Origin of the sequence: Serratia sp. (in: enterobacteria) (assembly GCF_051654945.1) — a bacterium.
In the GTDB taxonomy this organism is placed as follows: domain Bacteria; phylum Pseudomonadota; class Gammaproteobacteria; order Enterobacterales; family Enterobacteriaceae; genus Chania.
The window spans coordinates 1-56839 of the sequence record NZ_JBOFZA010000093.1 but is presented as its reverse complement, the minus strand read 5'-3'; the positions used below and the strand labels follow the sequence as shown (position 1 = coordinate 56839).

Annotated in this window: 53 protein-coding genes (1 of these 53 cut by a window edge); 37 read left to right on the top strand and 16 right to left on the bottom strand. The window is 52.8% G+C overall.

The features are described from left to right. The 3 genes from ecpD to ACRDCA_RS23765 all read left to right on the top strand — a co-directional run. Positions 1-161 carry the end of a fimbrial adhesin EcpD gene (gene ecpD, locus ACRDCA_RS23775; protein ID WP_438691749.1) on the top strand. It extends 1483 nt beyond the left edge of the window, so only the last 161 of its 1644 coding nucleotides appear in the window; its start codon lies off the left edge, out of view; it ends in the stop codon at positions 159-161. Between the two features lie 75 nt (positions 162-236). Next, positions 237-830, top strand: coding sequence for a hypothetical protein (locus ACRDCA_RS23770; protein WP_438691837.1), 594 nt, complete (start codon positions 237-239; stop codon positions 828-830). A 150-nt stretch (positions 831-980) separates the two neighbouring features. After that, positions 981-1622: a LuxR C-terminal-related transcriptional regulator gene (locus tag ACRDCA_RS23765; protein WP_438691748.1), complete on the top strand. Its 642-nt coding sequence runs from the start codon at positions 981-983 to the stop codon at positions 1620-1622. A gap of 3 nt (positions 1623-1625) precedes the next feature. On the opposite strand, the gene ACRDCA_RS23760 is transcribed toward ACRDCA_RS23765, so the two are convergent. Then, positions 1626-3092 (bottom strand): ATP-binding protein, encoded by a 1467-nt coding sequence (locus ACRDCA_RS23760; RefSeq protein ID WP_438691747.1) that lies wholly within the window; start codon positions 3090-3092, stop codon positions 1626-1628. Between the two features lie 3 nt (positions 3093-3095). Beyond that, on the bottom strand, positions 3096-3809 hold the full coding sequence (locus tag ACRDCA_RS23755) for a response regulator transcription factor (protein WP_438691746.1): 714 nt from the start codon (positions 3807-3809) through the stop codon (positions 3096-3098). Between the two features lie 149 nt (positions 3810-3958). Here ACRDCA_RS23755 and ACRDCA_RS23750 point away from each other — a divergent pair, with 149 nt between their 5' ends. The 3 genes from ACRDCA_RS23750 to ACRDCA_RS23740 are packed head-to-tail and all read left to right on the top strand — an operon-like array spanning position 3959 to position 5705. Then, positions 3959-4570 carry a cytochrome b/b6 domain-containing protein gene (locus ACRDCA_RS23750; RefSeq protein ID WP_438691745.1) on the top strand — a complete coding sequence of 204 codons (612 nt, stop codon included), beginning with the start codon at positions 3959-3961 and terminating at the stop codon, positions 4568-4570. 10 nt (positions 4571-4580) lie between these two features. After that, a complete protein-coding gene (locus ACRDCA_RS23745; protein ID WP_438691744.1) occupies positions 4581-5369 on the top strand; it encodes a molybdopterin-dependent oxidoreductase in 789 nt (262 codons plus the stop codon). Positions 5370-5429: 60 nt separating this feature from the next. Then, positions 5430-5705: a pentapeptide MXKDX repeat protein gene (locus ACRDCA_RS23740; protein ID WP_438691743.1), complete on the top strand. Its 276-nt coding sequence runs from the start codon at positions 5430-5432 to the stop codon at positions 5703-5705. Between the two features lie 120 nt (positions 5706-5825). Here the strand turns inward: ACRDCA_RS23740 and ACRDCA_RS23735 are convergent, their stop codons facing one another. Further along, positions 5826-6416 (bottom strand): helix-turn-helix transcriptional regulator, encoded by a 591-nt coding sequence (locus ACRDCA_RS23735; RefSeq protein WP_438691742.1) that lies wholly within the window; start codon positions 6414-6416, stop codon positions 5826-5828. Between the two features lie 22 nt (positions 6417-6438). Next, entirely contained in the window at positions 6439-7155 is a 717-nt protein-coding gene (locus ACRDCA_RS23730; protein WP_438691741.1) for an EAL domain-containing protein, read from the bottom strand. 471 nt (positions 7156-7626) lie between these two features. Between ACRDCA_RS23730 and ACRDCA_RS23725 the strand changes: the two genes are divergently transcribed. From ACRDCA_RS23725 to ACRDCA_RS23710, 4 genes are all read left to right on the top strand, one after another. Next, positions 7627-8184, top strand: coding sequence for a fimbrial protein (locus tag ACRDCA_RS23725; RefSeq protein ID WP_438691740.1), 558 nt, complete (start codon positions 7627-7629; stop codon positions 8182-8184). 167 nt (positions 8185-8351) lie between these two features. Then, positions 8352-9083: a fimbrial biogenesis chaperone gene (locus ACRDCA_RS23720; protein ID WP_438691739.1), complete on the top strand. Its 732-nt coding sequence runs from the start codon at positions 8352-8354 to the stop codon at positions 9081-9083. A gap of 73 nt (positions 9084-9156) precedes the next feature. Further along, positions 9157-11712, top strand: a complete 2556-nt coding sequence (locus ACRDCA_RS23715; RefSeq protein ID WP_438691738.1) for a fimbria/pilus outer membrane usher protein — start codon at positions 9157-9159, stop codon at positions 11710-11712. After that, positions 11709-12740 (top strand): fimbrial protein, encoded by a 1032-nt coding sequence (locus tag ACRDCA_RS23710; RefSeq protein ID WP_438691737.1) that lies wholly within the window; start codon positions 11709-11711, stop codon positions 12738-12740. The genes ACRDCA_RS23715 and ACRDCA_RS23710 overlap by 4 nt, the downstream gene beginning before the upstream one ends. 55 nt (positions 12741-12795) lie before the next feature. Here ACRDCA_RS23710 and ACRDCA_RS23705 read toward each other — a convergent pair whose 3' ends face one another. The 4 genes from ACRDCA_RS23705 to ACRDCA_RS23690 form a co-directional block, all read right to left on the bottom strand. Next, positions 12796-13239, bottom strand: a complete 444-nt coding sequence (locus ACRDCA_RS23705) for a helix-turn-helix domain-containing protein (protein WP_438691736.1) — start codon at positions 13237-13239, stop codon at positions 12796-12798. A 351-nt stretch (positions 13240-13590) separates the two neighbouring features. Next, on the bottom strand, positions 13591-15003 hold the full coding sequence (gene phoA, locus ACRDCA_RS23700; RefSeq protein WP_438691735.1) for an alkaline phosphatase: 1413 nt from the start codon (positions 15001-15003) through the stop codon (positions 13591-13593). Between the two features lie 130 nt (positions 15004-15133). Beyond that, positions 15134-15841, bottom strand: coding sequence for a glutathione S-transferase N-terminal domain-containing protein (locus ACRDCA_RS23695; RefSeq protein WP_438691734.1), 708 nt, complete (start codon positions 15839-15841; stop codon positions 15134-15136). A 77-nt stretch (positions 15842-15918) separates the two neighbouring features. Next, positions 15919-16602 carry an ArsR/SmtB family transcription factor gene (locus ACRDCA_RS23690; RefSeq protein WP_438691733.1) on the bottom strand — a complete coding sequence of 228 codons (684 nt, stop codon included), beginning with the start codon at positions 16600-16602 and terminating at the stop codon, positions 15919-15921. Between the two features lie 80 nt (positions 16603-16682). Here ACRDCA_RS23690 and ACRDCA_RS23685 point away from each other — a divergent pair, with 80 nt between their 5' ends. From ACRDCA_RS23685 to ACRDCA_RS23635, 11 genes are all read left to right on the top strand, one after another. Next, positions 16683-17651, top strand: coding sequence for a cytochrome P450 (locus tag ACRDCA_RS23685; RefSeq protein WP_438691732.1), 969 nt, complete (start codon positions 16683-16685; stop codon positions 17649-17651). Further along, complete coding sequence (locus ACRDCA_RS23680) at positions 17632-17979, top strand: antibiotic biosynthesis monooxygenase family protein (RefSeq protein ID WP_438691731.1); 348 nt, start codon at positions 17632-17634, stop codon at positions 17977-17979. The genes ACRDCA_RS23685 and ACRDCA_RS23680 overlap by 20 nt, the downstream gene beginning before the upstream one ends. A 265-nt stretch (positions 17980-18244) precedes the next feature. After that, the gene (locus ACRDCA_RS23675) at positions 18245-19063 is read left to right on the top strand and encodes a winged helix-turn-helix domain-containing protein (RefSeq protein ID WP_438691730.1); all 819 of its coding nucleotides are present in this window, start codon (positions 18245-18247) and stop codon (positions 19061-19063) included. Positions 19064-19065: 2 nt separating this feature from the next. Beyond that, positions 19066-19554, top strand: coding sequence for a hypothetical protein (locus ACRDCA_RS23670; RefSeq protein WP_438691729.1), 489 nt, complete (start codon positions 19066-19068; stop codon positions 19552-19554). Between the two features lie 325 nt (positions 19555-19879). Further along, positions 19880-20428: a fimbrial protein gene (locus ACRDCA_RS23665; RefSeq protein WP_438691728.1), complete on the top strand. Its 549-nt coding sequence runs from the start codon at positions 19880-19882 to the stop codon at positions 20426-20428. A 125-nt stretch (positions 20429-20553) separates the two neighbouring features. Continuing rightward, on the top strand, positions 20554-23037 hold the full coding sequence (locus tag ACRDCA_RS23660) for a fimbria/pilus outer membrane usher protein (protein ID WP_438691727.1): 2484 nt from the start codon (positions 20554-20556) through the stop codon (positions 23035-23037). 15 nt (positions 23038-23052) lie between these two features. After that, positions 23053-23766 (top strand): fimbria/pilus periplasmic chaperone, encoded by a 714-nt coding sequence (locus tag ACRDCA_RS23655; RefSeq protein WP_438691726.1) that lies wholly within the window; start codon positions 23053-23055, stop codon positions 23764-23766. A 78-nt stretch (positions 23767-23844) separates the two neighbouring features. After that, complete coding sequence (locus tag ACRDCA_RS23650) at positions 23845-24333, top strand: fimbrial protein (protein ID WP_438691725.1); 489 nt, start codon at positions 23845-23847, stop codon at positions 24331-24333. A 15-nt stretch (positions 24334-24348) separates the two neighbouring features. Continuing rightward, complete coding sequence (locus ACRDCA_RS23645) at positions 24349-24870, top strand: fimbrial protein (protein WP_438691724.1); 522 nt, start codon at positions 24349-24351, stop codon at positions 24868-24870. 56 nt (positions 24871-24926) lie between these two features. After that, complete coding sequence (locus tag ACRDCA_RS23640; protein WP_438691723.1) at positions 24927-25547, top strand: hypothetical protein; 621 nt, start codon at positions 24927-24929, stop codon at positions 25545-25547. 29 nt (positions 25548-25576) lie between these two features. Beyond that, on the top strand, positions 25577-26599 hold the full coding sequence (locus tag ACRDCA_RS23635; RefSeq protein WP_438691722.1) for a fimbrial protein: 1023 nt from the start codon (positions 25577-25579) through the stop codon (positions 26597-26599). Positions 26600-26667: 68 nt separating this feature from the next. Here ACRDCA_RS23635 and cynS read toward each other — a convergent pair whose 3' ends face one another. Continuing rightward, the gene (gene cynS / locus ACRDCA_RS23630) at positions 26668-27138 is read right to left on the bottom strand and encodes a cyanase (RefSeq protein WP_438691721.1); all 471 of its coding nucleotides are present in this window, start codon (positions 27136-27138) and stop codon (positions 26668-26670) included. 17 nt (positions 27139-27155) lie between these two features. Beyond that, complete coding sequence (locus tag ACRDCA_RS23625; protein ID WP_438691720.1) at positions 27156-27809, bottom strand: carbonic anhydrase; 654 nt, start codon at positions 27807-27809, stop codon at positions 27156-27158. A 118-nt stretch (positions 27810-27927) separates the two neighbouring features. Here ACRDCA_RS23625 and cynR point away from each other — a divergent pair, with 118 nt between their 5' ends. Beyond that, positions 27928-28806, top strand: a complete 879-nt coding sequence (cynR, locus tag ACRDCA_RS23620) for a transcriptional regulator CynR (RefSeq protein ID WP_438691719.1) — start codon at positions 27928-27930, stop codon at positions 28804-28806. Positions 28807-29677: 871 nt separating this feature from the next. Next, a complete protein-coding gene (locus ACRDCA_RS23615) occupies positions 29678-31270 on the top strand; it encodes an ABC-F family ATPase (RefSeq protein WP_438691718.1) in 1593 nt (530 codons plus the stop codon). A gap of 155 nt (positions 31271-31425) precedes the next feature. On the opposite strand, the gene moeB is transcribed toward ACRDCA_RS23615, so the two are convergent. Together moeB and moeA are read right to left on the bottom strand one after the other, a co-directional pair. Continuing rightward, complete coding sequence (gene moeB, locus ACRDCA_RS23610; RefSeq protein WP_438691717.1) at positions 31426-32175, bottom strand: molybdopterin-synthase adenylyltransferase MoeB; 750 nt, start codon at positions 32173-32175, stop codon at positions 31426-31428. A gap of 2 nt (positions 32176-32177) precedes the next feature. After that, entirely contained in the window at positions 32178-33416 is a 1239-nt protein-coding gene (moeA, locus tag ACRDCA_RS23605; protein WP_438691716.1) for a molybdopterin molybdotransferase MoeA, read from the bottom strand. Between the two features lie 118 nt (positions 33417-33534). Between moeA and ACRDCA_RS23600 the strand changes: the two genes are divergently transcribed. The 6 genes from ACRDCA_RS23600 (at position 33535) to gsiD (ending at position 40861) form a co-directional block, all read left to right on the top strand. Then, positions 33535-34071 carry a DUF924 family protein gene (locus ACRDCA_RS23600; RefSeq protein ID WP_438691715.1) on the top strand — a complete coding sequence of 179 codons (537 nt, stop codon included), beginning with the start codon at positions 33535-33537 and terminating at the stop codon, positions 34069-34071. 329 nt (positions 34072-34400) lie between these two features. Further along, entirely contained in the window at positions 34401-35360 is a 960-nt protein-coding gene (locus tag ACRDCA_RS23595; RefSeq protein ID WP_438691714.1) for an isoaspartyl peptidase/L-asparaginase family protein, read from the top strand. Between the two features lie 19 nt (positions 35361-35379). After that, a complete protein-coding gene (locus ACRDCA_RS23590) occupies positions 35380-37257 on the top strand; it encodes a dipeptide ABC transporter ATP-binding protein (protein WP_438691713.1) in 1878 nt (625 codons plus the stop codon). 25 nt (positions 37258-37282) lie between these two features. Further along, a complete protein-coding gene (gene gsiB / locus ACRDCA_RS23585) occupies positions 37283-38818 on the top strand; it encodes a glutathione ABC transporter substrate-binding protein GsiB (protein WP_438691712.1) in 1536 nt (511 codons plus the stop codon). Between the two features lie 204 nt (positions 38819-39022). Beyond that, complete coding sequence (gsiC, locus tag ACRDCA_RS23580) at positions 39023-39943, top strand: glutathione ABC transporter permease GsiC (protein ID WP_438691711.1); 921 nt, start codon at positions 39023-39025, stop codon at positions 39941-39943. Positions 39944-39955: 12 nt separating this feature from the next. Next, positions 39956-40861: a glutathione ABC transporter permease GsiD gene (gene gsiD, locus ACRDCA_RS23575; RefSeq protein ID WP_438691836.1), complete on the top strand. Its 906-nt coding sequence runs from the start codon at positions 39956-39958 to the stop codon at positions 40859-40861. A 47-nt stretch (positions 40862-40908) separates the two neighbouring features. Here gsiD and ACRDCA_RS23570 read toward each other — a convergent pair whose 3' ends face one another. Next, positions 40909-41826: a LysR substrate-binding domain-containing protein gene (locus tag ACRDCA_RS23570; RefSeq protein WP_438691710.1), complete on the bottom strand. Its 918-nt coding sequence runs from the start codon at positions 41824-41826 to the stop codon at positions 40909-40911. Positions 41827-42335: 509 nt separating this feature from the next. Between ACRDCA_RS23570 and ACRDCA_RS23565 the strand changes: the two genes are divergently transcribed. Further along, entirely contained in the window at positions 42336-44768 is a 2433-nt protein-coding gene (locus ACRDCA_RS23565; protein ID WP_438691709.1) for an autotransporter outer membrane beta-barrel domain-containing protein, read from the top strand. 161 nt (positions 44769-44929) lie between these two features. Here ACRDCA_RS23565 and fghA read toward each other — a convergent pair whose 3' ends face one another. Genes fghA through ptrR form a run of 3 tightly spaced genes read right to left on the bottom strand, consistent with a single transcriptional unit; the run spans position 44930 to position 47865 of the window. Next, positions 44930-45772 (bottom strand): S-formylglutathione hydrolase, encoded by an 843-nt coding sequence (fghA, locus tag ACRDCA_RS23560; RefSeq protein WP_438691708.1) that lies wholly within the window; start codon positions 45770-45772, stop codon positions 44930-44932. 15 nt (positions 45773-45787) lie between these two features. Then, positions 45788-46912, bottom strand: a complete 1125-nt coding sequence (locus ACRDCA_RS23555; protein WP_248947478.1) for an S-(hydroxymethyl)glutathione dehydrogenase/class III alcohol dehydrogenase — start codon at positions 46910-46912, stop codon at positions 45788-45790. A gap of 50 nt (positions 46913-46962) precedes the next feature. Then, complete coding sequence (gene ptrR / locus ACRDCA_RS23550) at positions 46963-47865, bottom strand: putrescine utilization regulator PtrR (protein ID WP_438691707.1); 903 nt, start codon at positions 47863-47865, stop codon at positions 46963-46965. 105 nt (positions 47866-47970) lie between these two features. Between ptrR and ACRDCA_RS23545 the strand changes: the two genes are divergently transcribed. The 7 genes from ACRDCA_RS23545 to mglC all read left to right on the top strand — a co-directional run bounded on the left by ACRDCA_RS23545 (position 47971) and on the right by mglC (position 56538). Further along, positions 47971-49128, top strand: a complete 1158-nt coding sequence (locus tag ACRDCA_RS23545) for a YbfB/YjiJ family MFS transporter (RefSeq protein WP_438691706.1) — start codon at positions 47971-47973, stop codon at positions 49126-49128. A 289-nt stretch (positions 49129-49417) separates the two neighbouring features. Next, entirely contained in the window at positions 49418-50083 is a 666-nt protein-coding gene (folE, locus tag ACRDCA_RS23540) for a GTP cyclohydrolase I FolE (protein WP_438691705.1), read from the top strand. A 199-nt stretch (positions 50084-50282) separates the two neighbouring features. Beyond that, entirely contained in the window at positions 50283-51464 is a 1182-nt protein-coding gene (gene yeiB / locus ACRDCA_RS23535; RefSeq protein WP_438691704.1) for a DUF418 domain-containing protein YeiB, read from the top strand. A gap of 129 nt (positions 51465-51593) precedes the next feature. Beyond that, entirely contained in the window at positions 51594-52631 is a 1038-nt protein-coding gene (gene galS, locus ACRDCA_RS23530) for an HTH-type transcriptional regulator GalS (RefSeq protein ID WP_438691703.1), read from the top strand. 256 nt (positions 52632-52887) lie between these two features. Then, on the top strand, positions 52888-53880 hold the full coding sequence (mglB, locus tag ACRDCA_RS23525; protein WP_438691702.1) for a galactose/glucose ABC transporter substrate-binding protein MglB: 993 nt from the start codon (positions 52888-52890) through the stop codon (positions 53878-53880). A gap of 127 nt (positions 53881-54007) precedes the next feature. Beyond that, positions 54008-55516 carry a galactose/methyl galactoside ABC transporter ATP-binding protein MglA gene (mglA, locus tag ACRDCA_RS23520; protein WP_438691701.1) on the top strand — a complete coding sequence of 503 codons (1509 nt, stop codon included), beginning with the start codon at positions 54008-54010 and terminating at the stop codon, positions 55514-55516. Positions 55517-55527: 11 nt separating this feature from the next. Continuing rightward, positions 55528-56538, top strand: a complete 1011-nt coding sequence (mglC, locus tag ACRDCA_RS23515; RefSeq protein WP_438691700.1) for a galactose/methyl galactoside ABC transporter permease MglC — start codon at positions 55528-55530, stop codon at positions 56536-56538. The last annotated feature ends 301 nt before the right edge of the window (positions 56539-56839 follow it).

Below are 56839 nucleotides of genomic sequence, written 5' to 3'. Positions count from 1 at the left end.
TTTCTGGCGATGTTGGGGTGATGAACAAAACCAGGATCAAGTTCAGGATCCCGATGAACGATCCGGTCTCACGCAAAACCGTTGCGGGTAACGACTGGTATGGCGATGTGCATGCCGCGGGTGAAATTCACGTCGAGGCGACCTGGCGTGATATCAACTAGGGGGATGAGGTGAAAACTCTGCTGCTTTGGCTCTTGTGCCTGCCGGTGACTGCCGGAGCGATTAATGTGGGCACCATGACGTTCGCGATGGATCAGGATCAGTCTTTTGTCGCCAAGCGGGTGCTGAACAATAACGCCAGCGCCCGGTTTTATCAGGTGGCCATCCGCGCCATCGATCGGCCCGGACAGCAGGAGGTTCACAGCCGGCCGGCAGATGGGGAACTGCTGTTTGCCCCTAAGCAACTGACGCTACAGGCGCGGCAGGGGGAATATTACAAATTCTATTACCACGGCCCGAAGGATAATAAGGAACGCTATTATCGAGTTTCATTCCGTGAGGTCCCCACCAACTTATTGGCCACGGGGCAGAGCAAAAAATCGGCTGCCAATCTGGAGCCCATCGTGGTGATGGATACCATTCTGGTCGTCAGGCCGCGTGAAACCAAGTTTGCCTACCAGCTCGACAAACAGCGCGGCACGCTCAAAAACACGGGCAATACCTTTTTTAAATTCCTGTTGAAACCGGGCTGTAATAGCACCGATGAAGAAGGGATCACCGAGTATTTACGTCCGGGGGATACGCTGACTCATCCGGGTATCAAACTGCAAGGGCAAAAATTTATCATTTATAACGACAACTTTATCAACGTGGATAAAAGCTGTGTTTAGGCCGCCACTATCATCAGACCGGCAGCAGGATGGCCGATTGCGCTACAGCTGAGGTGATATTCAGCATCCAGTGATTTAGATGATCGAGCGGTTGAGGTGCCGGCTAGAGGTGTCTTTTTTAATTACACATGTTTTCAACGGGGGTAGCCAATGACCGCTTCATTTTATAACGATAACTATATTCTTTTTGATCCCCATCCTTTGGTGAACGTCGGTCTGGAGGCTTTAATCGAACCGGGCAACAAACGAGTCAGTCAGTTAACCAGCCTGAAAGAGATTTCCCTGCTGCTCAATGATAATGACCAGCAAACGGTGATTATGGAACTTTACCATCATAACGAAGATATCTATTCGGTCGTGCGGTTCCTGTTGACCGCCGGGAAGATTTGGCCAAGGGCGTGCCTGGTCGTTTTAACCGATATCAGCAACCCTGGTATCCTGACGCTGCTCGCCGCGCAAAAACATCTCTCATTAGTGGCCAAGCGCGATGATATCAATTACTTGCTGGCAGCGATTTCAGCGGCCCACCCTACAGCCAGTTATCGCAGCCCAGTGATACAGCAACTGTTGTTGCAGAAGCTACGGTCCTTATCGAGTTGCGAATGGCGTATCCTGGGGTTGATGGTTTCCGGGGCCAATGCTCAGCATACTGCTCAAGTCATTGGCCGTAACTATAAAACCGTTTGTACCCATAAACTCAATATTATGCGCAAGCTGGGGGTGAATCAGGTTGGCTTTATGCAGTTGCTGCTGGTTTTCAGAACCCGTTACTGCATCCAGCCCTTGCCATAAAAACTAATGAACAGGAACAGAAAAACGGAAGCAGGCTCCGCTATGCTGTTGTTCCACCAGAGTAATATCGCTGTCGTGCAACTGTAGAATGCGTTTGACAATCATCAGCCCCAAACCGCTCGCATGGCGGCGGGCGTGGTTAAGGATTGACGGACGGATAAACAGATCGGCACGCAGTTCCTGAGGAATACCCGGCCCGCTGTCATTGATCTGAACCATCACCTTGGTACCTTGTGGCCACAGACGGACTTCGATCTCGCCCCCTGCTGGCGTATGGCGAATGGCATTGTCCAACAGGTTGGTCAGCACCCGCTCTATCATACTGAGATCTGCGCTCACCAGCGGAATGCCCGGCTGAATGTCGGCACGCAATTGCTGCTGGCGAGCAACGGCGGCCAGTTCGAATTTTTGGAATACGTCCTGTACCAGTTCACTGAGAGAGAACGCTTCCTTTTGAGGTTTGACTACGCCATATTCCAACCGTGCCAGCTCGAACAGCTCTTGTGCCAGCCTGCCTACCTTGCGGCTCTGCGCCAGAGCGATGTCCAGATAACGTTGGCGATCGGCCTGCGTCAGACTGGCAGATTTCACCGAAAGTGTTTCTAAATAACCATGCAGTGAAGTGAGCGGCGTGCGCAAATCATGCGAGATATTGGCGATAAACTCGCGCCGCTGCTGGTCTTGTAGCGACAGCGCTTGCCACTGTTCGGTAATGCGTTGCGCCATACGGCGGAATGCCTGCTGCAACTGGCCAACTTCATCACGACGCTGGTTTTCGGCGGGGGCGTTGGCATAGGCTTGCAGAGCGGCGATGCCGTCGCCATCCAGCGCGCTTACCTGCTGAGTCAGGCGGCGGATCGGGCGTGTCACCCAGCGGAAGGCAACCCATCCGGCCAACAACCCGAACACCACCACCAGCCCCATTGACCATAGCGCGGTGTAAATCGCCGAGTTGAGCTGGGCACTATTGGCCAGTGCATCATAATCCTCACCCAACAGCACCACGTACAGATAACCTTCGACATTACCATTCACCTCCAGCGGCGCGGCGCTAAATACCTTGCCGGTATTCAGGTTGCGCGGATCGTCGCCATAGACCGGCATCTTGGCCCCCTCCAGTAGCGCCTGGATCGGTGACAAATCAACTTTCTGGCGTTTTATATGCCCCGCAGGGGCCGCGTTGCCGACGATGTTGCCCTGTTTATCCAGCAGATAGACCTCCACGCTCGGGTTAACCGCCATTAACTGGTCGAACAGCGTGCGCACCGATTGGTCGTTCCAGCCTTGCGAACTCAATAGTGGGTTACTGGTGGCAATATGCTGGGCCAGATTGGCGGAAAGCCGTTGGATCACCGCCTGGCTGTATTGCGTATTGCTGCGAACCTGCAACCAGCCGGAGATGGAACAGCAGATGAGCAGCAGCAGGGCGAAAACCAGGGTCAGGCGTTGTGTCAGCGATAGATTTTTCATAATTCACTCTTGCGGCGAAGCCGCGAATTTATAACCCATACCCCATACGGTGAGGATGTGCTCGGGTTCTGCCGGGTTGCTTTCTATCTTGATCCGTAGCCGGTTGATGTGGGTATTGACGGTATGTTCATACCCCTCATGCTGATATCCCCAAACCTGGTTAAGCAGGCTGAGGCGGGAAAACACCTTGCCGGGGTGACGGGCGAAAAAGTACAGCAGATCGAATTCGCGCGGCGTCAGCTCCACCGGCTGTTGCTGCATGCGTACCTCGCGGGCGATAGGATCGATCACCAGTCCGTCAAAACTTAGCGTTCCCGCATCCATCCGCAGATTGCGGGTCATTGCCTCCTGGCGGCGAAACAGCGCTTTGACCCGGGCCACCAGTTCCAGCATGGAAAATGGCTTGGCCAGATAGTCATCAGCGCCGAGTTCAAGCCCCAGCACCCGGTGGACTTCGCTGGAACGTGCGCTGGTGATGATGATTGGCGTATAGCGGGTCATAGTGCGGGCGCGACGGCAGATCTCCAGCCCGTCGATACCTGGCAGCATCAGATCGAGGATCAGCGCGTCCCATCCTCCTTGTTCGAGCATCTCCATGCCCAGATTGCCATCGGCGGCGTGGCTGATGTCATAGCCTTCATCGCGCAGATGCAACTGCAACAGCTCGGCAATATGGCCATCATCTTCGACAATCAAAATTCGTTTTGCCTTACCCATTTTCTCCACCGTAGTTGACTGGCCTTACTGAAGTCTACACAACCGCCACCCGGGGAGTTATCACATTTTATTTAACTTTGCGTGAGGTCTTGGGGAACAAATCCGTTGAATACTCCAACCATCGAATCGAGACGGGCAGGAGAGAAGGGATGAACATGACCGTAACGCCGGAGAAACCGCTGCTTATCCATCCGCTGTGGTTAAGGCTGACACACTGGCTGAATGCCGTTGCCATGCTGATTATGGTCACCAGCGGCTGGCGAATTTATAACGCCTCCCCATTGTTTAACTTCTCGTTTATCAATGAGCTGACCCTAGGGGGATGGTTAGGCGGCGCGCTGCAATGGCACTTTGCCGGCATGTGGCTGTTTGGTCTTAATGGCCTGTGCTACCTGTTGCTCAACCTGTTCAGTGGCCGCTTCAAACGGCAATTCTGGCCACTCAGCCCCAGGCTGTTTATCAGCGATTTGTGGGCCGCACTGCGAGGCAAGCTGCAACACGCCGACCTACGCCGCTACAACATGGTACAGCGGGTGCTCTATCTCCTGGCGATGGCGGGCTGCGTGCTGATGGGACTTTCGGGTCTGGTGTTATGGAAATCGGTGCAGTTTCCCCTGTTACGTACGTTGCTTGGTGGTTATGAGATGGCTCGCTATATCCACTTTTTTGCCATGACGGGGCTGGTTGGTTTTGTGGTGATCCACCTGGCAATGGTGGTTTTAGTACCACGCACGCTGTTGGCCATGTTACGCGGACGCTAAGGAGACGCCGATGAAAACGGAAAAAACCCCGGTTAGCCTGAGCGAGAGCCAGGATATCGTTAAGGAAGCACAACGGCTGTTAGCGCAACAGTTGGAGTCGTCGTCGCGTCGTCGCTTTCTGCGCAATGGCTTGACCCTGGGAGGCGTAGCGATGCTGACCGGCTGCGATCTCAGTGATAACAGTCAGGTAGATCAGGCCTTGAGCCGCATTTCACGCTTTAACGATCGGGTGCAGGGCTGGCTGTTCAATGCCAATCATCTGGCACCCGAATATGCCGAGTCGATGATCACTCGCCCATTCCCGTTCAACGCATTCTATGCCGAGGATCAGGCACCCGATATCAGCGGGGATGACTATCGTCTGGAAGTGGCCGGGATGGTGCTGCACAAGCAGCCCTGGACGCTGACACAGCTGCACCAGATGGCACAAATCAGCCAGGTGACACGCCATATCTGCGTAGAAGGTTGGAGCGCTATCGGTAAATGGGGCGGTGTGCCGTTTGCCGCTTTTCTACAAGCGATTGGTGCAGACCTGAATGCCCGTTATATCGGTTTTAAATGTGCCGATGACTATTACACCAGCATTGATATGGCCACGGCGCTGCACCCACAAACCATTATGGCGCTGACCTATGACGGGCAGATATTGCCGCGTAAATACGGTTACCCGATGAAACTGCGTATGCCGACCAAGCTGGGCTACAAGAATCCGAAACATATTCAGGTGATTGAGGTGACCAACCACTTTCCGGGGGGGTACTGGGAAGACCAAGGCTACAACTGGTTTGGCGGCAGCTGATCGCGGCCAGAGCAAATTCAAGGCACAACGGTGCCTGTTCACTGAGAAAAGGAAATACCAATGAAAAAATTATTCGCCATGATGATATGTAGCGCACTGATGTTCGGTATCGCCGGGGCTAATGCGGCCGATAGCATGAGCAAAGACGCGATGAAAAAAGACGGGATGAGCCAGATGTCCAACGACGGAATGGCCAAACAGGGAATGAAAAAAGAATGCATGGAAAAAGACTGCATGCAGAAACCGCAGATGGGTAAAGATGCCATGAAGCACGATGGCATGAAGAAAGACACAATGGCCAAAGACGGCATGAAGAAGGATGCCATGAGCCAGTAGGCGAGTCCGGAACCGCAGGTAGGCTCAGGAATCAATTTGTAGCACGTTCAGTCCCCTATCTCTCTGTGGGAGAGAGTTAGGATGAGGGGGCAAGCTCAATCGGTGAGTTAGCCCCTTTACTCAATTGCTGGCCACGAAAATGGTGCTCATATTACGCAAGCGTAACTTCTTTAACGCGCTGTATTTCTGAGAAAAAATGGTTTTCGGATGCGTGCCGCGCTTGGCCGCAATATGCAACAGGCTATCACCGCGCAGCAGGTTAAAAATCACATCGCTTTCTGCCGGGCTGAGTTCACGGGTTTTCTGCACTTTCAACTGCCCCGACTCTTCACTCGCCAGCAGGTTCTCAACTTTATCCTCGAGCAAATGCAGCGGCGTACGGGTCGATACCAGTTCAACCGAGATTCCGAGGATCCCCAACAGTTTGGCGACTCGCTCGTCATCATAAAACACCAGAATACGCGGCGTGCTCAGGTGCTGTTGATGCAAAGACACCAGGCTTTCGATTACGTTGACGCTTTGCTCCAGGTTTTGCGAGGTGAAAATCAGCGCGATATCATGCTTGATAATTTTCTCTGCCTTCGCGCCGCCGTGCATAAAGTCAGAAAACAGCTTGATGTCGTACTTGCCATAATGCTTTTTCAACAGTATTGAAAGCCCGACATAGCTGTACTTGCACTCACTGATCACCAAGACATTGTTTTTAGACATAATGGGAAATACCCGTAATGAGTTAAAAGTATTCAGCAGCAAGCAGCTGATTTAAATCTTTAATGTTGGATTCCTGCCACAATTTCCCCTGCAGTGCATAATAGGGCATTTCATCTAGCCATCTTTTTTGCTCATGCGTTTCGACTCCTTCGATAATCACCCGGTAATGATTCAGGTGAAAAAAGCGCAGCAGGGCGCGCATCAATCCTTCACCACCGGGCTTTTTCATAAAATCCCACAGTAGCTGTCGATCGAGTTTTACGAAGTGGAAACGGCTGTTATACAAAGCGGAAAACCCGGCATAGCCAGACCCAAAATCATCGAGCCAAAATGAATAGTTATTCAGGGAAGGGTCGTTATGAACGCGGTTTTTGACCAGCCTGCTGGCGTTTTCGTTGATTTCGAAATGCAGGCAACTTATCGCGCGAATTTTATCGGCCAACACGCCGCTTGCCAACGCCTGCAGTGAATGATCGTCGACATTGATGGTGGCAATAATCTGGTGTTGTTGGAACCAGTCGCGATATTTTGCGATCAGCTCAATTTGTTGAAACAAGATCTCGATGCGGGTTGCCCCGTCGGCCTGCTGGAAGAATTGTTCTGGGGAGAAATGTGCAAACTCACTATCGAAAGAGAAGCGTGATAAACATTCAACGGCCAGCAGTTGTCCCGATTTGGCGAACATTGGCTGAAAAACATAATTAATTCCGTGAGTTGTATCGTTAAAAGAGCTGCGCATTTCTCAATCCTTTGATTGAAATTTATCTATATGATTTTAAACAATATACAAAGAAATCAAGGGGTGTTTATTGGTAATAATCTTATTAAAGAAAGAATCATCCTATATGGCGGTAAATTCCTCTAAAAGCTTGAAATTTCAGAGGGAACACGCTTGAGCCAAACAGGGCTTCGGGCGCAATAACAGAGTTATATTCTGCTGTTTCGGCGGTTTTTCGAATTTTTTGACCGTTCATCTTGACGGATGAAGATTATTACGAACCACCTAAATCGTCAATATCGATCGATAGGTATTTGTTGATAGTTTTTTCCTATCATGAGGGGCGTTATGAATGTTTTAAACGATTTACCAATCAGAATACTCCTGGTCTATATTTCGCCGGGCAATGGATTCATCGGGCTTCATTCCTGACAGGGAGTAGCATCGTTGAATGTACTTAACGGCTGTATTAATTCACCGAGAGTCAAAAATATGAAAATCTCCAAGCTGTCTGCTGTATTAGCACTGACTGTATGCGCCACCGCCATTCCTTCTCTTTCAGCACAGGCTGCCGATGGTACTATTACTTTCAACGGTAAAGTGACTGACCAGACTTGTACAATCAGCACCCCGGGCGGTAAAGACTTTACCGTTACTCTGCCAACCGTATCTTCTTCTACCCTGAATGCGGTAAGTGCCACTGCGGGCCGTACCCCATTTGCGATTAACCTGACCAAATGCTCTCAAGGCCAGGTAGCGACCTATTTCGAACCAGGTTCAACCGTTGATTTCAAAACCGGTCGTTTGAATAACCAAACGCAAACCAATGCGGCAACCAACGTGCAAATTCAGCTGCTGGGTAGCAACAACCAATTCCTGCCAATTCTGGCTGCCACCAACAACGGTGCACAGACTAACTCCCAGTGGGTTACCGTTGCCAATGATGGTGACTCTGCCGACCTGAATTACTACGCAGAATATTTCGCTACCGCAGCAGCGGGCGCAGGTGATGTGACTTCTAACGTACAATACACCATCATCTACCAATAAGTTATTACTCAGCGCTTTTCAAGTTACAACATTGTTTGTTCCCTGTGATTTATTGGGGTGAATAATTTCGCCCCACCGTTTGAATTCAGGGAATGAAAAGTATCGGGTAACTATTTTGGCGGGTGGAAATCATTCCCCCGCTGTATTTCTATAGTAGTGATATTAAAATGAAAACATCGTTTAAGAAATACAGCGTATTGCTGATGGCCGTGCTTTTCAGCAGCAGCGCTTTTGCCAGCGTTATTGTTAACGGTACACGCGTTATTTATCCGGCCAAGCAGCGGGAAGTGACCGTCCAATTATCCAATAATGGGACTTCCCCGGCGCTGATCCAGGCCTGGATCGATGAGGGTAACGCGGAAACAACGCCAGAAAACAGCAAGGCTCCCTTTATTATTTCGCCTCCTATCAGCCGTATTGAACCCAACGGCGGCCAGGCGCTGCGCGTTTCGTTGACCACCACGGCGCTGACGCAAGACAAAGAATCGTTGTTCTGGTTGAACGTGCTGGAAATTCCCCCTGCACCGACCGGGGCGGCTGCCGACACCACGCCAGAAAACTTCCTGCAGGTGGCTTTCAGAACCCGTGTGAAATTGTTCTACCGCCCAGAGGGTTTGAGCGGCGTAGCCAATGACGCGCCTGAAAAACTGCAGTGGAGCTTCGTGGCGAACGGCGTAAAAGTGAAGAACCCAACACCGTTTTATGTCTCTTTTACCGAAATCAATGCCGTTGCCAACCGCAAGAAAGTCCCGCTGGCACCGCATGGTGACATGTTGGCTCCAGGCCAGGAAAAAACGTTGACCTTTTCCGGCGACAGTTCGCGAATTGCTGATATTGAGTACACCACCATCAATGACTTTGGTGGCCGGGTTAAACGCAGCAAAAATCAGCAAAAGTAACGCCTGGAAAGCCCCAATCGTGATGTGACGTCAGCCAACGGGGGCGCTTAATTTGGTAAAGGAATGCATGGATATGAACGAGTTACCTATCTCTGCCGCCGTCAAGTCGGCACTTTTCAATTACAGATCCATCCTGCTGCTGACCGGCAGCGCCCTTTGCCTGGCCACCCCGGTATATTCTCAGGCAGCGGCGCAAAGCGATCCCAAACCGGCGGCACCGGTCGAAGCCACTTTCAACAGTAATTTCCTGGTGGGCCAGGCGCAGGGCGTTGATCTTTCGCGTTTTCGTGATGGTAACCCGGTACTGGCAGGAAAATATTCTCTGGATGTTTACGTCAACGGGGAATGGAAAGGCAAAAAGAACATTGAATTCAAGAGTGTGCCGGGTAAAGACAGTGCCGATACCTGCTTTAGCCTGTTGTCTCTGGAGGAGTTTGGCGTCGATACTGCCGCGATGGGCAGCAATCCGGCGGTAACCACCAATAGTTGTAAGCCGCTGGGGGAATGGGTGCCTGAAGCGTCTTACCGCCTCAATACCAGCACCTTGCGGATGGATGTCAGCATTCCACAGGCTGCGCTGCGTCGTACCGCGCGCGGTTATGTCGATCCAAAATTCTGGGATCGTGGCATCACGGCCGGTTTTCTGTCCTATAACTTCAACGCCTTTAACTCGCACAGTTCCAATTCCGGCGGCAGTGCGGATTCGACCAACGCTTATCTGACGATGAACGCCGGGTTGAACATCGCTGGCTGGCAGTTGCACCATGACTCGAACGTAAACTGGCGCAGCCAGGAAAGCACCCATTGGCAGAACACGGCCACCTATGCACAGCGCGCCCTTCCGGGTGTGCGCGGCATGTTGACCTTGGGGGATGCGTTTACCAGCGGTGACTTCTTCGATTCGATCGGTTTTCGCGGTGCGCAACTGAGCACCGACGATCGCATGCTGCCAGACTCTCTCAACGGCTATGCGCCAGTGGTGCGTGGCGTGGCTCAAAGCAACGCCCTGGTGGAAATTCGCCAGAACAACCAACTGATCTATCAAACCACGGTAGCGCCGGGCGAATTCGTGATTAACGATCTGTTCCCTACCGGCTACGGCGGCGATCTGGACGTTACGGTCAATGAGGCCGATGGTTCCGTGCGCCAGTTCAGCGTTCCCTATGCTTCGGTAGCACAGATGTTACGCCCGGGGATCCAGCGCTATGCGTTAACCGCTGGCCAAGTTCGCGATGATAATTTACATAATAAGCCCGAGATGTTCCAGGCGACTTATCAGCGCGGGTTTACCAATATTTTGACCGGCTATACCGGGGCCACCGTCAGCGATGGCTATAGCGCGGTGCTGCTGGGGAGTGCGGTTGCAACGCCGCTGGGGGCTTTTGCCGTCGACGTGACTCAGGCCAATACCCGCCTGAAGCAGGGGGATATGTCCGGCCAGAGCTACAAGATCAGCTATAGCAAGCTGATGTCGGAAACCAACACCAACTTCACCATTGCGGCCTATCGCTACTCGACTTCCGGCTACCTGTCACTGCGTGATGCGGTGTATGCACGTGATAACGAGAGCCGGGGTTTGAGTGCCGATGCGATTAACCGCCAGCGCAGTGAATATCAGCTGACGCTGAACCAAGGGTTGGGCAGCAATCTGGGGTCGTTGTATATCACCGGTTCAGTGCGTGATTACTGGAACCGCAGTGGTAGCTCCAAGCAGTATCAGGTGGGTTACAACAACTTCTTTGGCCGCGTGACCTACGGTTTGTCCGCCATGCGTACCACCGATACCTATAACCACGATGAAACCCGTTACTTCCTGAATTTCTCGATCCCGTTCAATGTCGGGTCGCAAAATATCAGCCTCAACAGCGCCTTGGCCTATAACGATCGGGGCTACGACAGCAGCCGCATCGGTATTAACGGCTCAACCGGCATGGATAACAACATCAGCTACAGCGCCACCTTGGCGAATGACCAGAATGGCGGCACCAATACCAGCGTGAGCGGGGAATACCGTAGCCGCTTCGCCACCATGAATGGTTCCTACAGCTATGGCCGCGATTTCCGCCAGTCGTCCATCGGGGCTTCAGGCAGCGTGGTGGCACATGGCGGCGGCGTAACCATGACGCCTCAGCGTGGCCAAACCATGGTGCTGATCGAAGCGCCGGATGCCGCAGGGGCGATCGTTACCAACTCCCCTGGGGTGCGCATCGATGATAACGGCTATGCGGTGGTGCCTTATGTTGCCCCATACCGCATGACCAACGTCACGCTGGATCCCAACGGCATGTCACGTGATGTCGAGTTGGAAAGCAGCAGCCAGCAGGTTGCGCCTTATGCCGGTGCGATTGCCAAGCTGGAATTCAAGACCGTCAAAGGGCAGGCGCTGATTATCCACGCCCTCGGCCCGAATGACACGGCGTTACCTTTCGGGGCAGAAGTATTGGATACCCGTAACCAGGTGATCGGCATTGTCGGCCAGGGCAGCCGTATCTATCTGCGTACCGAAGCGTTACAGGGGCTGCTGTTGGTGAAATGGGGGACACAGCCGACACAGCAATGTGCCGTGAACTACCGTGCCCAAGCCCACAACAGCACTGATTACGAAATTATCGAGGCGAGCTGCAAATGATTAACGTTATCCAGAAATTTACCGCCCTGCGCCAGCGCCCTAAACAAGCCATGCTGTTTACCTTGCTGATGTCGGCAACGCAGCTGGCTTATGCCCAGTGCCAGGTAAACACCAATCGTCCGCAGGACATCATTATGAACGTCGGCCGGGTATTGATCACGCCGACGACCAAAGTGGGCGATATTCTGGCTACCGGCAAGTTCGATATTCGCCGGGATAACAATATCTCCTGCCGGGGTAACAGCACGCTGTATGGCCGTATTTTGCAAGGTGGCCCGAGTTCCATCAGCGACAAAATCTGGACCACCAACGTCCCAGGAGTGGGATTGCGGCTGTATCGCCAGATCGGCACGCAGGAAGGCGCTTATTATCCGCATGAGATCTACCGTAACGGCGCGGTGTATCTGGCTGATGGGTATTTTGTGGTTGAAGTGATCAAGATTGCCCAAAATACCGGCACTGGTTCGCTGGCTCCCGGACAATACTCTTCTTATTATGCAGACGGCACCGGCCCATCAAAACCGATCCTGATCTCCCACGTATTGGCGAACAGTATCACCATTGTTACCTCGTCCTGTTCGGTGGATGCGGGTTCGAAAAACAAGGTGATCAACCTGAGCACGGTAGCCACCGCGGCGTTTAAAGGCGTGGGGAGTACCACCGCCGAGCAGGACTTTTCGATCAACATCAACTGCGTTGGCGGTACGGGGACGGAGCTGTTGCCGGGCGGCACGGGGGAAGGCCTGGTGAACGTGCGTTTTGACTACACTCGCGATGCTTCGAATGCGCCGGGCGTGCTCAAGCCGGTGCAGGATAGCAATACGGCCAGCGGCGTTGCCGTGCAACTGTTGACCGGCAATAACTCAACGCCAATCAACAGTGGCACCGCGGTATATGCCGGGCACACCATTGCCAACCAGACCAATACCATCACCTTGCCGCTGAAGGCGCGTTACTATCAAACCGCCGCGAAAATGAAGGGTGGCACCATCAAGTCGATTGCCACCTTTACCCTCGAATATAACTGAGGATCGCGCGGTATCAACCAAAGGCCAATGGGATCGCCCGTTGGCCTTTTTGCTATTAGCGCTGGCCGACCCAGTTGGTGCAACCTTCGTCCACGCATTGGCGTTTATACAATGAATGCAGACTTGGTGAGCTATGCCGATAGCTGTGCTCTGAGGGGAGGGCAACTTCATCTTGCTGCGGCGTGCGGCGATAGACGGCTGGCGTTTCGCCAAACTGTTTTTTGAATGCCCGGGAAAATGAAGGCTGGGAATCAAAATGGAACTGCAGGGCGATATCCAGAATAGGACGAGGTGTGGCACGTAGTGCCTGTGCGGCTTTCGACAAACGGCGCTCGCGGATATAGCTGCCTAGCGCATGGCCGGTGGTACTGCGGAACATCCGTTGCAGATGCCATTTGGAGTAGCCAGATTTTGCCGCCACGTTATCCAGCAGCAGCGGTTGATCCAGGTGGGTTTCGATCCAGTTCAGCAAATCGTGAATGATATTGGCGCGATCCATGGGTTTTAATTCTCCTGCAGCGACGACATTCGGGTCACAGTCAAATGGGACTTAATAATCCAAGTTTATTCTTTGATAATAGGCGTGCATTGGCGGTTACGCAAGCCCAAACTTGGATAATTGACGTGGCGAAAAATGCTCCATCCGGGGTAGGGGTTTAGGTAATTTGGCGGGAATAGATGCTTCCCCTCACCCCAGCCCTCTCCCACTGTACGGACTGGGGCAAGCTGAATACTTGTTCGAGGGAGAGGGGGCTGATCCGGAGCTACGGTCAGATGCAGGAGTTAACAGGTAGCACATTCGGTTCCCTCTCCCTGTGGGAGAGGGTGAGGGGGGATGCACCCATCTTGATTATTTGATATTCATGGCATCGCGCATGGTGAAGAACAGATCGGTCTGATCGGTCAGCCCCACCACGTTGGCGGCATGCGGACCATAAGCGGCCACGCGCAACTGAGTACCGGTATGGCCTTGCGAGCCTTCTTCCGAGTTGCCGTAGCTGATGGTCATCACCGCACCGTCTTTGGTGGTTAACGCCTGAGTCAGCCCCGGCGCTTTGGCTTTGGCAGCAATAATCTGGCTGGAGTGAGCGTGGTCGGCGGTGACAATCACCAGGGTGTTGCCGTCGGCGCGGGCAAACTCCAGCGCTTTTTGTACCGCCTCATCCAGATCGACCGTTTCGCCAAACTGGCCGCACGGATTGGCATCATGATCCTGTTTGTCGATCGATGCACCTTCCACCTGTAAGAAGAAGCCGTTCGGGTTAGTCTTCAGCAGATCGATGGCCTTCTCGGTCATCGCCGCCAGCGTCGGTACACTGGCACCGCGCTCTGGGTTATTTTCGCAGGTTACGGCAGGCTGATCGATATTACCGTGGAAGGAGGCTTTCGGCCCTTTCCAACGTACCGGCATATTGCCTGGCGCAAACAGGCCCAGCAGCGGTTTTTGCTGATTGGCTAGGTTAATCGCGTTCAGGCTTTCGGCATCGTTTACCAACTGGTAGCCCAATGCCGCGGCCTGTGCTTGCAGCGTTTTTCCCTGCCATTCCCCGCTTTTCGCCAACTGGGTGAAAGATTTTGCCCCACCGCCCAGCGTGACGTCGGCGCGGGTTTTAATCAATTGTTCAGTGATGGAGCCGTGCCCGCCGTTTTCCAGCGCGTTGCCAACGCATTGCTCAGTGGTTTCCTCTGGGCCGTAACATTTGCGAGAGGTCACGTGCGAAACCAAAGCGGCCGGTGTGGCATCTTGCAGTTCTGCCGTTGAGACGTTGCCGGTGGCCTTCCCTGCGGCCTTGGCCAGTTCCAAAATTGTTGGTTGATCTTTACCGTTGACATCCACGCCCAACGCGCCGTTGTAGGTCTTGACGCCGGTAGCCCAGGCGGTGGCCGAGGCAGCAGAATCGGTGACATAGTCTGGCTTATGGCTTTTCTTATCCAGCGAGTAGTGAGTGTACTGGCCGGTCAGCGGCAGGGCATCGATCCCTTTGAAGTAACCGCCTGCGCCTTCGGCATAGTTGCGTGCGCCGGTGATTTCCGAATCGCCCATGCCATCGCCGATCAGCAGGATCACGTTTTTGGCGGTTTTATTCGACAGTGACGCTTGCAGCGCGGCGGTTTGATCGCCTGCCAAACGGCGTGCTCCACCGGGTTCGGTAATATCGCCACGTGCGGCACGGCTGTCGAGCGGATTGCTGTCAGCCAGAGCGGTGGAACATAACAGAGCGGATAATACGGCACCGGCGATCAGGGAAACGGACTGCTGCATGAGTAGGGCTCCTTGTCATAAAACAAAAATACGGTTGGCATTATTTTGGTACACGGGAGAGTAGAGCAGGAAGGTGACAGTTTTATGACGAAAAAAAGGGATAGCCTGGTTTGGCTATCCCATAGTGTCATCAGGCTTGGCGAGCAGGAATATTGACGCCGCGCTGTACGGCAGGCCGTGCCAACCCACGCTCCAGCCATTGGCCAACGAGCGGGAAACTGTCGAACTCCACCAGATCGCGGGCTTCATAAAAGCCGATCAGGTTGCGCACCCAACCGAGCAGTGAAATATCGGCGATGGTGTATTCCGTACCCATGATCCAATCGCGCCCTCGCAGCCGCTCTTCCAGCACGCCAAGCAACCGTTTGGACTCTTTCTGATAGCGCTCCAGCGGCCGTTTGTCCTCATATTCGCGTCCGGCAAATTTATGGAAGAAGCCTAGTTGGCCGAACATCGGCCCGACGGAAGCCATCTGGAAAAACACCCATTGGATGGTTTCATAACGCAGGGCGGCATCCTTAGGTAAAAATTGCCCGCATTTCTCTGCCAGATACAGCAAGATGGCGCCGGATTCGAACAGCGCCAGCGGTTTACCGTCTGGGCCAGCAGGATCGAGAATGGCCGGAATTTTGCCGTTAGGGTTGAGTGACAGGAACTCTGGCGTCCAGGTTTCATTTTTGCCGATGTCGATCAGGTGTGCCTCGTAAGGCAGGCCGATCTCTTCAAGCATGATGGAGACTTTCACCCCGTTGGGCGTTGGCAGTGAGTAGAGCTGTAATCGTTCAGGGTGTTTGGCGGGCCAACGTTGGGCGATCGGGAATTGGTTAATATCGGACATGATCGTTCCTCAGACTTTACGGGTTCATCAACAGGAAAGCCCATTGAGTATGGCAGCTAAGCTAGCGTGCAATGGAACTAAAGTGATAGACCAAAATGTGCGTTTAACGCTTTTTTACCCGTGGCGGTCAGCTGCAGTTCGCGGCTGTCCAACTGACGCTGAACCCATCCACGCTTTTCGAATGCGGCCAACATGGCGGCACCCAATGCGCCACCGAGGTGAGCCTTGCGTTCGCTCCAGTCCAGGCAATCGCAGGCAAAGCGTCGTCGAGTCGGGGCTGGGGAGCAGTCGATGCCTAACCTTGTCAAAGCCGACTGCCCAGTTGCACTGAGCTGATAGTCGTTATCACCAATAAGCCAGGCTCGCGTCAGCAGTTGGTGATGTAGTTGAACCGCGATCTCGCCCGCCATATGGTCATAGCAGGTACGGGCATAACGCAATGAGGCTGGAGTACGGCTTTTGACCTGCGGGCGTTCTACTCCGGCCAGCGCCATCAGCGTTTCCAGCATATCAGCCACCGGTTTGCCCGCCAGACGGTAAAAGCGGTTACGGCCCTGTTTGACACAACCGATCAGGTTCTGTTCCTGCAAGCGTGCCAGATGGCTGCTGGCGGTAGAGGCTGCGACGTCTACCGCCGCGCTAAGCTCGGTGGCAGTGTAGGCGCGCCCATCCATCAGCAGGCACAGCATACGCGCTCGGGTGCGATCGGCAATGGCGGCCGTCAAAGCGGCCAGGCGGTCTTCAAGCGTATTGTCATTCATACTTCGAGCATAACCGAAGTATTACCGCGGGTCTAACCCGACAATGGCGTTTCCCCTGTGCGATATGAAGGAAACGACTAATGACGGCCTGCCCTTTTTCTGCTGCATCGCGGCAAGCGGTGCGTGAAGCCTTAAGCCATCCTCACCTCGGCGTTCGCCCTACGGATGAGCCGGTTCCCATGGCATTGATCGGGACGCCGGCTCAATCGATCTTCGCCTCGCTGGTACGCATGAATGATGGTGTACGGCAGAGTGAATTAAAGCTTGCGATCGAGGCGGCCCTGGATTGGCACGGCGATGACGAGATCCGCCAAACGACGGTCGATGTGGCCCAGCGGTTGGCGGGCAGTTTGACAACGGCAGAGCAACTCACGTGGTTCAACTATGCTTTGCCGGTCTGCGTACTGGCGGAATTGCTGGGCATAGCCCATCGGGATCGAGCGACCTTGGTGGATGAGGTTTTAGACTTTGTGCGTTGTATTGCTCCCGGCGGCAGCGCAGAGCAAATGGCCGCGGGGGCCGTTGCCGCCGGAAAATTGCAGCTCCGTATGCAGCAGGCAGATGGCCGATTGTTTGAACAGCTGTGCCAACAATGTGGCGATCGTTCGCTGGCGATAGCCAATGCCATCGGGCTGTTGTTTCAGGCCTGTGAGGGCACCGCCGGATTAATCGGCAAAACGTTATTGCTGGCAAATCAACGCCATCAGTCAGCAGAAGAGTTGATCCTGGCGGTGTTGCAACAATCTCCGCCGATCCATACTACTCGCAGGTTTGCAGTAGAAGATACCTGGCTAGACGGGAAGCCGTTAGCCAAGGGCCAAAGCGTGTTGGTGCACTTGAAAACGCCAGAGGAAAGCTTTGCCTTTGGTTATGGTGCTCATCGATGCCCGGGAGAACGTTGGGCAAGGATCATTGCCTTGGCGGCAATATCTGTACTTAACATCAAACCCGAATGGTTGAGCCATTTTCGCTGGCGCGTTTCACAGAATGCGCGGGTACCTGAATTTTATTCTGCTAAGGAGCATGCTGATGATCGCGGTGATTTTTGAACTACGGGCTGCCACAGGGCAGAGGGAAACCTATCTTGAACTGGCGGCGGAGCTGAAGCCGTTGTTAGCGGAAATTGACGGTTTTATCTCCATTGAGCGTTTCCAGAGCCTGAGTGAACCGGACAAATTACTATCGCTGTCTTTCTGGCGTGACGAAGCGGCAGTACAGCAGTGGCGCAACCTGGAGCAACACCGTCAGGCCCAGGCGCGTGGCAGGCATGAGGTGCTGGAATATTACCGGCTGCGAGTGGCCGAGGTGGTGCGGGATTATGGGCTGGAGCCGCGTGAGCAGGCTCCGGCGGATAGTAAGCATTTTCATACTGACTGACGTCGCGTTTCCCTGGGATATGGTGATCTGATTCAACGCCATACTGGCCATGTCTGACAGGCATGGCCTTGTTTTTATTTTGCTTTCTAATCGTAACGCTGGTGGTTGGGGGGAGAAATTGGTGGGAAAGGTAAGTGTCAATATTTTACATTGCCCGTTAATTTCTAGGATTTTTCTTGTAAAATTATTGATTGATATCTAATCATGCCTTATTCTGTGCGGCCTTAAATGGAATATTTAATATACTAATTTAAAAAGAGCCGTTATGAGCAGTAAAATCATCTTAAATCATCACGTGATCTACGATAAGAGTTCAGGAACTCTGAGTGATATCGAGGGGAAAAAAGATGAAATCGTTCTGACAACACCAGCTAATAATTGTTTGATGATTTTATTAAAAAACAGACCCGATATTACCACGCAAAAAGAACTCTTTGAGGAAGTGTGGGAAAAATATGGCATTCCTATTAACTCCAATACACTATATCAAAATGTCGCAATGATTAGGCGAGCATTCAGGCAGTTGGGTATTCAGGATGATGTGATTGTCACCATCCCCAGACGTGGCATGCTGATAGCAGAAACCGTGAATATTGAGCATTATGTTGAGGATGCCTTGATTGCTATGGATAACCAGCCTCTGCTGAAAAATAGCCATCCTGATGAGCCCACCACTGAAAACGTCTCTTTTAAATTGAGTGTTTCAGGAGGTAAGCGTATAAATAATCTTAAAAAAATAGGCATGCTGTTTTTAGGTTTTTCTCTAATTTTATTTGTTATTGTTGTTTCCTCAAATTTCATTTACGGTAAATATCTAGATACACAAAGCAGATTTTATAATTACTCTTATTGGGGGACATATAATCAATGTCGCATTTACGCTAGTGATTATTTGATTAATAAAATAAAAAGCAATAGTAATAAACCTGAATTTAATGCCAAGCTTTTTTGTAATAATAAAGAGCGGGTGTACGTTTCACTCTATACTGGGTTGCCACGAGAGTCTTTTATTATCTGTGATGGTGATATTTTGCATAAAATGACAAACTGCTTTTCCAGATATCGATATTTCATTGAGAGCTGATAATGAAAATAAAAATGGCTTTTCTTTTATCACTGGTCTTGGTGACCTTAGGTGTTTTTACCTATATCGACTATATGAATGATAAACAGCTAAAGGATGGTATCAACTGTTACTCTCAGGTTCAATATGAGTATGTATCGGATAAAAAGATCGTTGTTATACAAGCCGGTATACTATTCTTGTTTTCAAATGGGCATGGTGTGATTTCATATAGTGGAACGCTGATCGATCAGGGGGAGGCTTTTACCATTAAACGGGATGCTGAGGTGAGTTACACGGTTCGCAATGATAATTCATTTTTGGTTAGAACTGAAAAGCTCAATATTGCTCCGTTCGACACGCTTCCTGATCTATTAGCTAAAAAATATCTCTATAGCTATATCAGAGAGCAGGATGGCTGGACTAACCTGGGCATACAGCGTAATGGTCGAAACGGATATCTGATTTCCACCAATCCAATCCCACAACTCCTATGTCGTTTCGTTAAGTGATTTATACTCGGCATAGCGTATCGATTAGCTAAACAACGCTAAAAAAAGGTCATATTCGCTGTGCGAGCTTGACCTTTTTTATTTACGCTATCTTAAATGGCCTTAAATAACCATTTAAAAGACTGATGGTTTACCATATTGCATTGATTTATATCTGATTTTATTCCGGTTGTCTTACTTTATTCTGTTTAAGAAGAGTTAATTGCTGTTTTTGTTAACTCACAGGCTAATATATTCCCCATCGCAACTTGGTAGGCATTTCTGTTGTGATGCCTTGGCATCTAATGCGAGGGCTTATATTAAAATTAACTGAATGGAAATAGTTATGAAAACGAATAAAATTGTATTGGCAATGGTGATGGCTGCTGGTTTTGCCGCATTGGGCGTGAGCGCAGCAGAAGAACCGGTTAAAGCTACCGATCAGGGCAGCGGCAATATTACCTTTACCGGTTCAATTATCGATGCTCCGTGCTCCATTACGCCAGAGAGCTCTAATCAAACCGTCGATCTTGGCCAGGTATCTAATACGCTATTGGCAAAGGCGGGTACGTCTACACCACGCAATTTCACCATTGATTTGGAGAAGTGTGATACTACCACCAAGAAAAGCGTCATTATCACCTTCGGTGGCTCTAAAGATGGTGAGAATGACAAGCTGCTGGGCATTACCGGAACTGCAAAGGGGGCGGGTGTTGCTTTAACCGATGGCAGCGGTACTCAAATTACGTTAGGCCAGGCTTCTGTCGCACGTGGTCTGTTGGCGGGTAATAACAAGCTAAACTTCTCTGCTTATCTGCAGGGCAATAAAGTGGACGGCATCGTAACCCCTGGTGAATTTAGCAGCGTTGCTAACTTCACACTGACTTACCCTTAATCGTTTCGCAGCATAGGGTAGTTATACCCTATGCTCGTTTTTGGTTAGCGATAGGCATTATTTTTTGTTGGAAAGTAATCTTATATATCTTTTTTGAAAATGGATTGTTATTTCTGGATTGAATCATGAACGGAATCAATAAGATTACGACGGCGATCTTGATGTCACTATTGGGGTTCAGTAAGTTATCGCAAGCAATAGAATTCAACTTCGATGTATTAGACGCTGCAGATAGAGATAACGTCGATATTTCGCGATTTTCACAGTCCGGCTATGTGATGCCGGGCAATTATCTGCTGGCCGTTTATCTCAATGAGCAGAACATTGCCGATGGTGAACAGACAATCCCCTTTTATTCCGACGCGGAAACAAGCAACGCCAGCAAAATTTGCTTCCCAGCGCCGTTGGTCGACAGACTTGGCCTGACGGAGGAGGCGGTGAGCAAGATCATCTTTTGGCATCAGGCCCAGTGTGCGGATTTTTCTGCATTGAAAGGTTTGACGCTCAAGGGCGACATTGCCAGCGGTACGCTATACATCAATGCGCCTCAGGCATTTTTGGAATATAGCGATCCCAACTGGTTGCCCTCGTCCCGCTGGGATAACGGCCTGCCGGGTCTGCTGCTGGACTATAGCCTTAACGCATCAACCAGCAAAGTGCATCAGGGGGGAACCTCAAGAAATACCAGCCTAAGTGGTACCGCTGGGGTAAATATCGGGGCTTGGCGACTGCGGGGAGATTATCAGGGCAGCTATGAGTTCTCTTCTTCGACGGGCCAGGCTCAGCGTAACTTTGATTGGAGCCGCTGGTATGCTTACCGAGCGATACCTCGGCTAAATGCAACGCTGATGCTGGGTGAAAACTATTTTTATTCAGACATTTTTGATTCGTTCCGTTTCACCGGGGTGAGTCTGGCAAGTGATGAACGCATGATGCCGCCAAACCTGCGTGGCTACGCTCCGGAAGTGCGCGGTATTGCAAAAACCAACGCCACGGTGGTCGTTTCACAGCAAGGGCGAGTGATTTATGAAACTACGGTTGCATCCGGGCCATTCAGCATTCGGGATTTGAACCGTGCTGTCAGCGGCAGGCTGGATGTTCATGTGAATGAACAAGATGGTACCCAGCAAACTTTTACGGTTGATAGCGCCAGCGTGCCGTATCTGACGCGCCCGGGTACGGTGCGTTATAAAACCGCCGTCGGCCGCCCCACGACCTATGGACACCATAGAGAAGGGCCATTGTTTGCCAGTGGCGAATTTTCATGGGGCGTTGCCAATGACTGGTCGCTTTATGGTGGCGGTATAGGTGCCAACAACTACCAGGCATTTTCCATTGGGCTGGGGCGTAATCTGTTTATGCTGGGCGCACTGTCGGCGGATGTGACGCAGTCTCTCGCCACGCTACCGCATAGCGAAAACAGGAAACAAGGCAAGTCTTATCGCCTCAGTTATTCCAAGCGTTTTGATGAGTTTGATAGTGAGGTCACGTTCGCGGGCTATCGTTTTTCTGAGCGTGATTTTATGTCGATGGGGCAATATCTGGATAACCGCTTCGGGGGCAACACGGTGGCACACAGCAAAGAAATGTACACCGTTACGGCCAATAAGAGCTTTACGCAAGCGCAGCTCAGCCTGTATGCCACCTATACCCATCAAAGCTATTGGGATCGTCAACCGGAGGACAGCTACAGCCTGTCGGTAAACCGTTATTTCGATATTATGGGCCACAACAATATTTCGCTAAACTTGTCCGCTAGCCGTAGTCAATATCAACAAGGTTATAACGATGCAATTTTTTTTAGCCTGTCTATTCCGTTGGACAATGGCAAAAGCCTGGGTTATAGCGGGCAGAGTTCGAATAACCGTTTTAATCAGGCGGTGAGTTATACCAATAATATTGACATGAATAACAATTACCGTGTCTCTGCCGGGGTTAATAATCTGGGTAGCGAGCAGGTGGCAACTCAAGTCAATGGTTTTTACACCCATAGGGGGGATACCGCAGAAATCAGTCTGAATGGTGCTTATTTGCAAAATAGCAACACTTCGGCCGGGGTGTCTATTCAAGGTGGTTTAACCGCTACGGCAAAAGGTGCGGCACTGCATCCTGTTGGCATGAATGGGGGGACGCGTTTGATGCTAAGCACCGAGGGGATTGCCGGCGTGCCGATAGCGGGAGGGGTAGTTCACAGCAACCGTTTCGGCATTGCCGTGTTGGCGAATGTAAATAGTTACTACCGTACGGACACCAGTGTGGATATAAACCAACTTGCTGATGATGTTGAAGTTAGCAAGGGGGTTGTTGAGGCGACGTTAACTGAAGGCGCAATTGGCTATCGGCGCTTTGCCTTGCTGAAAGGTGAAAAAGCCATGTCGGTTATTGTGCTGCCAGAGGGTAAATATCCTCCGTTTGGCGCGAGCGTGATGAATGCCAAAGGGCGTGAGTTAGCCATCGTGAGTGAGGGGGGGCTGACTTATCTTTCTGGTATCACTGCGGGTGAATCACTCAGCGTGAACTGGAATGGGGCCAAACAGTGCCAGGTGACGTTGCCTGCAAAAATGTTGGCTCAGGGGAATTTATTGTTGCCATGCCACTATATTAAGTAATCAAGAGATAACGCGATGAGTAAATTAACTTTCATGATGTTGATTGTGCTGAATATCACGTCGATTAACACGGCTTTTTCCGCCATTGCCCTGGACCGTACCCGGGTGGTTTATGAAGGGAACAGCAAAGCCATCAGCCTGAACATCAGTAATGAGAATAAACAGTTACCTTATTTGGCCCAGGCGTGGATTGAGGATCACCAACAGCAGAAAATCGCGGGGCCATTCATTGTCACGCCTCCGCTCCAGCGTGTTGAACCTGGAGCCAAAAGTATGGTGAGAATTTCAGCCCTGCCAGAAGTTAAAGCCTTGCCTCAGGATCGTGAGAGCTTGTTTTATTTTAATCTGCGTGAAATTCCGCCACGCAGTGACAAGCCCAATGTGATGCAAATAGCCTTACAGACCAAAGTGAAGATGTTCTATCGCCCGGCCTCTATTGTGGCAAAGCCCGGGACGGTTTGGCAAAACCAGTTGGTGCTACACAAAACAGCTAAAGGTTACCAGATTGAAAATCCGACGCCGTACTACATCACCGTGGTTGGGATTGCTGCGCGGGCAGAGCGTGAAGACAACGATTTTGTGCCGGTAACCCTGGCGCCGAAAAGCCGCACCGTGGTGAAGTCTACGGTCTATGACTCACCTGTTGTCACTTATATCAATGATTATGGTGGCCGGCCTGAACTGGTTTTGACCTGCGTACAGCAGCGCTGTAGTGCAAAAGGTCTGTGAGGATAAACTTCCTGATCCTTATTAAGGCTGGAAGTATTAGCCTTAAACGGTCGGCATTGCTCGGTGGGTGGAGGCTTAATGTTAGGCAACTCTTTTATTGCGGTATTCGTGCTGCTGGCGATTGGTGTGTCGCAGGTACAGGCCGAATGTGGTACGGCCATGAACTTCAAAGGGCGTATCTTCGAGCCAGCCTGTGAATTTAACGGCGGTAAAACCATTGACGTCAATTTTGACAAAGTTGGCATTAACAAAGTAGACGGTGTGAGATATGCAAAAATCACGGCGGTTGCCCTAAATTGTAAGCAAGGTGTGGGCAAAAAATTACGTTTAGAACTACAAGGAGAAACATTAGGTGGTAAGGGGAATGTATTAACCACCAACGTAAACAACTTGGGGATTGCCATTCAGAATATTAATGGCGAGCCCATTGTGCTAAATAAATTTTTTGATGCGCTAGACCAAAAAACATTCAGCTTTATTGCGGTGCCGGTAAAAAAGGATACAGCAATTCCTTTGGTGGCAGGGCCATTCAATGCGGTTGCGACCTTGGTATCTAGTTACTTTTAAGTGGAAGGGCGCACGATGCTTTATCGGATGATATTTTGTGTCTGGGTGCTGGTTGGCATCAATAGAGTTAGTTGGTCGCAAGATCATAATATGTATATTCACGGCGAGTTGGTTGAGGAACCCTGCACGCTTAGCATGGTTTCGGCTAAACAAACCGTTAAATTAGGTAATGTCATTAAAAATACACTTTATTTGCATCCACGCACCCACGGTTATAGCTTTTCTATTGTCCTTGAGGAGTGTGATATCAGCTTGGGCAGCAGCGTTGAGATCGGTTTCAATGGCGTTGAGGACTTACAGCAACCTGGTTTGCTGGCCGTAAACGGCTTGGCGGAAGGTATTGCGATAGGCTTGGAGACTGCCGAAGGAAAACCGCTGGAAATTAACAGGACGGTTAAAACTTATTTACTCACTGACGGTAACCGTACTTTGAGGTTTGCCGCTTACGTCAGTGCATCAAAATGGGCGATTGAACAACAGAGGATTACTGAGGGGGATTTTACCGCTAATGTGGCATTTACCCTGAGTTATCCTTAATGACATGGACAATCTGTAGCGGACTTAGTTAAGGTTATCTTATTATAGAGGGAATTATGCTGAGGGTGGTTATCAATGACAGCAATGCAGCCTTTGCATTGGGGCTAAGACTGTGCCTGGAACATGAACTTTTAGCGCACAGGAAACTATTTCAGCTTTTTGATTGGCCCAGTGAAGCTCCGCATGCCGATATCCTGTTTCACCAAATCGAACCAGGAACCGACTGCTTACTGGCCATGCCATATATGGTACATAGCTTCAAAGGGATCTTTTTTCCCATCGTGGAGCGGGGATGGGATGATAAAGAAAGAAACCTGATTTGCGAATGCTTGAGGCATCTCCCGGTTATCTATAGAGATGAGCCTCTAGCCCTGGTAATGGAACGGATTTTTCGTCAGTTGGAACATCGTGAGCGAATGAAATCCATAGCGAGTGACGGTGTTTTTTCTAAATTATGTCACTTCTGCGGCAGATCTCGACTCTCCATTAATGAAATAAAAGTCATTAAACTGCTGTCTAAGGAGCGGTCTTTGACCAGCATATCCTGGATACTGAAGAAAGATGTCAAAACCATTTTTTCCCAAAAAAAAACGGCAATGAAAAAACTGAATTTACAAAACAATTACGAGCTTTACTCTTTTATTCTTAATAATCGTAATGCGATAGAGTTGCTTTAATCATAAAGCCAGCATTATTAGGGGTTGCTATGATAGTGAGATTGATCCTTACCTTATTATGTTTTATTCCTATAGTGGCGAAGGCTAAAGAGGTGGAACAGACCTGTTGGCCATATTATGGGGATAATAATTTTCGTGTCACGCTGATCAAAGGGCGCTTTTCCAGTAGCAAGGAGGGGGCAACGGCCGCGTTCGAATACAGTGGCGTACCTAGTTATTATGTGAGTTGCTGGTCTAACTACGCTCTGGGGACCACTCCAAACGTATACAGTTATTACCTGACTCGGATAGATTTACCCCCCTCGGAATTTGGTAATAGCTTTTATAAGGTAAACGAAGATTTTGACGTTAAAATAAACCTCTTGGGGGAGGCATTTCATGTTGTTCCTTCGGCAGGAATTCTCTTTGGAGAGAATGGTGGGGATGGTATGCCGAGCCGCCGCTATAACAGACTGATTACATTCGCTAATGACGGAGGATCCACCATTACGCTGCGTTTACGCCGCGATCAACTGGGGGGAGTGGTGAGAGTTCCTCCAATGGTCAAGTTATTCCGTGGCTACCGTTTAGTCAGTAAAGGTAATTATCAACAACCGACTGTGGTTAATGACACCCCAATTATGAGTATGTCGACTGCGGGGCAACTTATTCCGGTACCCGTCGTATGTACCATTAACCAGGGGGCTGCCATTGAGGTGGACTTTGGTGATATCGATAATACCAAGCTCAGCAGCGATGGAAGTCGTTATGCCAAAACCATACCGCTGCAATACCGTTGTAACACTGCGGTGACGCAAGATATCGATATTAATCTTATTGCGGCTCCAGCGGCTTTCTCGTCAGAGCTGATCGCCACCACGCTGCCCGATGACGTTGGGATTATGGTCAGCCGTAACGGCCAAGTGGTCAAACCGAACCAAAAATTCAGTACCGCGCTGCTTGATGGCTTTGGGCAAGATGAGTTACAGGTAGCTCCGGTGGCCCGGGATTTGACCAAGTCTATTACCGGCAGTTTCACGGCATCTGCCACCTTGATCATGTCGGTACAATAAGTGTGATCCCTGGGAAATTCAGCGCCGTAACCGGACGCTGAATTTAGCTTACTTGGTGGCGTAAATGCTTAGAAAGGCTTGGTTGGCAAGTATTTACCATCCAGCGTGATCACCGCGCGCTCACCCCCATCAGGGTCCTGAACCTTTTTGATATCCAGCTTGAAGTTGATCGCGCTGATCACCCCATCGCCGAATTGTTCATGCACCAGCGCGCGCAGGGTTGAGCCGTAGATCTGCACCATCTCATAGAAACGATAAATGGTCGGGTCGGTCGGCACGCCGCCGGGGATGCTGCCACGCACCGGGATGGTTTGCAGCAGGCGCACGGCGTCTTCATCCAGTTCCAGTTTAGCGGCTACCACGCGGGCGGCTTGCTCCGGTAACGGGTGCTGACCGAGCAGCGCGGCGGTAACAAACGCCAGGCTTAGGCCAGTGCCTTGATTGATCGCCTCAAAGGTCAGGCCCTTACGGACTTTGGCATCCATGATGATGTCGGTCAGGCTCTGGCGTGCTGAAGTACTATGCAGTGATTGTGTCATGTGAAACCCTTTTTAGTTTAGAAACGTTGAGTATCCGTGCTGGCGGTGACGCGCGGATTGCTGGCCAGCGGGACGAAACGGCGAGTGTTGCCATCTAATGCTTCAATACAGCCGGTGGCGATATCGTAGATCCACCCATGTAGCCGCAGATTGCCTCGATCGAGCGCTAGCGCAACCGAAGGGTGAGTTTTCAGGTTAGTCAACTGTGCGATGACATTTTCACGCACCATTGAGTTAATCCGCTCATGCTCTGTGGCATGTTCATTGGCCTGATTGACCGCCTTGGCGGCATCGGCATAGCGCAACCAGTGGGCCACGGTTGGCATATGATCGAGGCATTGGCAGGTGGCGATGGCGGTCATCGCACCGCAATCGGAATGGCCGCAAATTACGATGTCCTCTACGCCCAGCGCGGCAACGGCATATTCCACCGAGGCCGAAACGCCGCCGGGCTCCGGCCCGAACGAAGGTACGATATTGCCGGCGTTACGAATAACGAACAGGTCGCCCGGTTCGCGTTGGGTGATCAGTTCCGGCACCAATCGGCTGTCGGAACATGAGATAAACAGGGTGCGTGGCTTCTGGCTGGTTGCCAGACGTTTGAACAGCTCTGTGCGCTCGACAAAGGCCTCGCGCTGGAACTTCAGAAAACCGTCAATAACCTCTTGCATGGTGACTCCATCAATGTGTTGCTTGCTGTCAATGGCGGCAAGAATGGACTTTTCTAGCTATAGGTTCCAAGACTCATTTATAATTACCTCAATAGGTATAACTAATAGTTGAGGCGTTATGTTGCTGCGGCACATTCGTTACTTTTTGGCGGTGGCAGAGCAGGGGAACTTCACCCGGGCGGCGGAGGTGCTGCACGTTTCTCAGCCAACCTTGTCGCAACAGATCAAACAGTTGGAAGAGTCATTGCAGGTGGAATTGTTCGACCGCTCCGGGCGCAGGGTACAGCTCACCGATGCGGGGCAGGCCTGGATGCGCTATGCCCGGCTGGCGTTACAGGATCTGGATGCTGGCAAACGGGCGATCCAGGATGTGGCGACGTTGGCACGCGGTAACCTGCGCCTGGCGATGACGCCGACATTTACTTCCTACCTGATCGGCCCGTTGGTGGACGGTTTCTTCCGGCGCTATCCCGGCATTACGCTAAATATCCAAGAGATGACGCAGGATAAGATGGAGGCATTATTATGCGACGATCGGTTGGATCTCGGCATTGCCTTTGAGCCGGTGCACTCCGCGGATATAGCCGCTACCAGGCTGTTCCCGGAGCGGTTGCAACTGATGGTCGGTAAGGATCATTGCCTTGCCAACCGCCACGCCGCTTTGAGCCTGGCGGAGTTGCAACTGATGCCGTTGGTGTTACTCAATGGCGACTTTGCCACGCGACATTACGTGGATCAATATTGCCAGCAGCATGCCATTCGGCCCCAGGTGGCGATGGAAGCCAACGCGATTAATGCCATCGTCGAGATTGTGCGCCATGGTCAGTTGGCCACCATCCTGCCACAGGCTATCGCCCGGAATAACCCGTTGCTGCTCCCCGTTGAGCTTGCAGTGCCGATGCCCGAACGCCATGCCGTGGTGTTGCAACGTAAAGAGGGCTATCGCAGCGCCGCGTCGCAAGCGTTTATTGCCATGTTGTATGAGTTGAGGTTGTAAATAGGCTGAGTGGTGCAGCGGTGTTATTCGCTAATTAAACCGCTAGTAAGATAAATTTAATTGTTGGTTTATCCTGAAAAAATAAAGCGAATATATGTGCATAAAATCTTATTTATGTGGAAACACTACATGAATTGATAACACATTAGTCATATTGTATAATGGCTGCTTCAAATGGAGGTGATATGGAATATCAAGCAATAGCTAAGCGAATAGTGCAGGTGATACTAACGCCAGAGATGCTCGTAGGACTAGCACACGGAGTAGCAAGCGACAAGAAGCATTTACAAGTCAGAAGAGTTGAAAGATAAAAATCTCTCAGTGTACTATGCTCTCAGGCACAAAGGCGATTTAGACTTTCTTTATTTCTTGATTCAACCCTTTGTTGATCCGTTTATTGATGCTCTCTCTGTTAGACAGAAACAGGGTCAGGAACCGTTTAATAAAATAGTATCACTTGTGGAGAAAGAGCTAAATGGGAAAAAAATTTAAAGACAAAGTGTGTTTCACTATAGCAAACACTTTGATTCACTTGCTAGGCTCCATCTGCTTTCTTCTATGCGTGTATTTCTTTTTTCATTTTGATACAGTAATGGAGAGAGTGCTTTACATCAGTGGTACAATAATTGTTTCAATCGCATTAACTTATATTATACCCATTGATAAGAATTATTAGTCTGCATTACTCTTGGCAGATTAATAATCAAAGATAAGCGCCGTTATGACACTTCGGTTTGTGTGGATATTGCGCTCATCCCGGTTAATGTTGAACTGTGCTCAAATTTCAACCAAAAATCCCCGCGATCTCTGACCGCCGTTATGGCATAATGCGCGCCAAATCACATTCCCAATCAAATTAAGAGCGAGCGCTGTGTTAAGCACTAACAACATCACTATGCAGTTCGGCAGTAAGCCGTTGTTTGAAAACATCTCTGTCAAATTTGGCGGCGGTAACCGCTATGGTCTGATCGGGGCCAACGGCTGCGGCAAATCGACGTTCATGAAAATCCTCGGCGGCGATCTGGTGCCGAGCGGCGGTAACGTGTTCCTGGATCCGAACGAGCGTCTGGGTAAACTGCGCCAGGACCAGTTCGCTTTTGAAGAGTTCAGCGTGCTGGACACCGTGATCATGGGCCACACCGAACTGTGGGCGGTGAAGGAAGAGCGTGACCGCATTTACGCCATGGCGGAGATGAGCGAAGAAGACGGCTACAAAGTGGCCGATCTGGAAGTGGCCTATGGCGAGATGGACGGCTACACCGCAGAAGCACGTGCCGGTGAGTTGCTGCTCGGCGTGGGTATTCCGGTAGAACAGCATTATGGCCCGATGAGCGAGATCGCTCCCGGCTTTAAACTGCGTGTTCTATTGGCTCAGGCGCTGTTCTCCGACCCAGAAATCCTGCTGCTCGACGAACCCACCAACAACCTGGACATCGATACCATTCGCTGGCTGGAGCAGGTGCTGAACGAACGTAACAGCACCATGATCATCATTTCGCACGACCGTCACTTCCTGAACATGGTATGTACCCACATGGCGGATCTGGACTACGGCGAACTGCGTGTCTATCCAGGCAACTACGATGAATACATGACGGCGGCCACCCAGGCCCGTGAGCGTCTGATGTCTGACAACGCCAAGAAGAAGGCGCAGATTAACGAATTGCAGTCTTTCGTTAGCCGCTTCAGCGCCAACGCCTCCAAATCCAAGCAGGCGACTTCCCGTGCCCGCCAGATCGACAAGATCCAGCTGGAAGAGGTGAAAGCCTCCAGCCGTCAGAACCCGTTCATCCGTTTTGAGCAGGACAAGAAGCTGTTCCGTAACGCGCTGGAAGTCGAAGCGCTGGCCAAAGGCTTCGACAACGGTCCGCTGTTCAGCAAACTCAACCTGATGGTTGAAGTGGGCGAGAAGGTAGCGATCCTGGGTGCTAACGGTATCGGTAAATCTACCTTGCTGAAAACGCTGGTGGGTGAGTTGCAGCCGGATAACGGCAGCGTGAAATGGTCGGAAAACGCCAAAATCGGTTACTACGCACAGGATCACGAATACGAGTTCGATGAAACCCTGAGCGTATTCGACTGGATGAGCCAGTGGAAGCAGGAAAAGGACGATGAGCAGGCGGTACGTGGCATTCTCGGCCGCTTGCTGTTCAGCCAGGACGATATCAAGAAGCGCGTAAAAGTGCTGTCCGGTGGTGAGAAGGGTCGCATGCTGTTCGGTAAGTTGATGATGCAGCGCCCGAATATCCTGATTATGGATGAACCGACCAACCACATGGATATGGAATCCATCGAGTCACTGAACATGGCGCTGGAAATGTATGAAGGTACCTTGATCTTCGTTTCCCACGACCGTGAGTTCGTCAGCTCGCTGGCTACCCGCATTCTGGAAATGACGCCGAACAAAGTGGTCGACTTTACCGGCAACTACGAAGACTATCTGCGTAGCCAGGGTATTTCCTGATCCCTTAGCGTCTTACTGTACGCCCCTCTCCCCAAGGAGAGGGAACCGATCGAGTTTGATGTTGCCGGTTGTGGCTCCCGAAGCCGCAGTGGCTAATCAAAAGCGCTAATCAGCCCCCTCGCCCTTTGGGAGAGGGCTGGGGTGAGGGGCGGCCCTCAACCACAGACTTCACACTGTGGATCCTTCGGCAGCTTCATCTCACGAAACTGCATGCTCATCGCATCAAACATCAACAATTTACCCACCAAAGGTTGGCCGTAGTCTGCCAACAGCTTGATAGCCTCCATCGCCTGTAACGTACCGATCGTGCCCACCAACGGAGCCATCACGCCAGCCTCAACGCAGGTAAGCGCGTTTTCACCAAACAGCCTGCTCAGGCAACGATAACAGGGTTGTTCCGGCTGATAGGTAAACACGCTGAGCTGACCTTCCATGCGGATGGCGGCCCCTGATACCAGCGGTTTGCGCTGCGCATGGCACAGGCGGTTGAGCAGGTCGCGGGTAGCCACGTTATCGGTACAATCCAGCACCACGTCGCTGGCGGCAATCTGCGCCGCCATTTGCTCGTCATCCAGCTGTGCGTCCAATGTATCAATATGGCTATGCGGATTGATGGCGCTAAGTTCGAGCCGTGCGGATTCGACCTTTGCCATGCCAATACCCGCATCCCGGTGCAGGATTTGGCGCTGGAGGTTGGAGAGGGAAACGGTGTCGAAATCAACCAGCGTCAGATGGCCGACGCCAGCGGCCGCCAAATAGGGTGCCGCCGCACAGCCAAGCCCGCCAAGCCCTACAATCAGCACGTGCGCGGCCTTCAGCTTTTCCTGACCGTCGAAGTCGAACCCCCGCAGCACGATCTGGCGGTTGTAGCGCAGCGTTTCCGCATCGGTTAATTCCGGCAGCATGTTCAGCTCCTCAGTAACGCATTGAAAGGTTCGATCTCTACCGTTTCTCCGGCCGCTACCGAACCACGGTCGCGTTCCAGCACGATAAAGCAGTTACCCTGGCTGAACGAACTGAATACGTGGGAGCCCTGATGGCCGGTGCTGCTCACCTCCAGCTCGCCTTGGGCATTGCTGCTGAAAATACCGCGCTGGAAATCGAGGCGGCCCGGCGATTTTTTCAGTGGCGTCAGGGCGCGCGCTTTCAGGCGCGGTGGCAACTGCCATTCGGTGTGACCGGCCAGCTTGGCCAGCAGCGGTTGCACCAGTTGGTAAAAGGTCAATGCTGCGGATACCGGGTTGCCGGGCAGGCCACAGAACCAGGCGTGCTGAAGCTTGCCAAAAGCAAAAGGCTTGCCCGGTTTAATCGCCAGCTTCCAGAAGCTGACTTTACCCAGTTCATCCAGCATCTGCTTGGTGTAATCGGCTTCGCCAACGGAAACCCCGCCGCTGCTGATCACCACGTCCGCTTCGCTATCCGCCTGGATAAACGCCGCACGCAAGGCCTCCTGATTATCGCGAATAATGCCCAAATCGATCACGCTGCAGCCGAGCTGTTCCAGCATCAGGCGTACGGCAAAGCGGTTGGTGTCGTAGATCTGCCCGGCTTGCAGCGGCTGGCCGACCGGTTGCAACTCGTCACCGGTAGAGAACACTGCCACTTTCAATTTACGCATCACCTGGACATCGGCCACGCCCAATGAGGCGAGCAGAGGGAGCTGTGCGGCCCCAAGCGTAACCCCGGCAGGTAGCACGCTCGCGCCACGCAGGATATCTTCACCAGCCAAACGAATATTCTGCCCTGCGGTTACCGGTGCGTTGAAGCGTACTCCAGCCTCCGTAACCTCAGCTTGTTCTTGCATGATCACCGCATCCGCACCGGCCGGAATTGGCGCGCCGGTCATGATACGTACGCAGGTGTTGGCGGGCCAGGCATCGCTAAAAGGAGCACCGGCAAAGGCTTTACCCGCTACTGGCAATGGCGTGTTGCCGTTCAGGTCATTCAGGCGTACCGCGTAGCCGTCCATCGCCGAGTTGGCGAAGGGCGGGACATCAATGGGGGAAACAACCGGGATGGCAGTAATGCGCCCGGCGGCGCTGGTCAAGGCGATGGATTCGCTCTGTTGCAGTGGCGCGATCTGGGAGAGCATCTTCTCCAGTGCCTGCTCAAGAGAAATAAGGTCAGAAGTATGACAATGATCCATAAACAAAACTCCGTAATCAGCGTGCGCGAATTTTTCAGCAAAGTGGCGCTATTATGGCAGATAACACCTAAGGGGAGAAATGCCAGAGGCCTCAGGTAATCGCTAACAGGAGACAACCATGCACAAGCAGGTACTGGATTTTTGGTTCGCAGAGATTGACCCGGTCATGTGGTTTAAAAAGGACGACGAGTTCGATCGTTTGCTGCATACCCGCTTCGGCCAGCTGTGGCAGGCGGCGGCACATGGGGAACTGGCGCATTGGCGTGCAACCATCACTGGCAGACTGGCGGAGATCATCGTGCTCGATCAGTTCAGCCGTAACCTGTTCCGCAACACGCCAGGCTCCTTTTCCTGTGACGGGATGGCGTTGGTGCTGGCTCAGGAAGCGATCGCCACTGGATTATGCGCAACCTTGCCGGTTGAGCAGCGCGGCTTCCTCTATCTGCCCTTTATGCATTCTGAATCCGCCTTGATCCACCAGCAGGCGGTGGTGCTGTTTAGCCAACTGAATAACGGTAATCAGCTGGAGTTTGAATTACGTCATAAAGCGATAATCGATCGTTTTGGCCGTTATCCCCATCGCAACGAGATATTAGGCCGGGAATCTACCTTTGAGGAGCAGGAATTTCTACAACAACCGGGATCGGGTTTCTGAATATATTTCATTGAGCTGCAGATTGTGAATTATGCTGCGGCTCCTGGGGGCAAGATTATAAAGCACGAGGTTAGCCGGGCTATTTTCTCGCGGGGTAAAAATGTGTCCATTGTCAAATAAAAGCCAGTTAACACCCTGTTTTTATACCGTTTAGCTCTTTCAATGCACAAAAGAGTCTAAGCAGACTACGCTTAATGCTTGGCAGTCAGTTTGTGCTTTACATCGATTGCCGGGCTAAATATAGTCGAAAAAGACCAAATAATAACTCTCCCTCCCTTTTCATGCTGTAGCAGCTTGAAATGTCGCGGGTATACCAAGGTGTCAGGTCAATGAGCAAACCAGTGATTGCCATTCATGGCGGTGCGGGCGCAATTAGCCGTGCGGCATTGAGTGCTGAGAAGGAACAACGCTATATTCAGGCGCTTTCCGATATTGTGGCTGCCGGGCAGGCTATTTTAGCCGAGGGCGGCAGCGCGCTGGACGCGGTAACGCAAGCGGTAAGACTGCTGGAAGAGTGCCCACTGTTCAACGCGGGCAAGGGGGCAGTATTTACCCATCAAGGTACCCATGAGTTGGATGCCTGCGTGATGGATGGCCGTACCTGCGACGCAGGAGCGGTCGCTGGAGTCAGCCGGATACGTAACCCGGTGTTGGCCGCGCGCGCGGTGTTGGAAAACAGCACCCATGTACTGTTTGGCGGCGAAGGGGCAGAAAGGTTTGCCGCCAATCACGGCCTGGAAATGGTCGAACCCGATTTCTTCTTTACCCAGGAACGCTTTGATCAATTGCACCGTGCCCAGGCGGAGCAGGGCCGAGTATTGCTCGATCATGATGGTGCGGCGGCGCTGAGCGATGATCCCCTGGACCCCGATCGTAAATTTGGCACCGTGGGGGCGGTAGCGCTGGATGCCTTGGGTAATCTGGCAGCGGCCACCTCCACCGGCGGCATGACCAATAAGGCGGCAGGGCGCATTGGCGATACGCCGATTATTGGCGCGGGTTGCTACGCCAACAACGCCACGGTGGCGGTTTCCAGCACCGGTACCGGCGAAATCTTTATGCGCACCGTTGCGGCGTACGACGTATCGGCACTGATTGAATATGCCGGGCTCACCCTGCAACAGGCCAGCGATAAGGTGGTGATGGAAAAACTGTTGGCGCTGGGCGGCAGCGGCGGGCTGATAGCTATCGATCGCTTTGGCAACGTTGCTCTGCCGTTCAACAGTGAAGGGATGTATCGCGGTTTCGGCTATGTCGGCGATGCCCCTTCAGTGGGTATCTACCGCTGAACGCTTGCCGGGAGGGGGCATGATCGAGACTGTCATCCAGCCACAGGCAGAGCGTGGGCTGATTTTACCGCCGGAGCGCGTGCTGGCGGTGAGCGATCTGAGCGTGCAATTTCGCCAGGAGGGCGATGTCGTTGAGGCGGTACGCCATCTGGCTTTTGACGTGGATCGTGGCGAAACGCTGGCCATCGTCGGCGAATCCGGCTCGGGTAAATCGGTCACCTCACTGGCGTTGATGCGCCTGGTCGAGCAGGGCGGCGGTGAGCTGACCAGTGGTGCGATGCATTTTCGTCGGCGTAATGGCCAGGTGCTCGATCTGGCCAGGGCGAAACAAAGCACCTTGCGTACCCTGCGCGGTGCCGATATGGCGATGATTTTTCAAGAGCCGATGACCTCGCTCAACCCGGTATTTCCGGTGGGGGAGCAGATCGCCGAATCTCTACGTCTGCATCAGGGGATGGATCACCGCAGCGCCAAACGTGAAGCGCTGCGGATGCTCGATCTGGTGCGCATCCCCGAGGCCAAAAACGTACTTGGTCGTTATCCGCATCAACTTTCTGGCGGGATGCGCCAGCGGGTGATGATCGCCATGGCTTTGTCGTGCAAACCGGCACTGCTGATCGCCGATGAACCCACCACCGCGCTGGACGTGACCATTCAGGCGCAAATTCTGCAACTGATCCGCGTATTGCAGCAGGAAATGCAGATGGGGGTGATCTTCATTACCCACGATATGGGCGTGGTGGCGGAGATTGCCGATCGGGTGCTGGTGATGCATCAAGGCGAAAAGGTGGAACAGGGAGAAGTGCGCTCGCTGTTCGCCGCTCCTCAGCAAGCTTACACTCAGGCCTTGTTGGCCGCCGTGCCACGGTTGGGGGCGATGGCAGAGAAAGATCTGCCGGCAAAATTTCCGTTGGCTGGCGTAGAGGATAATGACCAGCCACAAGACACCATACCCGCAGGGGCCACGCCGATCTTGCAGGTAGCAAATCTGGTCACGCGCTTCGATCTGCGTAGCGGCATTTTTAACCGCGTTACGCGTCGCGTTCATGCGGTAGAGAACATCAGTTTCGATCTCTATCCTGGCGAAACGCTGGGGTTGGTGGGGGAGTCCGGCTGTGGCAAATCCACCACCGGCCGTTCACTGTTAAAACTGGTGGATAGCCAACGTGGCACCATTACCTTCAACGGCAAACAGATCAACCGGTTGAAAGGCTCCGCGCTGCAACACTTACGCCGTGATATACAGTTTATCTTTCAGGATCCTTACGCATCCCTCGACCCGCGCCTCACCGTGGGCTTCTCCATCATGGAGCCGCTGCTGGTGCACAATGTCGCCCGTGGGGCGGAAGCTGAAAAGCGGGTGGCCTGGTTATTGGAGCGGGTAGGGCTGAGGCCGGAGCATGCGCGGCGTTATCCGCATGAGTTCTCTGGTGGCCAACGCCAACGTATCTGCATTGCCCGCGCGCTGGCACTCAATCCGAAAGTGGTGATTGCCGATGAGGCGGTGTCCGCGCTGGACGTTTCCATCCAGGCGCAAATCGTCAATCTGCTGCTCGATTTACAGCGTGAATTGGGCATCGCGTTTCTGTTTATTTCCCACGATATGGCGGTGGTGGAACGCATCAGCCACCGTGTGGCGGTGATGTACCTTGGTCAGATTGTCGAGATCGGCCCACGTCGTGCGGTGTTTGAAAACCCGCAGCACGCCTATACCCGTAAGCTGATGGCTGCCGTGCCGGTGGCCGATCCCAACCATGCGCACAAACGTCAGCCATTGCTGGTGGATGAAATACCCAGCCCGATCCGTGGGCTGGATGATGAACCCGTTACCGCACCTTTAGTGCAGGTAGGGCCAGGGCACTTTGTGGCCCGCCACCCTATTGCCGGTGCCTTTTAGCCTTGCCTCAGGAGAGTTAAGCACTATGACTAAGCACACATTCAAGCGTAATGTTTTGGCCGCCGTACTGCTGGCTGCCGCTGCAGGCCCGGCCTGGGCCGCCAAGGATGCGGTGATTGCCGTAGCGTCCAACTTCACCACGCTCGATCCGTATGACGCCAACGACACCTTGTCGCAGGCGGTCGCCAAATCCTTCTATCAGGGGCTGTTTGGCTTTGATAAGGATATGAAGCTGGTGAACGTTTTGGCAGATAGCTACGAGGTCAGCGCAGACGGCCTGACCTATACCATCAAACTTCAGCCGGGCGTGAAATTCCACGATGGCAACGCATTCGATGCCGAAGCGGTGAAAGTTAACCTGGATCGCGCCAGTAATCCGAATAATCGCCTGAAGCGCTACAACCTGTTCAAGATGATCGATAAGACCGAAGTGGTCGATCCCACCACGGTAAAAATCGTGCTGAAAGCGCCATTCTCGGCGTTTATCAACAATCTGGCACACCCGGCGGCGGCGATGATTTCCCCGGCGGCGCTCAAGCAGTATGGCAAGGAGATCGGTTTCCATCCGGTGGGCACCGGGCCTTACCAGTTCGAAACCTGGAACCAGACCGACTATGTGAAAGTGAAGAAATTCGACGGTTACTGGAAAGCGGGCCTGCCGAAGCTGGACAGCATCACCTGGCGGCCGGTAGTGGATAACAACACCCGTGCGGCGATGCTGCAAACCGGTGAAGCAACCTTTGCTTTCCCAATCCCTTATGAGCAAGCCAAGGTGTTGGAGAACAACAGCAAGCTGGATCTGGTGGCTGCACCGTCGATCCTGCAACGTTACATCAGCATGAACGTGACGCAGAAGCCATTTGATAACCCGAAAGTCCGTCAGGCACTGAACTATGCGATCAACAAGGATGCGCTGATCAAGGTCGCGTTCTCCGGTTTTGCCGTACCGGCGGAAGGCCCGGTGCCTCCGGCGATTGATTTTGCCACCCGCTATAACCCGTGGCCATACGATCCGGCCAAGGCGCGCGAGTTGCTGAAAGAGGCTGGCTATCCGAATGGCTTTACCACTACGCTGTGGTCTTCCCATAACCACAGCACCGCACAGAAAGTGCTGCAGTTTGCTCAGCAGCAACTGGCGCAGGTTGGGGTGAAAGTGACCGTGACGGCGATGGATGCAGGCCAACGGGCGGCACAGGTGGAAAGCGTGGGCGTGAAGGACACTGGCGTACGGATGTTCTACACCGGCTGGTCGGCCTCGACTGGGGAAGCCGACTGGGCGCTGACGCCGCTGTTCGCCACCCAATCCGCGCCGCCTAAGCAGTTCAATACCGCGTTTTACAGCAATCCGCAGGTCGATAAGGATCTGGCCGACGCTTTGGCCACGACCGATCGCGCCCAGAAGCAGGCGCTGTACAAAGATGCACAAGATCGCATCTGGGCGGATGCGCCATGGATTTTCCTGGTCACCGAACGCCTGCTCTCAGCCAACAACAAACAGCTGAGCGGTTTCTACGTGATGCCGGATACCTCGTTTAACTTTGATAACGCGGATTTGAAATAAGCCCTCACCCCATCTGCTCCCACAGGGAGAGGGAGCAGATGGGGGTTGTGAGCAGATACAGGCGTTAATTTATGGCACTGTTCCGGTGTTGAGGTTAGCAACGGAACTTAATCAGTAGCACATTCTGTCCCCTATCCCTGTGGGAGAGGGTTAGGGTGAGGGGCGTTACTTTGCTTATGAGCGGCATGAGGGGATTTATGCGCAATGCTTAATTATTTTCTAAAACGCCTGCTGGGTCTGATCCCTACGCTGCTGATCGTGGCCGTGCTGGTGTTTTTGTTCGTCCATATGCTGCCGGGCGATCCGGCGCGGTTGGTCGCGGGGCCGGAGGCAGACGAAGCCGTTGTACAACTGGTGCGTCAAGACCTGGGGCTGGACAAGCCATTGCCACAGCAGTTTGTGCATTTCTTTGTCAATATTTTGCAGGGCGATTTTGGCACTTCGATGGTCTCCAAACGGCCGGTCAGTGAAGAGATCGCTACGCGCTTTATGCCGACCTTCTGGCTGACGATCGCCAGTATGGTGTGGGCGGTGATTTTTGGTATGGCGATCGGCATGGTTTCCGCCGTGTGGCGCAACCGCTGGCCGGATCGGCTGGGAATGACGCTAGCCGTGTCGGGCATCTCTTTCCCGGCCTTTGCGTTGGGGATGCTGCTGATGCAGGTATTCTCGGTCAATCTGGGCTGGTTGCCGACGGTCGGGGCGGATACCTGGCTGCATTACATCTTGCCCTCGATCACGCTGGGCGCAGCGGTTGCAGCGGTAATGGCCCGTTTTACCCGCGCCTCGTTCGTAGAGGTGATGCAGGAAGATTACATGCGTACCGCCCGTGCCAAGGGCGTGCCGGAATCGCTGGTGGTGGTTAAACACGGGCTGCGCAATGCCATGATCCCGGTGATCACCATGATGGGGTTACAGTTTGGTTTCCTGCTTGGCGGCTCAATTGTGGTCGAGAAGGTATTCAACTGGCCGGGGTTGGGGCGCTTGCTGGTGGACTCGGTAGAAATGCGCGATTACCCGGTGATCCAGGCCGAGGTGTTGCTGTTCTCGCTGGAATTTATTCTGATTAATCTGTTGGTGGATATGCTGTATGCGGCCATCAACCCTTCGATTCGTTACCAATAGGCAGGCCGTATGATGAAGTATTGGCGGCGTAATGCCGCGCTCAAGGCAATGCCGGTGATTAATCCCAACGCGGTACGGACGCCTTGGCATGAGTTCTGGCGGCGCTTTCGTCGCCAGCAGGTCGCCATGGTGGCGGGCGTGTTTGTGTTGTTGCTGGTGGCCGCTGCGTTGCTGGCCCCGCATCTGGTGCCCTATGATGCAGAGAGCTTCTTTGATTATGATCGGCTCAATGAGGGGCCTTCGCTGGCGCACTGGTTGGGCGTGGATTCGTTGGGCCGGGATATTTTCAGCCGTATTCTGATGGGGGCACGGATTTCGTTGGCCGCCGGGGTGTTCTCGGTGCTGGTTGGCAGCGCGATCGGCACGGTGCTTGGACTATTAGCGGGCTATTATGAAGGCTGGTGGGATCGCATCGTGATGCGCATCAGCGACGTGCTGTTTGCCTTCCCCGGCATCCTGCTGGCGATTGGCGTGGTGGCGATCATGGGCAGCGGCATGGCCAACGTGATTGTGGCCGTCGCCATTTTCAGCATTCCGGCGTTTGCCCGTTTGGTACGTGGTAACACCCTGGTGCTGAAACACCTGACCTATATTGAATCGGCGCGTAGCATTGGGGCTTCGGATTGGACCATCATCCTGCGGCATATCTTGCCGGGCACCATTTCGTCAATCGTGGTCTATTTCACCATGCGTATTGGTACTTCGATTATCACCGCCGCCAGCCTGTCGTTTTTGGGGCTGGGTGCACAACCGCCAACGCCGGAATGGGGCGCAATGCTCAATGAAGCGCGGGCAGATATGGTGATAGCCCCCCATGTGGCGATCTTCCCCAGCCTGGCAATCTTCTTTACCGTGCTGGCGTTTAACCTGTTGGGCGATGGGCTGCGTGATGCGTTGGATCCGAAGTTGAAGGGGTAAATGACTCACCATGCTGCTTACAAGCGTTCCCTGGGACCCGTGATTTGCTACTCACTTTCCATGAGTTCCAGATAGCAGGCGCAAATATCTTTTACCAGTTGCTGCGCTAAAGGAGATAATGTCTGGTGTTGGCGATAAATCAGGCTATAGCTACCACTCGGCATTTTTTCTTTGACGGGGATGATTTGGATCCGGTCCTTTAGGTAAGGGAGCATCGTCATGGTTTTTGGCCCAATGGACAGATAGTCCTCATTTAAAATCAACTGTTCCGCAATGGTGGTTGAATCGCCCAAAATGACTGAACAACCTGCCTCTTTTCCATAAGGGAAGATCAGTGTTTCCATTTCGCTAAAGTAACCTGCCGTGGCTATGGGGATGTGCCAACTGGCTCCCCGTAGCTCTTTTAGCGAAGTGCTGTTACCCAAGGGATGTCCCTGACGGGCAAAAACGCAAAATTGGGCTGTGGCCAAGTGTTGTTCTACAAATTCGTGCAGCAAGATATCCTGTGTGATGACACCAATAAAAAAATCCAAACGTCCCAGGCGTAAAGACGCCAATAGTTCGGAAAGTTGGCCTTCAAACACGGTGATGCGGGCAGTGTTGTTGCGCTGCTGGAATTTTTTAATCACCTTGGGGACGACACCAAACGCCAGTAGATGAGAACAGCCAAAAGCTACCGACCCTTGAGATGCCATTTTAATTTGCTGTAACTCGTCAAGCGCCCGTTCGAGTTCGTTGAGTACCAGATTCATTCGGGGCTCAAACGTTCTACCCATCTCCGTCAACACGGCACCACGTACTCCTCTTACCAACAATGAAACGCCTAATATTTTTTCTAATTCCTGGATACTTCGTGTCATTGCGGGTTGTGTTTGATGCATGGCCGACGAGGCTGCCCGGATACCGCCGTATTGGATTATTGCCCGCAGGTTTTTAAGCTGATGAATTTTCGGCAACTCACGCATGATAGATCTTCTCTTATTAATAAATACAATCACTTGAAAATTATTATGATTAGACGGAATGCAATGAAAACTATCAATCAAGTCTTGTCTTAATTGTAGCAGTGTTTTTTTAATAAATGCCAAATGATTTTAAAAAAACAATGTTCATCATTCTGTATGTGTGAGGTTTTCATTTGTTAACAAAAAGTGGAGGTAATGTTTAGATGAGTTTCCGACTATATGAAATGCATTGTCCTCAACCTGTGTAGTGATTTTTTTCCTTACAATTCATAAAGAAGTCTAGCTATATCTATTTAATTTTAAAACGATTTATAAAAGGTGATGAATTTTAGGTATCACAAGGGATAAAAAAGTAGCACGTGGAAATTCTCTTCGTCATTATAATCCCCGCATCAAACGATGATGCCTTGCTAGCCTTATACAGTCTCATCATCAAATATCCTGTTTTTGCGATTACTTTTTGCAGTGCAGTGCACTGGAGTAAAAAATATTTATTTCGAGAGAGTGTTATGTCTAGTAAGAAAACGATCCTGCCATTTATTATTCTTCCGCTATCGCTTAATACGCTTGCCATTGACAATATCAATGAAGGCGAGACTGTGACTGTGGCGGGTAATCAAGGTTCACCCGAGGAGGCGTTGAATTTTCTCATTAACGGCACATTAAATATTGGTGTCAGTGGTGGGGCCGGCGGTGAGGTAGAAAGTTACACTGGTGTCATTGGGTCGACCGCAGGCTCACACGGCCGTGTGGTGGTCACCGGTAATGACTCACTTTGGAATAACCAAGGTTTTCTTTACGTCGGGCATACCAGCAACGGTAGTTTGCTTATCCGTGAAGGAGGCACAGTCACTAACTACTCAACCGGTTATATCGGCTTTAATGCCCCCAGTCAGGGCACGGCTGAAGTCACCGGCGTTGGCTCCACCTGGAACACCATGAACAACCTGATTGTGGGCCGAGACGGTGCAGGTACCCTGATCGTTGCTGATGGTGGCACGGTCAATACGAATAATATGATCCTCGGACAAAATGCAGGATCCAGCGGTGTTTTTATGGTGGGTGGGGATGCTTCGACTGCTCCTGGTATGCTGGTAGGGCGGAGTATTTCAGTAGGTCAGGGAACTGGCAGCATTATTCTCAACCATAAAGCTTCAGATTTTGTGTTCGACAGCACGCTTAACGGGGGAGTTGATAACGCTACGGGCTCCGGCACCGGTTTGGTCGGTCATTTCCTTATCGACGCTTTAGACGGCAGAACGATTTTCAACAACGACCACGGCGATTTTACCGGCACGCTGCAGGCGAGGAACCACGGCATTCTGAGTGTTAACGGCAATATGTCTGGTGCTGACGTCATGCTGCTTGAAGGCGGCAAGCTTGAGGGAACAGGACGTGTGGGTAATACCACCAACGGTGGCACGATTGCACCGGGTAACTCCATCGGCACGCTGACGGTTGATGGTAATTACCATGGCAATGGCGGCACGCTGCTGATGGAAAGCGTGCTGGATGGTGATAATTCCCCCACCGACCGCTTAATGATCTCCGGTAGCGCGACAGGCGATACCCAAGTCAAAGTGGTTAACCTTAACGGGGAAGGGGCGTTGACTCAGAACGGTATCCCATTGATTTACGCCGCGCAATTTTCCGATGGCAACGCGTTTACGCTTAACGGTGATTACGTGACACAGGAAGGCGAGCAGGCGGTGATCGGCGGCGCTTACGCCTATGCATTGCGCACCATGACGTATGGCGAAGGGCGCTGGTGGTATCTGACTTCTGATCTGACCGATCCGCAAACGCCGCAAGCGCGACCACCGATCGTACCGACGCCGGAAATGCCTGAACCGGGTACGGTGACACCGGGTGTTCCGGTCATTCCGCAAACGCCGGAAGTGACGCCACCGATCGTACCAACGCCGGAAGTACCTGAGCCGGGTACGGTGACACCGGGCGTCCCGGTCATTCCGCAGAAGCCAGATATCAACGCACCGCAGCGTTATCATCCCGGAGCAGCGCTTTACGAGCAATATCCGCAGATCCTTGCTGAACTTAACCGCATGCCTACGTTACAGGAGCGAGTCGGCGATATGGATAGCAGAACAGGTGCCTGGGGGCGGATGGAAGGAAATTACAGCAAAAATCAGTCCGTGGTTTCGACAACCGGTGCACAACGCAAAATGAATCTCTGGACATTACAGACTGGCGTTGACGGCGCATTACTGGAAAACGATTACGGTCTGCTGACTGGCGGTATTAATTTCCGTTACGGTAAAGCGAATGCCAGCATCAATGCGTATTCTGGCAGCGGTGACATTGATACCACGGGTTACGGCCCGGGGCTGACGTTAACCTGGCTGGGTGACAACGGTTTGTATCTTGATAGTCAGGCACACGTCATGTTCTTCGACAGTAGTCTGCATTCCGCTACGCTCAGTGAGTCGCTGGCTTCTGGTAATAAAGGGAAGGGTTATGCAGGCTCGCTGGAAACCGGCTGGCGTCTGGATGTGGGTAACGGATATTCACTGACGCCGCAAGCACAGATCGTCTGGTCACGGGTTGACTTTGATGGTTTTGAAGATAAGTTCGGGACCGAAGTATCGCTCCGCGATGGTGACAGTTTGCTGGCACGCGCCGGTATCCGCGGTGATAAACGCAGCGAATGGCAGGCGCAGGAAGGCACGACAACACGCTCGAATCTGCATGTGAACGTGGATGTTTATCAGGAAATGGCGAAAGGTACGTCGGTAAACGTGGCCGATGTCCGGTTCAGTTCAAGGGACGCTCGTACGCAAATTGCTCTAAGCGCCGGCGGAACGTTGGATTGGGCGGATGGGCGTTATGCGGTTTACGGCAACGTCGGTATCCAGGCTAGTCCACATAATCCACAAGAGAATTACGGGGCTGGCGGCAATATTGGGCTACGTATCAGTTGGTAATCTTTGACCTTCACTGTGCTTGATAACCGCACCACCGAAGCCAGAGGCTGGTGGGAAACCTGACAGGTTCTCCCACCTTGTTGCACGATTCGGTTACTGGTTAATTTTCCATGGCGAGGAGCCAGGTTCTCTTGCTATCGGAGGCGGTGAAATGGAACCGGTCAGCGGAACAGATGCTCGGCGTGAAAACGCAGATGATCGTCGATAAAGGTGGCGATGGTGAAGTAGCTGTGGTCGTAACCCGGCTGAACGCGCAGGGTTAGCGGCCAGTCGCGTTGGCGTGCCAGTTCCGCCAGCTTGGCCGGTTGCAGCTGATCGGCCAGAAACTGGTCGCCATCTCCCTGGTCGATCAGCATCGGCAGTTTTTCTGCTCCGCTGGCCAGCAAATGGCAACTGTCGTATTGCAGCCACTGCGCTTCATCATCCCCAAGATAGGCCGCAAAGGCTTTACGCCCCCAAGGCACCTGGCACGGGTTGACGATTGGCGCAAAAGCCGAGGCCGAACGAAAGCGCTGCGGGTTACGCATTGCCATCATCAATGCACCATGCCCACCCATCGAATGGCCTGCAATGGATTGTCGATCGCTGACGCTGAAATGCTGCTTAATCAGCGCAGGCAACTCATCGCTGATGTAGTCATACATGCGAAAATGGCGATCCCAAGGTGCCTGAGTGGCATTGAGATAGAACCCCGCCCCCTGACCCAGATCGTAACCTTCGTCGTTCGGTACCTCATCGCCGCGCGGGCTGGTATCCGCCATCACCAGCACCAGCCCCAGTTCGGCAGCAACGCGCTGAGCACCGGCCTTCAACGTGAAGTTCTCATCATTGCAGGTCAGCCCCGACAGCCAGTACAGCACCGGTGGCGGGTTATCATCGCGCGGTGGCGGCAGATAGATACTGAACGTCATGTTGCAATTCAGGCTCTGCGCCGCGTGGCGGTAACGTTGTTGCCAACCACCGAACATGCGGTGCTCTTCGAGAAGTTCTAATGACATCGTCATCCTCTGCCTCCTGGCTTATTTATCGAAATGGATCACGGAACGGATCGATTTGCCTTCATGCATCAGGTCGAACGCTTCGTTGATCTGCTCCAGCCCCATGGTATGGGTGATAAAGTCGTTCAGCGCGAATTCACCGTCCAGATAACGCTGGACGATCCCCGGCAGTTGGCTGCGGCCTTTCACGCCACCAAAGGCGGAACCGCGCCAGACTCGGCCAGTGACCAGTTGGAACGGACGGGTTGCGATCTCTTCCCCGGCCCCGGCAACGCCGATAATGACCGACTCACCCCAACCCTTGTGGCAGCATTCCAGCGCCGAACGCATCACGTTGACGTTGCCGATACATTCAAAGGAGAAATCCACGCCGCCGTCGGTCAGCTCGACGATCACGTCCTGGATCGGTTTATCGTAATCTTTCGGGTTGATCAGATCGGTCGCGCCCAGCTTGCGAGCCAGCTCAAACTTGCTGGTATTGAGATCGATGCCGATGATGCGGCTGGCTCCGGCCATCTGTGCGCCGATAATTGCCGACAGCCCGATGCCACCCAGGCCGAAAATTGCCACGGTATCGCCAGCCTTGACCTTGGCAGTGTTGATCACCGCACCCATGCCGGTGGTGACGCCGCAACCCAGCAAGCAAACTTCTTCCAACGGCGCTTCTTTGCTGATTTTTGCCAGGGAGATCTCGGGTACCACGGTGCGTTCAGCGAAGGTGGAGGTGCCCATATAGTGGAAAATCGGCTTGCCGTCTTTAAAGAAGCGGGTGGTGCCGTCTGGCATCAGCCCTTTGCCCTGGGTGGAGCGAATGGCCTGACACAGGTTGGTTTTACCGGATTTACAGAATTTGCACTCGCCACATTCTGGCGTGTATAGCGGGATCACGTGGTCGCCGACGGCAACGCTGGTCACGCCTTCGCCAATCGCTTCGACGATACCGCCGCCTTCGTGGCCGAGGATCGCCGGGAAGACGCCTTCCGGATCTTTACCTGACAGGGTATAGGCATCGGTATGGCAAACGCCGGTGGCGACGATCCGCACCAGCACTTCGCCTTTCTGCGGTGGCATCAGATCGACTTCTTCAATCTTCAGCGGTTGGTTAGGGCCCCAGGCCACGGCAGCACGTGTCTTGATAAATTCCATCGTTATTTCCTCAGTCATATAGGCGTTAATTCTAATGGCGCAGGTTTTGGCTACTCTGTCAGGAGGATGGATTCATCATCCACCTCCATGTTGTCAGCCTGTTCTATAATCAGTTGTTTTAACGCGCGGACACTTGGCCCGAATGCATCACGCCGCCATAACAGCCAGGTGGCCGTCTCGGCAATGTCGGTGGGTAGCGTATGGACTTTGACCCGCTGGTAACCCGGTAGCAGGTTGAGTACCGAATACGGGATCATCGCCAGCCCTGCACCGCTGGCCACGCAGGCCAGCATGGAGTGATAAGACTGGATCTCCATGATGGGGCCTGGCAGTGAGCCGTCACGCTTGAACCAGGACTCCAGGCGCAGGCGATAAGAGCAACTGGCGCGGAAGGCAAACAGGGTTTCCCCTTTGACATCCAGGGCGCTGTGGATGGGCTGATGATCCAGACAGGTGATCACCACCATGCGTTCGGGGAAAGCGATACAGCCGTTCAGCTCATCATGCTGCAATGGGCCATCCACCAGGGCAGCGGCCAAGGTTCCGGCACGTACCCGTTCGATGATTTCCCCGGAGGTTCCGGTCGCCAGAGACAGTGAAACCTGCGGGAAGCGCTGATGATAAGCGGCCAGCAGTGTCGGTAGCCGGGTGGCGGCGGTGCTTTCCATCGAGCCAAGCGCAAAGTTGCCGGCCGGTTCCCCGGCATGGGTGATGCTCATGGCTTCTTCACTCAGCGCCAGGATGCGGTGGGCGTAGCAGAGAAAGTTATGGCCCATCGGCGAGAGGCGCAGGCGCTGCTTCTCGCGGATAAACAGATCGGTGCCCAGTTCCTGCTCGAGCTGGCGCAGGCGCGTGGTCAGGTTTGACGGTACGCGGTGCAGTTGCTCGGCGGCACGGGCGACGGAGCCGGTTTCGGCAACGCAGCAGAACATGCGCAGTTGGGTGAGATCCATGACCTTCTCTTTTCGTGATGAACTTGATGAGTATTATTCAGTTTTTGTGAGTGTAATACTGCGGCATGCTAGCTGCAACTTTCTTTTAACAGGTTGGATACAGCGATGGCGCTAAAAATTGCCTTAAGTGGTTTTATTGCTTTGATTGTGGCGATGGGGATTGGGCGGTTTGCCTTCACCCCACAGGTGCCGCTGATGATTGCTGAACACCAGTTCACCTTGACCGGTGCCGGGCTGGTGGCGGCGCTAAACTATCTGGGTTACCTGTGTGGTGCCTTTGATGCGATGCGTGCCAGCCGCCATGTGGAACGCCGTCTGTGGCTCGGCGTATGGGGTGCGGTAGCACTGACGCTGCTGTCTGCCTTGGTCACGGGTGAATGGTTGCACGGTGCGCTGCGCTTTGTAATCGGCTGGGCCAGCGGTTGGTCAATGGTGCTGGTAGCGGCCTGGACTAACGAGCGGTTGGCGCACTATGGCCGCCCAGCCTTGAGCGCCGCGGTATTTGCCGGGCCAGGAGCGGGGATTTTTATCAGCGGCATGCTGGCGGTGGCGATCAACAGTTGGGGCTTAAGTGCTTCACAAGCCTGGCTGGTGTATGGCGTACTGGCATTGGTGTTAATTGGCGCGATCAGCATCAATTTGCCACGGGCAGGGGAGTTGCATCGTCCTGATGTCAGGCCCGAGCCGCTGGTGCTCACCCCGGCATTGAAGCGCCTGGTGTGGAGCTACAGCCTGGCGGGGTTTGGCTATATCCTGCCCGCGACTTTCCTGTCGCAGATGGCGGCGGCCCGTTTCCCTGACAGCCTGTTCGGTCAGTTTGTCTGGCCTATTTTTGGCGGTGCAGCGGTGCTGGGGATTATTCTCGGTATTCTGACCCGGCATAAGCTCACCACACAGACGCGTTTGGCGCTTACTTTGTGGGTGCAGGCATTAGGCGTGCTGTGTGCTGAAGTGGTACCGGGCGTTAGCGGGTTGGCGTTAGGGGCTATGCTGACCGGTGGGGGATTCCTCAGCGTGGTACAACTGTCGATCCAGCATGGCCGCGAGTTGGCCCCTAATCACGCCCGCTATATGGCCGGGTTGCTGACGACGGGTTATGCCATCGGCCAACTGGTCGGCCCGATGCTGTCGGCGATTTCAACCGCACTGACGCATCGCCTGGAACCTGCATTATATGTCGCAGTGGCAGGGCTGCTGATCGCCGGTATGTTGGTTATCAATACTCCGGCACGGGCGATGGCGCGCAAGTTAACTTTATCCTGAGTGAAATACGTACAAAAAATGTGGAATAGCCGCAGCCAGCCTGCCACGGGCTGGATGCGGATTTTTCATACCAGGATGAAACACAATCACTGGATAAACGTCTCACTCTCATCTAGAGTGGGGGAAAATATTGATCGGGTTCACGTTATAAGCCGTGAGCCTGGCTGCTACAGCCTATGGATCTCAAGCCGCAGCTTGCAAGATTATGGGTCATAAGAATGAGAAACCGCCAATCTGCTAGCTGCCGGCATAGCATGCATTGGGGCCGCCTGCTGGAGAACAAACCGCCATGACATCGTTAAGTAATGAAGCTGCACTGGTGCACGCGGCGCTTGAAGCGCGCGGCCTGGAAACCCCGTTATGTGGGGAGGTGTTGGATCGTGAGACACGCAAGCGCCGTATCAAAGAGCACATGACGGAAATCATGCAGCTGCTGAACCTCGATCTGACCGACGACAGCCTGGCCGAAACGCCGCACCGGATTGCGAAAATGTATGTCGATGAGATCTTCTCCGGCCTGGATTACGCCAACTTCCCGAAGATCACCGTCATCGAAAACAAGATGAAAGTGGACGAAATGGTGACGGTGCGTGACATTACCCTGACCAGCACCTGCGAGCACCACTTTGTCACCATCGATGGTAAAGCCACCGTGGCGTATATTCCCAAAGACTCGGTGATTGGTCTGTCGAAAATCAACCGTATCGTGCAGTTCTTTGCCCGACGTCCACAGGTACAGGAGCGGCTGACTCAGCAGATCCTGGTTGCGCTACAAACCCTGTTGGGTACCAACAACGTAGCGGTATCGATCGATGCGGTGCATTATTGCGTCAAGGCGCGCGGTATCCGTGACGCTACCAGCGCGACCACCACCACGTCGCTGGGGGGGCTGTTCAAGTCCAGCCAGAATACTCGCCAGGAGTTCCTGCGCGCGGTGCGTCACCATCACGGCTGAGTGCCTGCCTTGATATAGGCCGTAACGCTCTGACTATCGCTATTCCCCTCTCCCCAGCCCTCTCCCCAAAAAGGAGAGGGAGCCAGCTCGGTGTTGCGGTTAGGCGTAGAAGCTAATTTGTGGCACGCACGGTCCCCTCTCCCTGTGGGAGAGGGTTAGGGTGAGGGGCTATTAACTGATTACCATATAGCGGTACAAAATGAACGCTAATCCAACTCTCCCGCTACCGCGCATTGCTACCCTAGACTGCGTACGCGGTATCGCCATCCTCGGCATTCTGTTGCTGAATATCAGCGCGTTTGGCTTGCCGAAAGCCGCTTATCTCAATCCTGCCTACCTGGGTATTCCCTCCCATCGTGATGTCTGGACCTGGGCGCTGCTGGATCTGTTTGCTCAGGTCAAGTTCCTGGCCATGTTCGCTCTGCTGTTTGGTGCTGGGCTGCAACTGCTGCTACGGCGGGGCAAAGTCTGGATCCGCGCCCGGCTATCCTGGTTGGTGCTGTTTGGTCTGGGGCACGCCATTTTTCTGTGGGATGGGGACATTCTATTGGCCTATGGGCTAATCGGCCTGGTGTGCTGGCGAATGATCCGTGACGCGCAGAATACCTTCACGCTGTTGAAAACCGGTGCGGTGCTGTACCTGATCGGCGTCGCGGTGTTGTTGCTGCTAGGGTTTATCTCTCACGGTGAGCCGAGCAGTTTCTGGCAGCCGGGCGTGGCCGAATTGCAGTATGAGAAGTTCTGGAAGCTGCAAGGCGGGCCGGAAGCCTGGCGCAGTCGCCTGGATCTGCTCTCATCCAGCCTGATCGCTATAGGTGCGCAGTATGGCTGGCAACTGGCCGGGCTGATGCTGTTCGGCGCAGGTATGATGCGTAGCGGTTGGCTGCGTAACGGCTATTCACCCGCTTACTACCGCCGACTGGCCGCCTGGCTGATACCGCTTTCATTGTTGATCCAGTTGCCCGGTGTGTTGCTGCAATGGCAACTGAATTGGGACTATCGCTGGAGTGGTTTCCTGCTGCAGGTGCCGCGAGAGTTGGGCTCACCGTTACAGGCCATTGGCTATCTGGCACTGGTCTATGGTTTCTGGCCAACGCTTTCGCGCCTGCGTATCAGCCATTGGCTCACCCAGGTCGGGCGGATGGCACTCAGCAATTACCTGCTGCAAACCCTGATCTGCACCACGCTGTTCTACCGTTTTGGCCTCTATCAACAGCTCGATCGCTTGCAGCTCTTGGCGGTCATTCCGCTGGTGTGGCTGGCTAACCTGCTATTTTCCGCGCTGTGGCTGCGTTACTTCACTCAAGGCCCGATGGAATGGCTGTGGCGTAAACTGACCTCACTGGCCGCAGGGGAAAACGTAAGCCAGTCAGCAAAATGAGATCTGGCGCAGGTAGGTTAAAAAAATGTATGTAAACGTTTTCTTTCCTGTGACGGATTTCACGCTGAGGAGGATGACAATCGGAGTAGGATAGCGCCACTGTCAACTCTGTCGACCTCAGGACGTTTCATGAATTCTGTTCATTCAACCACCATTCGCGACGTGGCGAAGCGCGCGGGGGTTTCCGTCGCTACCGTCTCGCGAGTGCTGAACAACAGTGCCCTGACCAGCAAAGAGACACGCGAACTGGTGCTGAAAGCGGTGGCCGAACTGGGCTACCGGCCAAACGCCAATGCCCAGGCGCTGGCCACGCAGAGTAGTGACACGCTTGGTGTGGTGGTGATGGATGTCTCCGATCCCTTCTTCGGTGCGTTAGTGAAAGCGGTAGACACGGTGGCGCAGCAAAACCACAAATACCTGCTGATCGGCAATAGCTACCATCAGGCGGATAAAGAACGCCACGCTATTGAAGTCCTGATCCGTCAACGCTGTAATGCACTGATTGTACATGCAAAAGCTCTGGATGATGCCGAACTGATTGCCTTTATGGATCAGGTGCCGGGCATGGTGTTAATTAACAGAATTGTAACAGGCTATGAGCACCGCTGCGTTGGCCTGAATAACGTGTTTGGCGCAGAGGTCGCCATGCGTCTGCTGCTTTCTCAGGGCCATCAGCGCATTGGCTATCTTGGCTCCGATCACCCCATCGAAGATGGCCCGCTGCGCCAGCAAGGCTACTGCCAGGCGATGGCGGCGGCAGGCTTTTCTCCCCCGGATAGCTGGCGGGCCTACGGTTCACCGGACCTGCAAGGCGGTGAAGCGGCGATGGTTGAACTGCTGGGCCGCAACCTGCATCTCAGCGCGGTATTTGCCTATAACGACGCCATGGCAGCGGGGGCAATGGCGGTGCTAAAAGAAAACGGTATCACAGTACCGCAGCACTTCTCGCTGGTGGGGTTTGATGATATCCCTATTGCCCGCTACACCAGCCCCAAACTGACCACCATCCGTTATCCAATCGTCTCCATGGCCACGCTGGCTACCGAGTTGGCGCTAAAAGGCGCTGCCGGGCAGTTGGAGTCTCAGGCCTCGCACCTGTTCATGCCGACCCTGGTACGCCGCCATTCTGTGGCACCGTGGCAAAGTGAGGCTTCGGTCACTCTCTGAACATTTATTTTTGTGTAACCGTTTTCAATTTGTGAGAAAATTCACAGATTATTAACATAGTGCCGTCTATGCTCTAGTCGTTTTCCAGCGCACAGGCTCTTGCCAGCCAAACTTTCAATCTGGCGCTGACACAGCATCACAGGAATAACAAGCAACACGGATGACAGGAATTCATTTGAAACTGCCAGGCCCAGCTGTGTGCATTGTGGCTAAAGGCTTAATACCGAGTACGACCTCTACAAACCGGAGACAGACAATGAATAAGAAGGTTTTCACCCTGGCCGCGCTGGCCGCAAGCATGATGTTTGGCGCTGCTGCGCATGCTGATACCCGCATTGGCGTCACGATTTACAAATATGACGACAACTTTATGTCGGTGGTGCGTAAGGCGATCGAGAAAGATGCCAAGGCTTCTCCGGATGTCACGCTGCTGATGAATGACTCACAGAATGACCAGTCCAAGCAGAACGACCAGATTGACGTACTGATTGCCAAAGGCGTGAAAGCGCTGGCGATCAACCTGGTGGATCCGGCCGCCGCTCCGGTGGTGATTGACAAGGCGCGTGCTAACGATATTCCGATCGTGTTCTACAACAAAGAACCTTCTCGTCAGGCACTGGATAGCTACGACAAAGCCTATTACGTCGGTACCGACTCGAAAGAGTCTGGCGTGATCCAGGGCGAACTGATTGCCAAGCACTGGAAAGCCAACCCAGCCTGGGATCTGAACAAAGACGGCCAGATCCAATATGTGTTGTTGAAAGGCGAACCGGGCCATCCAGATGCAGAAGCGCGTACCTCCTACGTGATCAAAACGCTGAACGAAAAAGGCGACAAGACTCAGCAATTGCAGATGGATACCGCGATGTGGGACACCGCTCAGGCTAAAGACAAGATGGATGCCTGGCTGTCTGGCCCGAACGCCAACAAAATCGAAGTGGTGATCGCCAACAACGACGCCATGGCCATGGGCGCGGTTGAAGCGCTGAAAGCCCACAACAAGAGCAGCATCCCGGTATTTGGCGTGGATGCCTTGCCAGAAGCGCTGGCGTTGGTGAAATCGGGAGCGATGGCCGGTACCGTGCTGAACGATGCTGACAATCAGGCCAAAGCCACCTTCGACCTGGCGAAAAACCTGGCTGCTGGCAAACCTGCTGCCGACGGCACCCAATGGAAGATCGTCGATAAAATCGTGCGTATCCCGTACGTGGGCGTAGATAAAGATAACCTGTCTCAGTTCGTTAAATAAGCCGAGATAGAGAGAAATGCCCCCATCGCTATTTCGGTGGGGGAACTTATTAGAAGAACCCGTTAATTCCTCAGCGCTGTTTAACAGCCTCGGGGTGGGCTGGTTCCAGAATTAGCCAGGACTATTTATGGCCGAAAACTCTCGTGAGTGGCTACTGGAAATGACGGATATCAGTAAGTCGTTTCCCGGCGTAAAGGCATTAGACAATGTGAATTTACGCGTACGTCCAAACTCCATTCATGCCTTAATGGGGGAGAACGGCGCCGGAAAATCCACCTTATTAAAATGTTTGTTTGGCATTTATAAAAAAGACTCCGGCAGTATTCTGTTTCAGGGGCAGGAGGTCGATTACAAAAGTTCCAAGGAAGCACTGGAGCAGGGTGTTTCAATGGTGCATCAGGAACTGAACCTGGTGCTGCAACGTACCGTGATGGACAACATGTGGCTGGGGCGCTACCCGACCAAAGGGCTGTTTGTCGATCAGGACAAGATGTACAAAGACACCAAGGAAATTTTCGACGAACTGGATATTGATATCGATCCCCGCGCCAAAGTCGGCACGCTGTCGGTATCGCAAATGCAGATGATCGAAATTGCCAAGGCGTTCTCCTACAACGCTAAAATTGTGATTATGGATGAACCCACGTCTTCTCTGACCGAGAAAGAGGTCAATCATCTGTTCACCATTATCCGCAAGCTGAAAGATCGTGGCTGCGGCATCGTGTATATCTCGCACAAGATGGAGGAGATCTTCCAGCTGTGCGATGAAATTACCATTTTGCGTGATGGCCAATGGATTGCCACCCAGCCGCTGGAAGGGCTGGATATGGATAAGATTATCTCGATGATGGTTGGGCGTTCGCTGAGCCAGCGTTTCCCCGATCGTCAGAATACGCCGGGTGAGGTGATTTTAGAGGTGCAAGGCCTGACCTCGTTACGCCAACCTTCCATCCGCGATATCTCTTTCGATCTGCATCAGGGGGAGATCCTGGGCATTGCCGGGCTGGTGGGTGCCAAGCGTACCGACATTGTGGAAACCCTGTTTGGCATCCGCGAGAAGGTGGCCGGCACCATCAAGCTGCACGGTAAAAAAATCAACAATAACAGTGCCAACGAAGCGATTAACCACGGTTTTGCCCTGGTGACGGAAGAGCGTCGCTCCACCGGTATTTATGCTTATCTGAATATTGGCTTTAACTCGCTGATTGCCAATATCCGTCAATATAAAAACAAGATGGGCCTGTTGGATAACAACCGGATGAAAAGCGACACCCAATGGGTGATCGATGCCATGCGGGTTAAAACGCCGGGGCATCATACCAACATCGGTTCACTTTCCGGCGGCAATCAGCAAAAGGTGATCATTGGCCGCTGGCTACTGACCCAGCCGGAAATCTTGATGATGGATGAACCCACGCGGGGGATCGACGTGGGGGCCAAGTTTGAAATTTACCAGTTAATGACCGAGTTGGCGAAGAAGGGCAAGGGGATCATTATAATCTCTTCCGAAATGCCGGAGCTTTTGGGAATTACCGATAGAATATTGGTGATGAGTAATGGTCAGGTTGCGGGCATCGTGAATACCAAACAGACCTCGCAAAATGAAATATTGCGGCTAGCCTCCTTGCATCTTTAAGGATCGTAATTATGAGCGTACTAAATAAAAAAACCTTGTTCACCTATTTTAAAGAGGGGGGCATTTACCTGGTCCTGTTGGTGTTACTGGCGATTATTATCATCCAGGATCCGACGTTTTTAAGCCTGATGAACCTGAGTAATATCCTGACCCAGTCCTCGGTGCGTATTATTATTGCGCTGGGCGTGGCCGGGCTGATCGTCACGCAGGGGACGGACCTTTCCGCCGGGCGTCAGGTGGGGTTGGCTGCGGTGATTGCCGCTACCCTGCTGCAATCGATGGATAACGTCAACAAAGTGTTCCCGCATATGGAGACCTGGTCGATCCCGCTGGTGATCTTGCTGGTTTGCGCCGTGGGCGCGGTGATTGGTTTGGTGAACGGGTTGATTATCGCTTATCTCAACGTGACGCCGTTTATTACCACGTTAGGCACCATGATCATCGTTTATGGGATTAACTCGCTGTATTACGATTACGTCGGAGCTTCACCGGTTGCCGGTTTCGATCCGAAGTTCTCCAGCTTTGCCCAGGGGTTCTTGCGATTCGGTGACTTCAAGCTGTCGTATATCACCTTCTACGCCATTATTGCGATCGCCTTTGTCTGGGTGCTGTGGAATAAAACCCGCTTTGGCAAAAATATCTTCGCCATCGGCGGCAACCCAGAGGCGGCGAAAGTCTCTGGCGTGAACGTGCCGTTGAACCTGATCATGATCTACGCGCTGTCCGGGGTGTTCTATGCCTTTGGCGGTTTGCTGGAAGCGGGCCGTATCGGTAGTGCCACCAACAACCTCGGCTTTATGTATGAGTTGGATGCCATCGCGGCCTGTGTGGTCGGCGGGGTGTCGTTTGCCGGTGGTGTGGGTACGGTGCTGGGCGTGGTGACCGGGGTGATCATCTTTACCGTCATCAACTATGGCCTGACCTACATCGGCGTTAACCCTTACTGGCAGTACATTATCAAGGGCAGCATCATCATCTTCGCGGTTGCGCTGGATTCCCTGAAATACGCCAAGAAAAAATAACTTCGCTATCTGCTTCACGCAACGGCCAGCATTTGCTGGCCGTTTGCTTTTGCAGGGTGACAGGGCAGATGTCATGCCAATGGTCGCTGTTCCCCCCAAAAAGGAGAGGGGGCAGAACGGAGCTGCATTTAGGAACAAGAGTTTATCAATGGCACATGCGGTTGATGTGGTCTAGTAATATCGAACACCGATTAAGGTTTTTTACACCGCATGCCTCTCTTTGGCATGCGGTGTCTGACCATCATTAAAGCTATGCGCTCTTCGATGGTTGTAGTAATGCGTTATGTAGCTCAGAACATCT

What these genes read in the sequence shown, in the direction of transcription:
- gsiD (WP_438691836.1), top strand. Translation starts at nt 39,956, where the DNA reads ATGAAGTATTGGCGGCGTAATGCCGCGCTCAAGGCAATGCCGGTGATT.
- ACRDCA_RS23755 (WP_438691746.1), bottom strand. Translation starts at nt 3,809, where the DNA reads ATGGGTAAGGCAAAACGAATTTTGATTGTCGAAGATGATGGCCATATT.
- ACRDCA_RS23740 (WP_438691743.1), top strand. Translation starts at nt 5,430, where the DNA reads ATGAAAAAATTATTCGCCATGATGATATGTAGCGCACTGATGTTCGGT.
- cynS (WP_438691721.1), bottom strand. Translation starts at nt 27,138, where the DNA reads ATGACACAATCACTGCATAGTACTTCAGCACGCCAGAGCCTGACCGAC.
- ACRDCA_RS23650 (WP_438691725.1), top strand. Translation starts at nt 23,845, where the DNA reads ATGTTAGGCAACTCTTTTATTGCGGTATTCGTGCTGCTGGCGATTGGT.
- ACRDCA_RS23565 (WP_438691709.1), top strand. Translation starts at nt 42,336, where the DNA reads ATGTCTAGTAAGAAAACGATCCTGCCATTTATTATTCTTCCGCTATCG.
- ACRDCA_RS23555 (WP_248947478.1), bottom strand. Translation starts at nt 46,912, where the DNA reads ATGGAATTTATCAAGACACGTGCTGCCGTGGCCTGGGGCCCTAACCAA.
- ACRDCA_RS23705 (WP_438691736.1), bottom strand. Translation starts at nt 13,239, where the DNA reads ATGGATCGCGCCAATATCATTCACGATTTGCTGAACTGGATCGAAACC.
- ACRDCA_RS23720 (WP_438691739.1), top strand. Translation starts at nt 8,352, where the DNA reads ATGAAAACATCGTTTAAGAAATACAGCGTATTGCTGATGGCCGTGCTT.
- phoA (WP_438691735.1), bottom strand. Translation starts at nt 15,003, where the DNA reads ATGCAGCAGTCCGTTTCCCTGATCGCCGGTGCCGTATTATCCGCTCTG.
- ptrR (WP_438691707.1), bottom strand. Translation starts at nt 47,865, where the DNA reads ATGGATCTCACCCAACTGCGCATGTTCTGCTGCGTTGCCGAAACCGGC.
- ACRDCA_RS23640 (WP_438691723.1), top strand. Translation starts at nt 24,927, where the DNA reads ATGCTGAGGGTGGTTATCAATGACAGCAATGCAGCCTTTGCATTGGGG.
- fghA (WP_438691708.1), bottom strand. Translation starts at nt 45,772, where the DNA reads ATGACGATGTCATTAGAACTTCTCGAAGAGCACCGCATGTTCGGTGGT.
- ACRDCA_RS23625 (WP_438691720.1), bottom strand. Translation starts at nt 27,809, where the DNA reads ATGCAAGAGGTTATTGACGGTTTTCTGAAGTTCCAGCGCGAGGCCTTT.
- ACRDCA_RS23675 (WP_438691730.1), top strand. Translation starts at nt 18,245, where the DNA reads ATGAGCAGTAAAATCATCTTAAATCATCACGTGATCTACGATAAGAGT.
- ACRDCA_RS23570 (WP_438691710.1), bottom strand. Translation starts at nt 41,826, where the DNA reads ATGCGTGAGTTGCCGAAAATTCATCAGCTTAAAAACCTGCGGGCAATA.
- ACRDCA_RS23725 (WP_438691740.1), top strand. Translation starts at nt 7,627, where the DNA reads ATGAAAATCTCCAAGCTGTCTGCTGTATTAGCACTGACTGTATGCGCC.
- moeA (WP_438691716.1), bottom strand. Translation starts at nt 33,416, where the DNA reads ATGGATCATTGTCATACTTCTGACCTTATTTCTCTTGAGCAGGCACTG.
- ACRDCA_RS23590 (WP_438691713.1), top strand. Translation starts at nt 35,380, where the DNA reads ATGATCGAGACTGTCATCCAGCCACAGGCAGAGCGTGGGCTGATTTTA.
- ACRDCA_RS23545 (WP_438691706.1), top strand. Translation starts at nt 47,971, where the DNA reads ATGGCGCTAAAAATTGCCTTAAGTGGTTTTATTGCTTTGATTGTGGCG.
- mglA (WP_438691701.1), top strand. Translation starts at nt 54,008, where the DNA reads ATGGCCGAAAACTCTCGTGAGTGGCTACTGGAAATGACGGATATCAGT.
- ACRDCA_RS23690 (WP_438691733.1), bottom strand. Translation starts at nt 16,602, where the DNA reads ATGAATGACAATACGCTTGAAGACCGCCTGGCCGCTTTGACGGCCGCC.
- ACRDCA_RS23635 (WP_438691722.1), top strand. Translation starts at nt 25,577, where the DNA reads ATGATAGTGAGATTGATCCTTACCTTATTATGTTTTATTCCTATAGTG.
- ACRDCA_RS23730 (WP_438691741.1), bottom strand. Translation starts at nt 7,155, where the DNA reads ATGCGCAGCTCTTTTAACGATACAACTCACGGAATTAATTATGTTTTT.
- ACRDCA_RS23660 (WP_438691727.1), top strand. Translation starts at nt 20,554, where the DNA reads ATGAACGGAATCAATAAGATTACGACGGCGATCTTGATGTCACTATTG.
- gsiC (WP_438691711.1), top strand. Translation starts at nt 39,023, where the DNA reads ATGCTTAATTATTTTCTAAAACGCCTGCTGGGTCTGATCCCTACGCTG.
- ACRDCA_RS23750 (WP_438691745.1), top strand. Translation starts at nt 3,959, where the DNA reads ATGAACATGACCGTAACGCCGGAGAAACCGCTGCTTATCCATCCGCTG.
- mglC (WP_438691700.1), top strand. Translation starts at nt 55,528, where the DNA reads ATGAGCGTACTAAATAAAAAAACCTTGTTCACCTATTTTAAAGAGGGG.
- ACRDCA_RS23770 (WP_438691837.1), top strand. Translation starts at nt 237, where the DNA reads ATGACGTTCGCGATGGATCAGGATCAGTCTTTTGTCGCCAAGCGGGTG.
- ACRDCA_RS23655 (WP_438691726.1), top strand. Translation starts at nt 23,053, where the DNA reads ATGAGTAAATTAACTTTCATGATGTTGATTGTGCTGAATATCACGTCG.
- mglB (WP_438691702.1), top strand. Translation starts at nt 52,888, where the DNA reads ATGAATAAGAAGGTTTTCACCCTGGCCGCGCTGGCCGCAAGCATGATG.
- ACRDCA_RS23695 (WP_438691734.1), bottom strand. Translation starts at nt 15,841, where the DNA reads ATGTCCGATATTAACCAATTCCCGATCGCCCAACGTTGGCCCGCCAAA.
- folE (WP_438691705.1), top strand. Translation starts at nt 49,418, where the DNA reads ATGACATCGTTAAGTAATGAAGCTGCACTGGTGCACGCGGCGCTTGAA.
- ACRDCA_RS23665 (WP_438691728.1), top strand. Translation starts at nt 19,880, where the DNA reads ATGAAAACGAATAAAATTGTATTGGCAATGGTGATGGCTGCTGGTTTT.
- galS (WP_438691703.1), top strand. Translation starts at nt 51,594, where the DNA reads ATGAATTCTGTTCATTCAACCACCATTCGCGACGTGGCGAAGCGCGCG.
- ACRDCA_RS23645 (WP_438691724.1), top strand. Translation starts at nt 24,349, where the DNA reads ATGCTTTATCGGATGATATTTTGTGTCTGGGTGCTGGTTGGCATCAAT.
- ACRDCA_RS23600 (WP_438691715.1), top strand. Translation starts at nt 33,535, where the DNA reads ATGCACAAGCAGGTACTGGATTTTTGGTTCGCAGAGATTGACCCGGTC.
- ACRDCA_RS23670 (WP_438691729.1), top strand. Translation starts at nt 19,066, where the DNA reads ATGAAAATAAAAATGGCTTTTCTTTTATCACTGGTCTTGGTGACCTTA.
- ACRDCA_RS23745 (WP_438691744.1), top strand. Translation starts at nt 4,581, where the DNA reads ATGAAAACGGAAAAAACCCCGGTTAGCCTGAGCGAGAGCCAGGATATC.
- moeB (WP_438691717.1), bottom strand. Translation starts at nt 32,175, where the DNA reads ATGCTGCCGGAATTAACCGATGCGGAAACGCTGCGCTACAACCGCCAG.
- ACRDCA_RS23715 (WP_438691738.1), top strand. Translation starts at nt 9,157, where the DNA reads ATGAACGAGTTACCTATCTCTGCCGCCGTCAAGTCGGCACTTTTCAAT.
- ACRDCA_RS23595 (WP_438691714.1), top strand. Translation starts at nt 34,401, where the DNA reads ATGAGCAAACCAGTGATTGCCATTCATGGCGGTGCGGGCGCAATTAGC.
- gsiB (WP_438691712.1), top strand. Translation starts at nt 37,283, where the DNA reads ATGACTAAGCACACATTCAAGCGTAATGTTTTGGCCGCCGTACTGCTG.
- ACRDCA_RS23760 (WP_438691747.1), bottom strand. Translation starts at nt 3,092, where the DNA reads ATGAAAAATCTATCGCTGACACAACGCCTGACCCTGGTTTTCGCCCTG.
- ACRDCA_RS23685 (WP_438691732.1), top strand. Translation starts at nt 16,683, where the DNA reads ATGACGGCCTGCCCTTTTTCTGCTGCATCGCGGCAAGCGGTGCGTGAA.
- ACRDCA_RS23710 (WP_438691737.1), top strand. Translation starts at nt 11,709, where the DNA reads ATGATTAACGTTATCCAGAAATTTACCGCCCTGCGCCAGCGCCCTAAA.
- cynR (WP_438691719.1), top strand. Translation starts at nt 27,928, where the DNA reads ATGTTGCTGCGGCACATTCGTTACTTTTTGGCGGTGGCAGAGCAGGGG.
- ACRDCA_RS23680 (WP_438691731.1), top strand. Translation starts at nt 17,632, where the DNA reads ATGATCGCGGTGATTTTTGAACTACGGGCTGCCACAGGGCAGAGGGAA.
- ACRDCA_RS23765 (WP_438691748.1), top strand. Translation starts at nt 981, where the DNA reads ATGACCGCTTCATTTTATAACGATAACTATATTCTTTTTGATCCCCAT.
- ACRDCA_RS23735 (WP_438691742.1), bottom strand. Translation starts at nt 6,416, where the DNA reads ATGTCTAAAAACAATGTCTTGGTGATCAGTGAGTGCAAGTACAGCTAT.
- yeiB (WP_438691704.1), top strand. Translation starts at nt 50,283, where the DNA reads ATGAACGCTAATCCAACTCTCCCGCTACCGCGCATTGCTACCCTAGAC.